Annotated in this window: 65 protein-coding genes and 3 tRNA genes; 23 read left to right on the top strand and 45 right to left on the bottom strand. The window is 39.3% G+C overall.

Annotated features, from left to right (window positions below; translation table 11 throughout):
- Positions 1-8: 8 nt before the first annotated feature.
- Positions 9-1091 (bottom strand): FUSC family protein, encoded by a 1083-nt coding sequence (locus K2N75_RS02660; protein ID WP_297679380.1) that lies wholly within the window; start codon positions 1089-1091, stop codon positions 9-11.
- A 95-nt stretch (positions 1092-1186) separates the two neighbouring features.
- Between K2N75_RS02660 and K2N75_RS02655 the strand changes: the two genes are divergently transcribed.
- From K2N75_RS02655 to K2N75_RS02630, 6 genes are all read left to right on the top strand, one after another.
- Entirely contained in the window at positions 1187-1924 is a 738-nt protein-coding gene (locus K2N75_RS02655) for a triose-phosphate isomerase (RefSeq protein WP_297679382.1), read from the top strand.
- Complete coding sequence (fabI, locus tag K2N75_RS02650; protein ID WP_297679384.1) at positions 1921-2742, top strand: enoyl-ACP reductase FabI; 822 nt, start codon at positions 1921-1923, stop codon at positions 2740-2742. The genes K2N75_RS02655 and fabI overlap by 4 nt, the downstream gene beginning before the upstream one ends.
- A gap of 22 nt (positions 2743-2764) precedes the next feature.
- Entirely contained in the window at positions 2765-3031 is a 267-nt protein-coding gene (fliQ, locus tag K2N75_RS02645; protein ID WP_026943775.1) for a flagellar biosynthesis protein FliQ, read from the top strand.
- 6 nt (positions 3032-3037) lie between these two features.
- Positions 3038-3856 (top strand): UDP-N-acetylmuramate dehydrogenase, encoded by an 819-nt coding sequence (locus K2N75_RS02640; protein WP_297679387.1) that lies wholly within the window; start codon positions 3038-3040, stop codon positions 3854-3856.
- A 25-nt stretch (positions 3857-3881) separates the two neighbouring features.
- Positions 3882-4472 (top strand): FMN-binding negative transcriptional regulator, encoded by a 591-nt coding sequence (locus tag K2N75_RS02635; protein WP_297679389.1) that lies wholly within the window; start codon positions 3882-3884, stop codon positions 4470-4472.
- Positions 4473-4776: 304 nt separating this feature from the next.
- A complete protein-coding gene (locus K2N75_RS02630; protein WP_297679391.1) occupies positions 4777-5754 on the top strand; it encodes a hypothetical protein in 978 nt (325 codons plus the stop codon).
- 210 nt (positions 5755-5964) lie between these two features.
- Here the strand turns inward: K2N75_RS02630 and K2N75_RS02625 are convergent, their stop codons facing one another.
- The 5 genes from K2N75_RS02625 to flhA are packed head-to-tail and all read right to left on the bottom strand — an operon-like array spanning position 5965 to position 11349.
- On the bottom strand, positions 5965-7071 hold the full coding sequence (locus K2N75_RS02625) for a glycosyltransferase family 4 protein (protein WP_297679393.1): 1107 nt from the start codon (positions 7069-7071) through the stop codon (positions 5965-5967).
- Complete coding sequence (locus tag K2N75_RS02620; protein WP_297679395.1) at positions 7071-7799, bottom strand: phosphoribosylglycinamide formyltransferase; 729 nt, start codon at positions 7797-7799, stop codon at positions 7071-7073. Before K2N75_RS02620 ends, K2N75_RS02625 begins: the two co-directional genes overlap by 1 nt.
- A 10-nt stretch (positions 7800-7809) precedes the next feature.
- Positions 7810-8043: a hypothetical protein gene (locus tag K2N75_RS02615; protein WP_297679397.1), complete on the bottom strand. Its 234-nt coding sequence runs from the start codon at positions 8041-8043 to the stop codon at positions 7810-7812.
- On the bottom strand, positions 8036-9121 hold the full coding sequence (locus K2N75_RS02610; protein ID WP_297679399.1) for a 3',5'-cyclic-nucleotide phosphodiesterase: 1086 nt from the start codon (positions 9119-9121) through the stop codon (positions 8036-8038). Before K2N75_RS02610 ends, K2N75_RS02615 begins: the two co-directional genes overlap by 8 nt.
- 8 nt (positions 9122-9129) lie before the next feature.
- On the bottom strand, positions 9130-11349 hold the full coding sequence (gene flhA, locus K2N75_RS02605) for a flagellar biosynthesis protein FlhA (protein ID WP_297679401.1): 2220 nt from the start codon (positions 11347-11349) through the stop codon (positions 9130-9132).
- Positions 11350-11533: 184 nt separating this feature from the next.
- Here flhA and rpsO point away from each other — a divergent pair, with 184 nt between their 5' ends.
- Together rpsO and K2N75_RS02595 are read left to right on the top strand one after the other, a co-directional pair.
- Positions 11534-11809 (top strand): 30S ribosomal protein S15, encoded by a 276-nt coding sequence (gene rpsO, locus K2N75_RS02600; protein ID WP_297679403.1) that lies wholly within the window; start codon positions 11534-11536, stop codon positions 11807-11809.
- Between the two features lie 123 nt (positions 11810-11932).
- Entirely contained in the window at positions 11933-12568 is a 636-nt protein-coding gene (locus K2N75_RS02595) for a Crp/Fnr family transcriptional regulator (protein ID WP_297679405.1), read from the top strand.
- Positions 12569-12596: 28 nt separating this feature from the next.
- On the opposite strand, the gene K2N75_RS02590 is transcribed toward K2N75_RS02595, so the two are convergent.
- Positions 12597-13361, bottom strand: coding sequence for an MBL fold metallo-hydrolase (locus K2N75_RS02590; protein WP_297679407.1), 765 nt, complete (start codon positions 13359-13361; stop codon positions 12597-12599).
- 94 nt (positions 13362-13455) lie between these two features.
- Here K2N75_RS02590 and K2N75_RS02585 point away from each other — a divergent pair, with 94 nt between their 5' ends.
- Complete coding sequence (locus tag K2N75_RS02585; protein ID WP_297679468.1) at positions 13456-14547, top strand: deoxyguanosinetriphosphate triphosphohydrolase; 1092 nt, start codon at positions 13456-13458, stop codon at positions 14545-14547.
- Positions 14548-14662: 115 nt separating this feature from the next.
- Here the strand turns inward: K2N75_RS02585 and trpA are convergent, their stop codons facing one another.
- From trpA to K2N75_RS02565, 4 genes are read right to left on the bottom strand one after another with little or no spacing between them, the layout of a single operon-like run.
- A complete protein-coding gene (trpA, locus tag K2N75_RS02580; RefSeq protein ID WP_297679409.1) occupies positions 14663-15430 on the bottom strand; it encodes a tryptophan synthase subunit alpha in 768 nt (255 codons plus the stop codon).
- 2 nt (positions 15431-15432) lie between these two features.
- Positions 15433-16713 carry a tryptophan synthase subunit beta gene (gene trpB / locus K2N75_RS02575; protein WP_297679411.1) on the bottom strand — a complete coding sequence of 427 codons (1281 nt, stop codon included), beginning with the start codon at positions 16711-16713 and terminating at the stop codon, positions 15433-15435.
- A 58-nt stretch (positions 16714-16771) separates the two neighbouring features.
- Positions 16772-16996, bottom strand: a complete 225-nt coding sequence (locus K2N75_RS02570) for a hypothetical protein (RefSeq protein ID WP_297679413.1) — start codon at positions 16994-16996, stop codon at positions 16772-16774.
- 38 nt (positions 16997-17034) lie between these two features.
- On the bottom strand, positions 17035-17175 hold the full coding sequence (locus tag K2N75_RS02565) for a hypothetical protein (protein ID WP_297679415.1): 141 nt from the start codon (positions 17173-17175) through the stop codon (positions 17035-17037).
- Positions 17176-17244: 69 nt separating this feature from the next.
- On the opposite strand from K2N75_RS02565, the gene K2N75_RS02560 reads away from it, so the two are divergent.
- Genes K2N75_RS02560 through K2N75_RS02545 form a run of 4 tightly spaced genes read left to right on the top strand, consistent with a single transcriptional unit; the run spans position 17245 to position 22560 of the window.
- The gene (locus tag K2N75_RS02560; RefSeq protein WP_297679417.1) at positions 17245-18750 is read left to right on the top strand and encodes a chorismate-binding protein; all 1506 of its coding nucleotides are present in this window, start codon (positions 17245-17247) and stop codon (positions 18748-18750) included.
- Complete coding sequence (locus K2N75_RS02555; protein ID WP_297679419.1) at positions 18747-20366, top strand: bifunctional anthranilate synthase component II/anthranilate phosphoribosyltransferase; 1620 nt, start codon at positions 18747-18749, stop codon at positions 20364-20366. The genes K2N75_RS02560 and K2N75_RS02555 overlap by 4 nt, the downstream gene beginning before the upstream one ends.
- Entirely contained in the window at positions 20366-21898 is a 1533-nt protein-coding gene (locus K2N75_RS02550) for a bifunctional indole-3-glycerol phosphate synthase/phosphoribosylanthranilate isomerase (protein WP_297679421.1), read from the top strand. Before K2N75_RS02555 ends, K2N75_RS02550 begins: the two co-directional genes overlap by 1 nt.
- Entirely contained in the window at positions 21889-22560 is a 672-nt protein-coding gene (locus tag K2N75_RS02545) for an MOSC domain-containing protein (protein ID WP_297679423.1), read from the top strand. The genes K2N75_RS02550 and K2N75_RS02545 overlap by 10 nt, the downstream gene beginning before the upstream one ends.
- 324 nt (positions 22561-22884) lie before the next feature.
- On the opposite strand, the gene K2N75_RS02540 is transcribed toward K2N75_RS02545, so the two are convergent.
- The 16 genes from K2N75_RS02540 to K2N75_RS02465 all read right to left on the bottom strand — a co-directional run bounded on the left by K2N75_RS02540 (position 22885) and on the right by K2N75_RS02465 (position 35867).
- Entirely contained in the window at positions 22885-23424 is a 540-nt protein-coding gene (locus K2N75_RS02540; RefSeq protein ID WP_297679469.1) for a thiamine phosphate synthase, read from the bottom strand.
- A 10-nt stretch (positions 23425-23434) separates the two neighbouring features.
- Complete coding sequence (locus K2N75_RS02535; protein ID WP_297679425.1) at positions 23435-24118, bottom strand: F0F1 ATP synthase subunit A; 684 nt, start codon at positions 24116-24118, stop codon at positions 23435-23437.
- 53 nt (positions 24119-24171) lie between these two features.
- Positions 24172-24705 carry an RDD family protein gene (locus K2N75_RS02530; protein WP_297679427.1) on the bottom strand — a complete coding sequence of 178 codons (534 nt, stop codon included), beginning with the start codon at positions 24703-24705 and terminating at the stop codon, positions 24172-24174.
- A 16-nt stretch (positions 24706-24721) separates the two neighbouring features.
- Positions 24722-25333 (bottom strand): orotate phosphoribosyltransferase, encoded by a 612-nt coding sequence (pyrE, locus tag K2N75_RS02525; protein WP_297679429.1) that lies wholly within the window; start codon positions 25331-25333, stop codon positions 24722-24724.
- 21 nt (positions 25334-25354) lie between these two features.
- Complete coding sequence (gene frr / locus K2N75_RS02520) at positions 25355-25915, bottom strand: ribosome recycling factor (protein ID WP_297679431.1); 561 nt, start codon at positions 25913-25915, stop codon at positions 25355-25357.
- A 9-nt stretch (positions 25916-25924) separates the two neighbouring features.
- Entirely contained in the window at positions 25925-26236 is a 312-nt protein-coding gene (gene secG, locus K2N75_RS02515) for a preprotein translocase subunit SecG (protein ID WP_297679433.1), read from the bottom strand.
- Between the two features lie 75 nt (positions 26237-26311).
- The gene (locus K2N75_RS02510; protein WP_297679434.1) at positions 26312-27853 is read right to left on the bottom strand and encodes a 2-isopropylmalate synthase; all 1542 of its coding nucleotides are present in this window, start codon (positions 27851-27853) and stop codon (positions 26312-26314) included.
- Positions 27854-27973: 120 nt separating this feature from the next.
- Complete coding sequence (gene pssA, locus K2N75_RS02505; protein WP_297679436.1) at positions 27974-28714, bottom strand: CDP-diacylglycerol--serine O-phosphatidyltransferase; 741 nt, start codon at positions 28712-28714, stop codon at positions 27974-27976.
- Positions 28715-28735: 21 nt separating this feature from the next.
- Positions 28736-29428 carry a hypothetical protein gene (locus tag K2N75_RS02500; protein WP_297679437.1) on the bottom strand — a complete coding sequence of 231 codons (693 nt, stop codon included), beginning with the start codon at positions 29426-29428 and terminating at the stop codon, positions 28736-28738.
- Positions 29429-29437: 9 nt separating this feature from the next.
- A complete protein-coding gene (ftsH, locus tag K2N75_RS02495; protein ID WP_297679438.1) occupies positions 29438-31369 on the bottom strand; it encodes an ATP-dependent zinc metalloprotease FtsH in 1932 nt (643 codons plus the stop codon).
- A gap of 2 nt (positions 31370-31371) precedes the next feature.
- Positions 31372-32271 carry a 50S ribosomal protein L11 methyltransferase gene (locus tag K2N75_RS02490; RefSeq protein ID WP_297679439.1) on the bottom strand — a complete coding sequence of 300 codons (900 nt, stop codon included), beginning with the start codon at positions 32269-32271 and terminating at the stop codon, positions 31372-31374.
- A gap of 2 nt (positions 32272-32273) precedes the next feature.
- A complete protein-coding gene (locus K2N75_RS02485; RefSeq protein ID WP_115551332.1) occupies positions 32274-32648 on the bottom strand; it encodes a chemotaxis response regulator CheY in 375 nt (124 codons plus the stop codon).
- A gap of 135 nt (positions 32649-32783) precedes the next feature.
- On the bottom strand, positions 32784-33491 hold the full coding sequence (hisA, locus tag K2N75_RS02480; RefSeq protein ID WP_297679440.1) for a 1-(5-phosphoribosyl)-5-[(5-phosphoribosylamino)methylideneamino]imidazole-4-carboxamide isomerase: 708 nt from the start codon (positions 33489-33491) through the stop codon (positions 32784-32786).
- An 8-nt stretch (positions 33492-33499) separates the two neighbouring features.
- Positions 33500-34108, bottom strand: coding sequence for an imidazole glycerol phosphate synthase subunit HisH (gene hisH, locus K2N75_RS02475; RefSeq protein WP_297679470.1), 609 nt, complete (start codon positions 34106-34108; stop codon positions 33500-33502).
- Between the two features lies 1 nt (position 34109).
- Entirely contained in the window at positions 34110-35024 is a 915-nt protein-coding gene (locus tag K2N75_RS02470) for a PDC sensor domain-containing protein (protein WP_297679441.1), read from the bottom strand.
- 15 nt (positions 35025-35039) lie between these two features.
- The gene (locus tag K2N75_RS02465) at positions 35040-35867 is read right to left on the bottom strand and encodes a 3'-5' exonuclease (protein ID WP_297679442.1); all 828 of its coding nucleotides are present in this window, start codon (positions 35865-35867) and stop codon (positions 35040-35042) included.
- 82 nt (positions 35868-35949) lie between these two features.
- Here K2N75_RS02465 and K2N75_RS02460 point away from each other — a divergent pair, with 82 nt between their 5' ends.
- Entirely contained in the window at positions 35950-36732 is a 783-nt protein-coding gene (locus K2N75_RS02460; RefSeq protein WP_297679443.1) for a pyridoxine 5'-phosphate synthase, read from the top strand.
- Between the two features lie 96 nt (positions 36733-36828).
- Here the strand turns inward: K2N75_RS02460 and K2N75_RS02455 are convergent, their stop codons facing one another.
- The 4 genes from K2N75_RS02455 to K2N75_RS02440 are packed head-to-tail and all read right to left on the bottom strand — an operon-like array spanning position 36829 to position 40500.
- Positions 36829-38286 (bottom strand): replicative DNA helicase, encoded by a 1458-nt coding sequence (locus K2N75_RS02455; protein ID WP_297679444.1) that lies wholly within the window; start codon positions 38284-38286, stop codon positions 36829-36831.
- Positions 38287-38295: 9 nt separating this feature from the next.
- Complete coding sequence (locus K2N75_RS02450) at positions 38296-39042, bottom strand: EI24 domain-containing protein (protein WP_297679445.1); 747 nt, start codon at positions 39040-39042, stop codon at positions 38296-38298.
- A 49-nt stretch (positions 39043-39091) separates the two neighbouring features.
- Positions 39092-39331, bottom strand: coding sequence for a DUF2443 domain-containing protein (locus K2N75_RS02445; protein ID WP_297679446.1), 240 nt, complete (start codon positions 39329-39331; stop codon positions 39092-39094).
- 56 nt (positions 39332-39387) lie between these two features.
- Positions 39388-40500, bottom strand: coding sequence for an epoxyqueuosine reductase QueH (locus K2N75_RS02440; protein ID WP_297679447.1), 1113 nt, complete (start codon positions 40498-40500; stop codon positions 39388-39390).
- Positions 40501-40582: 82 nt separating this feature from the next.
- Between K2N75_RS02440 and K2N75_RS02435 the strand changes: the two genes are divergently transcribed.
- The 5 genes from K2N75_RS02435 to K2N75_RS02415 all read left to right on the top strand — a co-directional run bounded on the left by K2N75_RS02435 (position 40583) and on the right by K2N75_RS02415 (position 43639).
- Positions 40583-40658: transfer RNA gene (locus K2N75_RS02435), tRNA-Glu, on the top strand.
- A gap of 130 nt (positions 40659-40788) precedes the next feature.
- A complete protein-coding gene (locus K2N75_RS02430) occupies positions 40789-40995 on the top strand; it encodes a hypothetical protein (protein ID WP_297679448.1) in 207 nt (68 codons plus the stop codon).
- A complete protein-coding gene (locus K2N75_RS02425) occupies positions 40976-41386 on the top strand; it encodes a hypothetical protein (RefSeq protein ID WP_297679449.1) in 411 nt (136 codons plus the stop codon). The genes K2N75_RS02430 and K2N75_RS02425 overlap by 20 nt, the downstream gene beginning before the upstream one ends.
- Entirely contained in the window at positions 41349-41906 is a 558-nt protein-coding gene (locus K2N75_RS02420; protein ID WP_297679450.1) for a hypothetical protein, read from the top strand. The genes K2N75_RS02425 and K2N75_RS02420 overlap by 38 nt, the downstream gene beginning before the upstream one ends.
- Before the next feature lie 77 nt (positions 41907-41983).
- Complete coding sequence (locus tag K2N75_RS02415) at positions 41984-43639, top strand: hypothetical protein (RefSeq protein ID WP_297679451.1); 1656 nt, start codon at positions 41984-41986, stop codon at positions 43637-43639.
- A gap of 118 nt (positions 43640-43757) precedes the next feature.
- Here the strand turns inward: K2N75_RS02415 and K2N75_RS02410 are convergent, their stop codons facing one another.
- Positions 43758-44117, bottom strand: a complete 360-nt coding sequence (locus K2N75_RS02410) for a diacylglycerol kinase (protein ID WP_297679452.1) — start codon at positions 44115-44117, stop codon at positions 43758-43760.
- A 94-nt stretch (positions 44118-44211) separates the two neighbouring features.
- On the opposite strand from K2N75_RS02410, the gene K2N75_RS02405 reads away from it, so the two are divergent.
- Complete coding sequence (locus K2N75_RS02405) at positions 44212-44634, top strand: hypothetical protein (RefSeq protein WP_297679453.1); 423 nt, start codon at positions 44212-44214, stop codon at positions 44632-44634.
- On the top strand, positions 44631-45686 hold the full coding sequence (mnmA, locus tag K2N75_RS02400; protein ID WP_297679454.1) for a tRNA 2-thiouridine(34) synthase MnmA: 1056 nt from the start codon (positions 44631-44633) through the stop codon (positions 45684-45686). The genes K2N75_RS02405 and mnmA overlap by 4 nt, the downstream gene beginning before the upstream one ends.
- A gap of 31 nt (positions 45687-45717) precedes the next feature.
- Here mnmA and K2N75_RS02395 read toward each other — a convergent pair whose 3' ends face one another.
- From K2N75_RS02395 to ribE, 10 genes are all read right to left on the bottom strand, one after another.
- The gene (locus tag K2N75_RS02395) at positions 45718-46557 is read right to left on the bottom strand and encodes a phosphoethanolamine transferase (RefSeq protein ID WP_297679471.1); all 840 of its coding nucleotides are present in this window, start codon (positions 46555-46557) and stop codon (positions 45718-45720) included.
- Positions 46558-46606: 49 nt separating this feature from the next.
- Complete coding sequence (locus K2N75_RS02390) at positions 46607-47470, bottom strand: sulfatase-like hydrolase/transferase (RefSeq protein ID WP_297679455.1); 864 nt, start codon at positions 47468-47470, stop codon at positions 46607-46609.
- Between the two features lie 111 nt (positions 47471-47581).
- The gene (gene flgG, locus K2N75_RS02385) at positions 47582-48373 is read right to left on the bottom strand and encodes a flagellar basal-body rod protein FlgG (protein ID WP_297679456.1); all 792 of its coding nucleotides are present in this window, start codon (positions 48371-48373) and stop codon (positions 47582-47584) included.
- 12 nt (positions 48374-48385) lie between these two features.
- Positions 48386-49219, bottom strand: a complete 834-nt coding sequence (locus K2N75_RS02380) for a flagellar hook-basal body protein (protein ID WP_297679457.1) — start codon at positions 49217-49219, stop codon at positions 48386-48388.
- The gene (locus tag K2N75_RS02375; RefSeq protein ID WP_297679458.1) at positions 49162-49506 is read right to left on the bottom strand and encodes a hypothetical protein; all 345 of its coding nucleotides are present in this window, start codon (positions 49504-49506) and stop codon (positions 49162-49164) included. Before K2N75_RS02375 ends, K2N75_RS02380 begins: the two co-directional genes overlap by 58 nt.
- 73 nt (positions 49507-49579) lie before the next feature.
- Positions 49580-49942 (bottom strand): restriction endonuclease subunit S, encoded by a 363-nt coding sequence (locus tag K2N75_RS02370; RefSeq protein ID WP_297679459.1) that lies wholly within the window; start codon positions 49940-49942, stop codon positions 49580-49582.
- Positions 49939-50340 carry a restriction endonuclease subunit S gene (locus K2N75_RS02365; RefSeq protein WP_297679460.1) on the bottom strand — a complete coding sequence of 134 codons (402 nt, stop codon included), beginning with the start codon at positions 50338-50340 and terminating at the stop codon, positions 49939-49941. Before K2N75_RS02365 ends, K2N75_RS02370 begins: the two co-directional genes overlap by 4 nt.
- 3 nt (positions 50341-50343) lie before the next feature.
- On the bottom strand, positions 50344-50646 hold the full coding sequence (locus K2N75_RS02360) for a hypothetical protein (protein WP_297679461.1): 303 nt from the start codon (positions 50644-50646) through the stop codon (positions 50344-50346).
- Positions 50647-50745: 99 nt separating this feature from the next.
- On the bottom strand, positions 50746-51030 hold the full coding sequence (locus K2N75_RS02355; RefSeq protein WP_297679462.1) for an EscU/YscU/HrcU family type III secretion system export apparatus switch protein: 285 nt from the start codon (positions 51028-51030) through the stop codon (positions 50746-50748).
- Positions 51030-51665 carry a riboflavin synthase gene (ribE, locus tag K2N75_RS02350; RefSeq protein ID WP_297679463.1) on the bottom strand — a complete coding sequence of 212 codons (636 nt, stop codon included), beginning with the start codon at positions 51663-51665 and terminating at the stop codon, positions 51030-51032. The genes K2N75_RS02355 and ribE overlap by 1 nt, the downstream gene beginning before the upstream one ends.
- A 59-nt stretch (positions 51666-51724) precedes the next feature.
- Here ribE and K2N75_RS02345 point away from each other — a divergent pair, with 59 nt between their 5' ends.
- Positions 51725-52519: a TatD family hydrolase gene (locus K2N75_RS02345; RefSeq protein ID WP_297679464.1), complete on the top strand. Its 795-nt coding sequence runs from the start codon at positions 51725-51727 to the stop codon at positions 52517-52519.
- A 24-nt stretch (positions 52520-52543) separates the two neighbouring features.
- Here K2N75_RS02345 and K2N75_RS02340 read toward each other — a convergent pair whose 3' ends face one another.
- The 3 genes from K2N75_RS02340 to K2N75_RS02330 all read right to left on the bottom strand — a co-directional run bounded on the left by K2N75_RS02340 (position 52544) and on the right by K2N75_RS02330 (position 53589).
- A complete protein-coding gene (locus K2N75_RS02340) occupies positions 52544-53308 on the bottom strand; it encodes a complement resistance protein TraT (RefSeq protein WP_297679465.1) in 765 nt (254 codons plus the stop codon).
- A 110-nt stretch (positions 53309-53418) separates the two neighbouring features.
- A tRNA-His gene (locus K2N75_RS02335) sits at positions 53419-53495 on the bottom strand.
- 16 nt (positions 53496-53511) lie between these two features.
- Positions 53512-53589 (bottom strand) — tRNA-Pro (locus tag K2N75_RS02330).
- A gap of 108 nt (positions 53590-53697) precedes the next feature.
- Between K2N75_RS02330 and K2N75_RS02325 the strand changes: the two genes are divergently transcribed.
- A complete protein-coding gene (locus tag K2N75_RS02325) occupies positions 53698-54039 on the top strand; it encodes a hypothetical protein (RefSeq protein ID WP_297679466.1) in 342 nt (113 codons plus the stop codon).
- Positions 54040-54072 lie beyond the last annotated feature (33 nt).

The raw sequence follows: 54072 nt of genomic DNA, 5'->3' as shown, positions 1-54072 counted from the left end.
TTGTGCTTTTAATCTTCGCCCGCCCACCGAAAAACGATTTTGCGTAAGATTCTCTCTAGTATTTTTCGCAAAGGTTGCCAATGCATTACTGCACCTCCCAAAAGTCCAAATAAACTACCAATGGTAATGTCTAGGATTCTTGCCTTGATAATCAAATCTGGGTCATAATTCATAAAACTTGCAACTTCTGCCAAATAAGTAGAATAAGGAGTTAAAAATACCATTGCCAAAGCATAATTCCTAACCGCTGTTAATTCTGCAAAAAACATTAATATCATCATCAAAAGTGCAAATTGAATCGGGCTAAAACTAAAGTGTAGTAAGAAATAAGCGAAGCTTACGCCTAGAATCGTGCCTAAGATTCTTTGTGTCTGTTTAATCCAAATTTGTTTAAAAGTAACCGCTGTTAAGATAGCGGCACAACTTACTCCCACCCAATAGCCTCTTTCTAATTCCAAAAAGTTTTGGAAAACCATAGAGGCACTGACAAAAAACGCAATGATAATAGGGTCAATAATAATTACGCCAAAGCCAAATTCTCCAATTTTTGGAATCGGTTTTGGAGGATGTTTGAAGAGGTAAATTACACTTAGAGAATACAGCAAAACCATCACATTTGCTACCATTGTTCCAAGTGCGACAAGCCCAATGGCAAAGGGATAGTCTTTGACCTCAAAAGGAATATAAGTGCCAAGAATCATCGCAAAGGTAAAGAAAAAGAATCCCGGCGCGCCAATACTAAAATAGCGCACGACTTGCGCACCTATCATTGTAACAAGAAAGACAATGAATGGAATCAGTGTAGGAAAGGCTTGTCCAATCAGCCCAAGCGTGAAGGAAGCGATAATTCCAAAAGCGCTTGCCATACATAAAATCATTTTATGGTGAATCGGAGTGTCTGGAACATAAAGAAAAATATTGGTGCCGATGATTGCCACAAGCCCCAAATCCGGACGATTAAAAAAAGCTGCAATAAAAAGCACGATTGCAACACTTAATCCCGCAAAAAATGGCATTTGCCATAATCTATCGCTAGGATTCCAAGTGAAAATGAGCTTAATATTCTCTTGAATTTTTTGTAAAAAATTCATTCAAACTCCTTAAAGTTATCGTTGAAATTATAGCATTCAATAAGAATTGTAAAGTTTTTAAGATTTGCTATAATACCAAAAACTAAAGGAATCTTATGAAAATTATTGCAAGCAATTTTAAGACAAACCACACACGCAAAAGCACTTTGCAATTTTGCGAAAATTTAGAAAAGTTTATTGCAAAAAATCAAACACAAAATCAATCTTTCCCACATCAAATTATGATTTTTCCTCCGCAAAGCGCGCTCTTAGAAAATCGCTTCAAGGATTTTCAAATTGGTGCGCAAAACGCCTACCCTGCAAAAAACGGCTCTTATACAGGAGAAATTGGCTTGGAGCAATTAGAGGAGTTTGGGATTCAAACGCTTTTGATTGGGCATAGCGAGAGGCGCGAGATATTAAAGGAATCACAAGAATTTTGTGCAGAGAAATTTAGGTTTTTTAGTCAGTTGGGATTTAGGATTTGTTATTGTATCGGGGAATCGCAAGAAATCAAACAGCAGGGCATTGAAGCTGTTTTGGAGTTTTTGGAATCCGAATTTGAAGGGATTAATTTAAATTCTCCTAATTTGATTGTCGCTTATGAGCCGATTTGGGCGATTGGCAGTGGGGTGAGTGCAAGTTTAGAAGAAATCACACAAATCCACACACGCTTAAAGCAAAAATTGGGTAAAATTCCGCTTTTGTATGGCGGAAGCGTGAAACCCCAAAATGTGCGTGAGATTCTCTCTCTAAATGGTGTAGATGGTGTGCTTATTGGGAGTGCGAGTTGGGAGTTTTCAAGCTTTTGTCAAATCTTAGATAATTCATTGGATTTAAGGAGTAAAGAATGATTATGCAAGGTAAAAAGGGCTTGATTGTCGGTGTGGCAAACAATAAATCTATTGCGTATGGAATCACAAAGGCTTGCAAAGAGCAGGGCGCGACAATCGGCTTAACTTATATGAATGAACAAATCCAAAAACGCGTGCTTCCCATTGCAGAGGAAATCGGGGATTCTAAGTTTGTTTATGAGCTAGATGTAAGCAAAAAGGAGCATTTTGCGCTTTTGCGTGAAAGCATCAAGCGAGATTTTGGAACATTGGATTTCTTGGTGCATAGTGTTGCTTTTGCTCCCAAAGAAGCGTTAGATGGGAGCTTTTTGGATACAAGCAAAGAAGCCTTTAATGTTGCAATGGAAGTTTCAGTTTATTCGCTTATTGAGCTTTGCCGTGAGCTCAAACCTGTGCTAAGCCCCAATGCTTCAATCCTTACATTAAGCTATCTAGGAAGCGTCAAGCATGTTGCGCATTATAATGTAATGGGCGTTGCTAAGGCTGCGTTGGAATCTAGTGTGCGTTATCTAGCACACGATTTGGGACAAGAGGGAATCCGCGTCAATGCAATTTCAGCGGGACCGATTCGCACGCTTGCAGCAAGTGGAATCGGAGATTTTCGCTTCATCTTAAAATGGAATGAAGCCAACGCGCCTTTGCGCAAAAATGTTGGTATTGAGGAAGTAGGCAACTCTGCGATGTATCTCCTATCCCCTCTTGCAAGCGCGGTTACGGGCGAGATTCATTATGTGGATTGCGGTTATAATATTATGGGAATGGCGGCTGTGGAGGAGATAGATGGCAAAGCCAAAATGGTATGGGATTCCTATAAATAGATTTTAAAGTGAGGAGAGAATTGTGGAATCGCAATTAATGGCTTTGGCGATTGAGACTTATAAAATCACGCTTACCCTTTCTCTCCCGATGTTGCTTGTCGGTTTGGTAGTGGGCTTGATGATTAGTATTTTTCAAGCCACGACACAAATCAACGAAATGACGCTTACTTTTGTGCCAAAGATTCTAGCGGTAATTGTCGTGATTATCTTTACAATGCCTTGGATGCTCAATATGCTAATGGACTTTACAACAAGAATCTTTAATCTAATGCCAAGCTTTCTTTTTTAGATTCCAATGTTTCAAAAAATTGTAGATTTTTCGCGTTATACGAGCGTGCGAATTGGCACACAGCTTGCATTAAATTATATAGAATCGCCACAAGATTATATTGCCCTCTTAGAGCAGGCTTCCCCGCAAATCATCGGCAAGGCAAACAATCTGTTGATTGCTCCAAATGCTAAGAATCTCTGCGCTTTAAGTAAGGCATTTGATTACATTAAAGACTTAGGAGACAGCTTAGAAGTGGGTTCGGCAACACCGAGTGGCAGGCTGTTTGCTTATGCTAAACGCAAGAATCTAAGAGGGTTTGAGATTCTTTGTGGATTGCCCGGAAGTGTGGGTGGAATCATCAAGATGAATGCGGGGCTGAAAAGTTATGAGATTCAAGAAGTGCTACTTGGAATCTTGCAACTAGAAAATACCGCAAAGCTTGGTTTTAAGAATGTGGAATCGCTAGGGTTATCCTATCGTAGTAGCGAAATTTCTGGGCTGATTTTTGCCGGGATTTTTAAAAAGCAAAGCGGTTTTAGAGGCGATTTAGTGGAGGAATGTATAAAAATGCGACAAAATCAGCCAAAAGAGCCGAGTTTTGGGAGTTGTTTTAAGAATCCTAAGGGTGATTTTGCGGGGCGTTTGATTGAGGCAGTGGGGCTAAAGGGTGTGCGATTTGGCAAAAGCAAGAGCTTGTGCTTTAGCGAAAAACACGCGAATTTTCTTGTGAATCTTGGGGATTCTACCTTTGAGGAAGCTTTGGAATTAATAGAGATTGCAAAAGAGAAAGTGCAAAAGGAATGTGGAATCGCACTAGAAAATGAAGTGCAGATTCTGCGATGATTGGAAGCAATGGGGCATAACAACAATGCGAAGAAGTGATTTTGATTGTAAAGATTTGGGGTTGATAGGAGAGTTTTTAAATGCAATAGAATTTGGCACGCTCGTGATTCCTGATAATATTCCTTATGCAGTGCCGCTTAGTTTTTGTTATGAGGATTCGCAAATTTATCTACACGGCGCAAAAGCTGGGCGCAAATACTCACTTTTAAAGCAGAATCCCAAAGTCGCCTTTAGTGCGGCAAAACCTTATGCTTATATTCCGAGCCATTTTTTAAATCACACAATGATTCCCACGCAATTTTTCTTTTCTGTTTTTTTGGAGGGGCAGTTTTGTGTCATAGAGGATTGGGAGGAGAAAAAGCATATTTTAACGCGTCTTGTGTGTAAATATGAGCCACAAAATACGCAAATGAGTATGGAGAGTGGGCAGTTTGTCGGCAAAGAAAAAGGCACTTTTGTAGGAAAGATTTTAGTGGAATCTTTAAGTGCGAAAGCAAAATTTGGACAGAATCTTAAAATTGAGGATTGGGAGCAAATCGTGCAGGATTTAAAGAATCGCAAAGAGAAGCTGGACGCAGAGACAATAGAGCTTATGCAGCGATTTGTAACAAAATAGCAAAACATATTAAAGTTTTTCTAAAATTATCCGATATTTTTAAGAATAAATCTCTATAATGATTAAATATTTTTTTAACAAAGGAGTTTTTATACATAAAATAGTTTTGAGTGTGGTATTGGTTTTTGGATTGTGTGCGTATGCGAGTCCAAAGATAAATAATGAAACAGATGTGTTTGAAAAAATATTGCATCAAAATCTGATGATTCTAAAGATACAATGGCAAAACTTATCAGAAAATGTGTTCCTGATAGATATGGAAACTATCATTGTTTTATTGTAATGGTATAAATTAAGGAGTAAAATGTTTGTAAATGGCGCAGGAAGCATTGTTTCTTCTAAGGTTTATCTAGCGGCAAATGACCGCACACAGGCAGCATTGACAAGCGAAGAAAGTCAAGATTTGCAATTAAAACCCCAAGAAAGAGGAATCAAAGAGTCCATAAAATCAAAGTTAGTTGGGGATTCTAACTACCAACTCGTGCTTTTTGATGACCATACAAGTGGAGAGCGCGTGAGTGCTTTAATCTCTAAAGAAAATATGGAACGATTGCAAGAGAAATTTAACAAAAAAGACTTTTATGCTAGAGAAGATGGCAATATGCGTTTAAGTGGCAAAGCAGAGGCTTATGTTAGTGGCTGGTATGCAGAGATAATGGGTAATGTGGGGGCGCAAAGAGCAGATTTGAATCAAGATGGGAAGTTTTCGGAAAACGAAAGAGGACTTTTGAGAGATGGTTATAGTTTTGAGTTGAGCCAAAGCCAATCGTTTGGCAATCCAATTTCCGTGCTTTTGGTAGAGGGCAACACCAAAAGTGATGATACAGAAGTGCGCACCACAGAGGATTTGCTAGATAATTTTATTTCACAAGACAAAGATTTAAATGGCAAAATTAGTGTGCAAGAACATTTTGAAGTAACGCGTGGTAGCTTATATAGCGCGCTTAAGGGGATTTTAGAATCGCAAGAAAATCCTTTAGCAGAAATGGTCGCGCAATCCCAAGAAGCAAACCTTGCAACCCCCAACAAAGAGGAGTTAGATGTCTCTGCAATGGAGGAAGCGATGAGACTGCTTGCAAAAATCAAGCAGAGTGGTAATCTTAACGCGCTTTCACCAGAGGAGCAAGCGTTGGTAAGGCAATATTTTGCAGGAGAAGTAGAGCAAATCAAACAACAAAGCCAAGATACCGATGTGATAAATCAGCATTTGGATAGGAAAATCCGTGATTTTGTAGAGCAAATGGGCTCTAATGAAAGCTTGATTCTAAGCACAAAAGCGTAACTTTACCCTTATGATTCCTGCGCGCATAAGGAAGTAGAGTGGAGTCCATAATCTTATAACAAATTGCGAGATTTTGTATTTTAGATTGCCACAGCTTTTTACAAAGGCTTCACAATGACGAATCCCAGCAGTCCTTGCAAGCGAAGCAATCTGTAACCCTGCATACAAACCAAATTTTAAGCTCTAAGGGTGTAAATTATTTTAAATTTATCAAGAATTGACAAGCAGATTCTGATACACTTGCATAGTTTTCTCACCCATTGCGGCAAGAGAGAAATTTTTTACAATAAAATCACGCGATGGCAGGATTATCTCTCTCTCTCTCTCTCTCTCTCTAATTAGCGATTCTAACGCTTCTGCAAACTCCTCTAAGCTTGGATTTTTTGTGAGAATGAAATTTGGCTTGCCTTGAGAATAAAAGTGTAAATCCGCAATAGAGCCAATATCGCTTGCAATGCTTGGAATCTCCATAGCTAGAGCTTGCATTAGGCTTTGCGGCACACCCTCATTTTTATCACTTGTGAGCATAAAAATATCCAAAGTTGCCAAAAATTCTGCAGGATTTTCAATGTGTCCAAGCAGGCGCACGACTTCTTGATTTACCGCCTGATTGACTTCTTTTGCGAGATTTTCTAAGCGGATTTGTCCATCTCCACTGCCCGCAATCACAAAAAATACATCGGGGTATTTTTGGCAAATTTCACGCGCGACTTCAATAAAAACATCTTGTCGCTTCATTGCACGCAAAACGCCTAAATTGCCTATAATCAATTTATTTTGTGGGAGATTGTATTTTGTTTTCATTGCTTCTTTGTCGTATTTTTCTTTGCAAAAAGTCTCCGTGTCAATGCCTGTGGGGATAGAAAGAATCCTCTCTCTTTTGATGCGATTCTCGCGTATCATTGCTTCTCTTATGCTTTCTCCTGTGGTGATGATGAAATCTGCTAGGGAGTTAATAAAGTTTAAGCGTGAGGGGTGGATTTTGTTGGATAGATGACGCGTGCGGATAAACTTCGCTCCGCTTCCAATGCTTGCTAATCCGCCTAGCCAAGTATCTACGCCGCTATGCGTATTGATAATATCAAAGTTTTTCGCGATTTTATGAAGTTGATAAATACTTTCTAAGTCGGTTTTGCGCCTAAAGGGTAGGGTAAAGGTGGTAAAACCCTGTTCTTTGGCTTTGAGTAGGATTCTAGCGTCCTCTTTGGTAGCAAGTGCGAGATAACAACCGCGCCTACGCATTTCTTGCATTTCATTTAGAATCCGAATCTCCTGCCCGCCAAAGCCACCCGACCATTCTGTGTGTAAAATACGCATTATTTTTTCCTTGTGAGTGCTTCTAGTAATGCCAGCGGATACAATGTGTGTTCTAATTTGTGGATACGCGTTTCATAAGATTCTAGGTTTTCTCCTTTGATTTTTGCGATTGCGCCTTGCGCGATGATTTCTCCGCTATCTAGCTCCTCGCTGACATAATGCACGCTCACGCCTCCTAAGCGCATAGGTGAGTTGTAGGACTCTAAGATTCCGTGCGCTCCTTTGAAAAGAGGCAAGAGCGAGGGGTGGATATTGATAGCGCGAATCTTTTGCGTAAAAATCGGTGTTAAGATTCGCATAAATCCAGCCAATACGCATAAATCTAGTTTAAATTCTTGCAGGGTTGCGACTAATTGCGTATCAAACTCCTCCCTTGTCTTCCCCGCGCTTTCTATCACTTGCGTAGCGATTCCTAGTCTTTTGGCGCGCGTAAGCCCAAATGCGTCGCTTTTGTTGCTCAAAGCCAAGACAACTTCCACCTTAAAGGCTTTGTTGGAATGTTTGCTCTTTGCACAATCAGGTTCTATTCGTTTAAATGTATGCGCTAATCCCCCAATTAAGAATCCCTCAATTAAAACATCTCCAATCAAGAACCCTCCGATGGTGCTTTGTTTTGTATTTTCAGGTCGTTTGCTAGGGAGAAAGCATTTTTGGTGCAAAGCCTTGATGAGTGCTTCTAAATTGCTTCCATTGCCACTAAATAAAATAGCGATTCTTTTTGTTTCCATAGAATCTCTTTTAGGCAAAAAATTGCGGGTGTGTTTGTTTGAGCTTTTTTAGATTCTGCAAAATCTCATTGACACCATATTCTATGCTTTGTTCATCTAATCCGTCAATATAAGCGTCCAATGCCTCTTGCATAGAGGATTCCTTTACGCCACTTAAGATTAACGTCACACAAAGCATATCGCTTAATTGAATGGACAATTCCTCCACTTCTTCTTCTAGCTCTTTGATTCTGTCTTTATTCATATTCTTCTCCTTTTAAGATAGTTTGCACGCATTCTTTAATATCCTCATAGATAAAACTTTCTTTGAATCCATCTATTTTGCCACCGCTTGCATTTGCGTGTCCTCCTCCATTGAAGTAATTTTTTGCTAAAACACTTACATCACAAGCGTTGTTGGCGCGCAAACTTACATTTCCACGCGCACTCACATCTATGAAGAAATCAAATTGTGGATTGTTTTTTAAAAATAAGTTTGCAAGCACAGAGATATTGCCAATGCTGTAACTCAAAAATCCTCTATATTGCTTCCAATATATGCTACAAGATTCCGCTTTTTGCGCCAAAAGTTCGCTTTGGTATTTTGAGGTTAGATTATCTAATGTGGCACTGAACAAGCTGCCTTTTAAAAAGCATTTTTTCATCTCTAAAATCGCATTATCCAGCAGAATCTCTCCCTTTTCTTGCCCGAGAAATTTTGCGGATTCTTTTAATAAAGCAAGCTTGTATTCGCGGTCTTCATTATCAAACATAAAGCGATTGAGTTCTTTGCATTCTACAATCATTCGCATTGCGACTTTGCCAAACTCAAAGGCATAACCCTCTTCTAGCCATAAATCTATGCTATTAATCATTTTTACCATTGGTTCAAGCCATTGCCTTACAGAATCGCAAAGCCCATAACGCGTAAGCAGTGTATCATAAACGATATGTGTAGCGCATCGTTTGGTATCCAAAAAATACCATTCGTAAGTCTGTGCGCATTCTTGCCCACTTTTGTGGTGGTCTAATAACTCAAAAGTGATTTGGAATCCGTTGAGGTTTAGCTCTAGGACAGATTGCACCAATCTTTCGCATTCCTCGAGCGTGAGATTCAAATCACTAATCAAAATATGCGCTTTTTCTTTGGGATTCTTTGTTTTTGTGCATTTGATTTGCCGATAAATTTCCTCTAGGCGCGCACCAACTTCTTTGCCATAGTTGGCATTGTAAAAAAACATTGACAAGGAATCGGACGCAAACGCACGTGTGTAGATTTCGCGGCTTACCATTTGGCAACCATAGCCGTCTAAGTCAATATGAGATAAATGGTAGATTTGCATATTTTTCCTTACAGAGCGAATTCAACCGTGCCCAAGATTTCATATTTGCTTTGATAATCAATCTCTGCGGTGCTTAAAACAATCATATTGCGTCCAAAACCATATTGTTCAAGGAAAATCGCCAAAGGCTTTCTTAGCACCATAGAAGTGCCGCCAATGATTGTTGGCACAGCACCCATAGATGCGCCTTTTTGGAGGGCAATATTGAGTGCGTCGAGTAGGTTTTGGGATTCTGTCGGGCTTAGGCGCAATCTTTGTCCCATTTTTTGTTGGTCTGGCAAACGTTCTAGTAAGAATTGTTCTAATGCGGGAGAAAGAATAAAGTAGCGCAAGATTCCGTCATCATTTTGAAAATTATGTGTAATGAGTCGTTTAAGGCACGCGCGGACATATTCTGTGAGTGTTGGCAAATCGCCTTTGTAGGCTGGATAGCCATCTGCGATGGCTTCAGCAATGCTCAACATATCTTTAATGGGAATTTGTTCGTGCAACAGCTCTTTTAAGATATGTTGAATCGTGCCAACTCCTACCCCTTTAATTTCCTCTGCTAAAATCGGATAATCTTTGCCTAGTTTTTCAAGCAGATTATGCACTTCTTGACGCGTGAGCAGTTCCTCTGCGTATTGTTTGATGAGCTCTTGAATGTGTGTGCTAATCACGGTTGCACCATCAATAGTTGTGTAACCCTCAATAATTGCGTCTTCTTTTTTGCTTTCATCTATCCAATAAGCGTCCAAGCCAAACACCGGCTCTTTGGTTGGGATTCCATCGGGCAATTCTCCAGCAAATCCGCTTGCAGCAACCGCAAGATATTTGTCCGCCATTACTTTGCCGTGACCAATTTCAATTTCTTTAAGCAAAATTTGGTATTCATCAGGAGGCAAATTCAAATCATCTCTTAAATGCACCATTGGCACGAGGATTCCATATTCCGTTGCCATTGTTTTGCGGATTTGGCGGATTTTATTGACGAGTTCGCCTCCTTGCGCAGGATCTGCAAACTTGATGAGCTGATACCCAAGCCCCACACGCAAGATTTTGACTTTAAGTGCGTTATCAATCTCTGCTTCATCGCGTTTTTTGCGCTCTTCCTCGTTTTCTTTGGGAGGTTGTTTTGCCGCTTGAGTGGCGGCGGCTTGCTGTCTTGCTTGTTTGCGTTGAGGGAGATTGTCAGAATCTTGTAATTCCCCCTCTTTGGTTTTGTCGGCTTTTTTTATTTTTTTAAAGAGCGATTCTACATATTTCCATACCTCACCCTCTTTTTGCTTGCTTAAAAGCAAGGCAAGGCTTAAAAACAGCAAACCTACAAAACCAAGTGAGAGGGTAGGCAAGCCCGGCACGAGAGCAAAAAGCAATAAAATGCAGCCCACAATTAAAAGTGTTTTGGATTCGTTAATGAGTTGGTCAATAATCCCTGAAGCGAAGTTTTCACCCTCTTTGCTAAAGCGCGTTACAATGATACCTGTGGCGGTGGCGACAATGAGTGCGGGGAGTTGGGAAACTAAACCATCGCCAATCGTTAGGATTGTGAAAGTGGAAGCAGAATCCGCTATCGTCATATCTCTTTGAAAAACGCCAATGAGGAATCCGCCAATGATGTTAATCAGTGTAATAATAATCCCAGCAATCGCATCGCCTTTGACGAATTTGTTTGCACCGTCCATTGAGCCATAAAAGTCCGCTTCGGTTGCTAATGCGTCGCGTCTTGCTTTTGCTTCCTCTTGCCCAATGATTCCAGAGTTTAAATCCGCGTCAATCGCCATTTGCTTACCCGGCATTGCGTCTAGTGTAAAACGCGCTTTGACTTCAGAAACCCTTGTAGAACCATTAGTTACAACCATAAAATTGATAATGACTAAAATAATAAATAAAATGATTCCAATAACATAATTTCCGCCCACAACAAATTGTCCAAAGGCGTTGATAATATCGCTTACTGCTTCAGGACCTAAATGCCCATTGCTTAGAATCATTCTTGTTGTTGCAATATTAAGAGCAAGACGAAAAAGAGTAATAATCAACAAAAGCGTAGGAAAAGCCGAAAAATCTGTGGGTTTTTTGACATAAAGCGCAATTAAGATAATTAATGCAGAAAGTGCAATAGAAATGGCTAAGAAAAAATCCAATAAAGAACTTGGAAGCGGTACAATGATGATTGCTAAAATCGCAATGATAAAAAAGACAACCGTTAAATCTTTTGAGCCTGAAAGAAAAGATAAAAAGGGCATAATCCTGCTTAGTAAAGACACTTTTTTATCTGCTGTTGCCAAATCTACTCCAAAATAAATAAATCAATCTGTAATTTTAGTCGTTTTTAGCCGATAAAATCAAGAAAATTGTTAAAATTTTAGCGCATTTTTACATTTTTATGATAAAATCGCAAACTTTATTTATACCAATCAGGAGGTCAAAATGGCTCAAGATTCGGCGAAAAAGAGAGAAATTACTTCTGCTTTTGCTAGGAATCCCAAAGATACAGGTTCTACAGAGGTGCAAATTGCTTTGCTTAGTGATAGGATTAAAACACTCACACAACATTTAAAGGTAAATCCAAAAGACCATTCTAGTCGTTTGGGACTTAGAAAGCTTGTTTCTCAAAGAAAAGGCTTGCTTACTTATTTGCGTCGTAAAGATTTTAAAAGCTACGCAAACGTGATTGAAAAACTAGGATTAAAAGACAGAGGCTAATCTCTGTCTTGCCTTTGTGTCCCTTCCTCATAAACTTAAAAAATTTTCCCACTTTTGCCAAACTAGATTTTCTTAAAGCGAGATGAGCTATAATTTAAAATTTAGAAAAATAGGGCGTAGAAGTTGAATGCAATCTTTAAAGAATTAATGGAATCTTGGGAAGTTTCTCCAGCAGACCAAAATATTTATTTGCAGAGTGCTTACACTAAAAGTTTCCCCAAAAATTATAGAATCTTAAAAGGCGAGCAATGCCGCGGACTTGTTTTGATATTAGATGGTGCTTTGCGGACATTTATCGTTTCTCCAAATGGCAAGGAAATCAATCTTTTTGTTCTAAAAAATGGCGAATTTTGTATCCTTTCTGCGACTTGTATTTTAAAAAATATTCATTTTGATGTTTGTTTGGAGTTTATTCAAACCTCCAATGTATTGATTTTGCCTAGCAAGATTTTTGACAAATTAAGTCTTAAGTATCCCATTGCCAAGCAATTTCAGACAGAGCTTATTGGGGAACGTTTAAGTCGCGTTGTTTCGTCTTTGAGCTCCCTTGCGTTTGAATCTTTGGAGGATAGGGTTTTGAATTTTTTGCATTCTGTTTTACGCCGCGAGGATTCAAAGGATTCTAAGATGCTTTATATCACGCACGAGGAGATTGCCAATGCGTTAGGAAGCGCGCGCGAGGCAGTCTCAAGAGTGTTAAAAGAGCTAGAAAAACAGGGCAAACTCAAAACAAGGCGCGGAATCATTGAGTTATTTTGATTAGGACTGCTTGCTTTTGATTTCTAGCTTAAAGGCGTGCAAGCCAATAAGGAATGTTTGCCTGCTCTTGCGCAACACTCGTTGTATCGCCGTGTCCGGGCAGAATCAGTAGATTTTCCTTTCTCTCCATAAATTTTTCCAAACTCGCTTTCATTGCGCTATGAGAGGAATAAGGAAAATCGCTGCGCCCAATGGAGCGATGAAAGATAAAATCTCCACTAAACATTACTTTTTGTTGGGACAAAGGCGGAATCTCACTTTGTAATGACGCATTTTGCGCAGAGATAGAATCTGCATTGGTGAGTTTAGAACTAAGCACAATCACGCTACAACCCGGAGTATGACCGGGATAGCAAGAAAATTCTACGATAAAATTATTGAATGTGTAGTGATTTTCTCTGCCTAGATTCTCTGTAGTTGCTGTTTTTGGTTCTATTTTTGCGTCCTCTTTTCCACCCGCAAGCACACTAGGAGTAGATTGGGGCAGCCCGGTGCTAAAGCAGTCTTCTGCTAGCATAAAGGCATCTTCTAGCGGACAAAGTAGTGGAATCTTGCCAAAATGCGAAAGGAGCTCGGCATTGCTCCAAACATGGTCAAAATGCCCGTGTGTGTTAAGAATCGCAAGCGGTTTTGTGCGCTCAAGGGTTTCTATTACCCAAGTGCTTGCCCCAATTCCTGGGTCAATAATCAATGCTTCATCTGTTTGCTTGTCTATTGCAAGATAGCAATTTGTCTGATATTCTCCAAAGGCTTTGCGCAAAATCATAAAAGAATCGTTTTCAAAAAGAATCATAGATTTTCCTTAAAATTTCTCAAAATCTTGCGAATCTTAACGCAAAATCGCTAAAATAATACCAAAAAAGGCGGACAAAATGACACAAAAACCAATGCAACCCCAAGAACGATTCTATCCTGCTACGCCCGATTTTCGCGATGCGTTTGGGAGAGATAGAGATAGAATCATACACAGCTCGTATTTTAGACGCTTGGAATACAAAACGCAAGTGTTTATTAATCATAGCGGAGATTATTTTCGCACGCGTTTAACGCATTCACTTGAAGTAAGCCAGATTGCGCGCACTTTAGCAAAAAATTTAGGCTTAAATGAGAATCTCGCAGAAGCCATTGCACTAGCGCACGATTTAGGACACACGCCTTTTGGACACGCAGGAGGAGACGAACTAGACAAAACAATGCGTCATTATGGATTCCATCACGGGTTTGACCACAATTTCCAATCGTTTCGTGTGGTAACAAAACTGGAGAAGCGGTATAAAGATTTTGAGGGTTTGAATCTTTCTTTTGCAACTTTGGAGGGAATCTTAAAGCATTCTTATCCTTACGAAAAGTCCTTTATCAATTCAAATTTACAAAATATCTTTCGTGTGGAATTTCACCCAAGTCTTGAGGCGATTCTTGTAGATTTGTCCGATGAGATTGCGTATATTAGCGCGGATATTGATGACGGCATTAAATATGGCTTGATTGACTTTGAGGATTTAGAAGAAAACGCATTAGTCGCGCGCGCCTTAGAGTTTGTGGAGAGAGAGGAGGGGATTATGCGTCAGGATTCTATCTTTCGTCATCGTTTCACTTCGCGCTTGATTACAATGCTTGTTTATGATATTTTGGACAACCACAAGCCCTTTGTGCAGGATTCTGTGCGGTGCTTTACCACTCTTGCTAAGGAATCTTTGCCCATTTCTCACACAAAAACAATAGAACAAGAGATAAAAGCACTCAAAAAAATCCTCCTAAAATGCCTCTATCGTCATCAGGAAATTTACAAAAAAATGTTTATGGGCAAACGTTGCGTGCGAAAACTTTATGATTGCTTCAATAACGAAACTAGCCTTTTGCCAAAGGATTTGCAAGCAAGAATCTCTAATGGAGAAAAAATCCATCGCGTCTGTGCGGATTATATCGCGTCTATGACAGACCGCTACGCCATTGCACTTTACCACGAGTTGGGATTCTAAACTTTTGTGGTAGATTGCTATGCGTTATAAATAACGCTCTCCACTGCGTCATTGCGAGCGAAGCAATCCATAATCTCGCATAACTTTAAGATTCCATTGCCAAGTTCCCGCAAAGCTAATCCCCCAAAAGCCCTTTGGTAAAAGCGCAGAGTTTTTCAGAAATTTCTCCCTTCTCTTTGCAAGCTTTGTCAATATAGCGCACAAAGGCACTTCCGACAATCGCAATCGGCACGATTCCGCGCAAAGCGTCAATTTGTTCTTTGCTTTGGATTCCAAACCCTAGCGCAATGGGCTTTGGACAATGCGCTTTAACCCTTTGGACATACTGCATTAAGGATTCGTCAATCTGCGTTGTGTCTCCTGTGATTCCATTGCGCGCGACAACATAGACAAATGCTCCGCTTCTGCGGCTTAATCTCTCCATTCTCTTTGGCTTGGTTAGGGGCGCAATGAGTGCAATATTTTCTAGTCCCAATTTCTTGGCTTTTTTGAATAATTTTTCGTCATTATCTAGCGACAAATCCGGCACAATCAGCCCATAAACTCCACATTCTTTCGCCTTTTGCAAAAATTTTTTGATTCCATAACAAAACAAAATATTTCCATAAGTCATAATCAGTAGCTTCGTATTCAGGCTGTTTTGGGCGAGTTTGTCTCGTAACTGCGCGATAAACTCAAATCCTAAATCGGTATTGAATCCCCCTTGAAGTGCGACTTCGCAAGCATTAGCAATCGCGATTCCATCGGCGTTTGGGTCGGAGAATGGAAACTGCACTTCCAAATACTCTGCTCCGCCTTGTGCGATTCCAAAGGCGGCTTTTAGACTTGCCTCAAAGCTTGGAAAACCCGCAACAATATGTCCCATTAATGCAATTTTTTCCATTCTTACTTCCTTAAAGCAACGCTAGATTGCATTGTATCAATTTCTTGTTGCAAAAATTCTGCCCAACGCTCTTTTTGTAGGGCTTTTGCGGTGATGAAAATATCTTTATCCCCTCTACCGGAAATATTGACAAGGATTTTTTTGTTTTTGACTTCCTTAGCGATTTTTAATGCCCCCGCTAATGCGTGGCTAGATTCTAAAGCAGCGAGGATTCCCTCGTGTTTGGCAAAGAATCGTAAAGCCTCTAACGCCTCACTATCCAATGCGCTTAAAAACTCCACACGCCCGATTTCCTTTAAATGCGCAAGTTGAGGACCAATCCCTGCATAATCAAGCCCCGCCGAGATAGAGTAGGTTTCTAGTAGATTGCCATATTTATCGCTTAAGAAGTAGCTTTTATATCCTTGTGCGATACAAAGATTCGCATTTTCATTGCCCATACGCGCGGCATTCTTGCCTATTTCTTTGCCCAAGCCTCCCGCTTCAACGCCGATGAGGCGCACCGAACTTTTAAGAAAATGGTTAAAGAATCCCATAGAGTTGCTTCCTCCACCCACACACGCAATCATAATATCAGGGTTGCCCTTGAAAAATACCTTTGTTTGCGCCTTTAACTCCTTGCTGATAATGCTTTGAAATTTGCGCACGATGTCGGGATAAGGATAAGGACCAAGCGTGCTTCCAAGCACATAAAAGGTGTTTTTGCTCTCCTTGCTCCACTCTCTTAAGGCTTCATTGACGGCGTCTTTAAGCGTTTGGCTTCCGCTCTCCACGCTGACAACCTTTGCGCCAAGTAGCTCCATATTAAACACATTGGGAAATTGTCGCTTAATATCCCGCGCGCCCATAAAAACAACGCATTCCATACCGAGCTTCGCACAAGCTGCCGCAGTGGCTAATCCGTGTTGTCCCGCTCCGGTTTCGGCAATAATGCGTGTTTTACCCATTTTTTTGGCAAGCAAAACCTGCCCGATTGCGTTGTTAATCTTGTGCGCTCCCGTGTTTGCCAAGCCTTCAAATTTCAAATAAATTTCATTGTGTAAGAGTTTGCTAACATTTTTCGCATAGATTAAAGGCGTGGGGCGTCCGATGAAATCCCTATACAGTGAGGATAATTCTTGTTTAAAATCACGAGATTTTAAAATACTCTTGTAGGCTTTTTCTAGTTCTTTTAGCGCAGGATAAAGAATCTCTGGCATATATTGCCCGCCAAATGCGTGCAATCCACCCTTTTTTTCACCAAAAAATCCCTTTTTGGATTCTAAGAACATTTTGTGTTTCATTGCGTCTTCTTTGTGTGAATTTAAAGGTGATATTTTAACAAAAATTTATGTAAAATCATCACTGCAATAGCGGTAGATTCTCTGTCATTGCAAGGAGCGAAGCGACGAAGCAATCTATAATTTCGCAAACATAGAATCTAAAATCTAAGGGGGCAAGGGGGGGGGGTTCTACTTGCGAAACGTTCCACTTCCCCATTAACCCCAACCCATAGCGCGCTTCTTGCGGAATCGCATTTAAGATTCCATTGTAAAACCCAAAGTATGCAACATTATGGATTGCCACGCATTTTTTACAAAAACGCTCGCAATGACAAAATCCAACTACTGCATTGTTGTGAGGTCTTGTCCGAAGCGCACACTGCGTAGCAGTTTGCTCACACTTGCAAATCTATAATCCTGCATAATGACGCGGTGTTTGTTGTAAAAGTCAATCTGTTCTCTGCAATTTTCTTTTAATTGCATTAAAATTTTAATGTATTTTTTAATGTTAAGAATATAAAATCCGCAAAAATCATTGTTTAAAGAAGTGCTATGTTTGAATTTTTAACAAATCCCAAAAATCAAGGGGCGGCTGCGCATTTTAGTATTCAAAAAATCTCGGCTTCCAAGCTCACGCCTTTAATGGTATGCGAAGCGTTGAATGCGCCCGTTTTGCTTGAATCTGCGTTTTTGGATAGTGGTAAGGGGCGGTTTTCTATCCTTGTGCTTAAAGAGGCTTTTAGAATCATAAAGGAGCAAGGCAAAGTCTTTTTGTGCGAGGATTCTAAGAAGCACGATTTGGGCAAGATAAAACAAATCGGTGATTTCACTCTGCCACAGAAACCAAAATTTTTGGATTTCTTAGAGGCTTTTGCCGCATTAACTCCAAAATTGGATTCGGAGAATATTCCTAGCACAGAGATAGAATCCCTGCATTTGCCGCTTGGAGGAGTGGGGTATTTGGGGTATGAGTTTTTTAGCGAGATTGAGGAGGTGGAATTTAAGAATCCTCCGCTTTATGATGTGAGTGAGAGTGCTTTTATTTTCGGGCGTGAATTTGTCGTGTTTGACCATTTTTATGAATCGCTTTATATTCTTTGTGTGAGCTTTCAGGGAGAATCCAAACCACAAGACACGCAAAAAAGGGTGCAGGAATTAGCCAATACATTGGAGCATTTGAGCTTATCAGATAAGCCTACGCAAGAGTATCATTCCGCAATTACTTCTAAGGATAAGAAGTCTTATTATACAAAAATGGTGCAAACGATTAAAAAAGAGATTTATAAAGGCAATTTGCTCCAATGTGTGCCAAGTCAGAGTTTGGAGATTACAAGCACTTTGCCACCCTTGCAAGCCTATATGAATCTACGCATTGCTAATCCAAGCCCCTATATGTATTATTTTAACTTCGGCACTTTTGAGATTATCGGGAGTTCCCCCGAAGTGCTTGTTCGCGTGAAAACGACTGCACCAAACGCCGCACAAGTTACGATTCGCCCAATCGCTGGGACACGCGCTAGAGGCAAGAACGCCCTAGAGGATTCCAAGCTAGAGGAGGAATTAAAGGCAAATGTGAAAGAAAACGCCGAACATTTGATGTTGCTAGATTTGGGGCGCAACGATGTAGGCAAAGTGGCAAAGGCGGGAAGTGTGCGCGTAACAAAAGAAAAGGTGATTGAAAAATACGCACGCGTAATGCACTTAGTCTCTGAAGTGCAAGGTGAAATGGATTTGACAACACATAGCAAGAAAGACGCGCTTTATGCGGCATTTCCAGCAGGCACCGTAAGCGGTGCGCCAAAGATTGCTGCCATTGAAACCATAGAATCTCAAGAAGCGCATAAACGCGCAATTTATGCGGGCGCGATTGGTTATTTTGCCAAAAATGGCGATATGGACTTTGCAATAGCCATTCGCACAGCGGTTTATCAAAAGGGTGTGTATTATCTCCAAGCAGGAGGCGGAATCGTCATAGATTCCGATGAGGACGCGGAATATGAGGAGACAAGGAACAAAATGCGCTCCTTAGTGGAAGCGATTTTAGGAGGTGCAAAGTGATTTTGCTGATTGATAATTACGATTCCTTCACCTATAATATTTATCAAGCCTTTAGCACTCTTGGTTATCCGATTAAAGTCTTGCGCCACGACAAAACGAGCCTAGAGGAGATAGAATCCCTAAATCCAAGCTATATTGTGCTAGGACCGGGACCTAAGACGCCACAGGATTCTATCTTGAATATCCAAATTGTGCAGAAGTTTAAAGGAATCTATCCAATTTTAGGAATTTGCTTGGGACATCAGGCGATTTTAGCGGCTTTTGGTGTGGAAATCAAAAATGCAAAAAATATCATTCACGGCAAGGTAGAGCCGCTAAAACACAATCAAAAAGGAATCTTTCGGCATATTAGCAAAGATACGCCCATTACGCGTTACCATTCTCTTGTGGGTAAAAGGGACGAGATTCCAGAATGCTTTATCATTAGCGGGGAGAGCAAGGACGGCGAGGTAATGGCGGTAGAGCATAAGCAATACCATTTGGTTGGGTTGCAATTCCACCCGGAATCTATTGGCACAAAAGAGGGTGTCAAAATGCTCCAAAACTTCCTGCATTATGCGCGTGAGCCGATTCCTATTAAGGATTATCTGAAAAAATGTTTGAAGTTAGAATCGCTGAATTTTCAAGAGAGTTATAATCTAATGGACGAACTTACAGAGGGGAATTTGAGCGATGCGCAAATTGGTAGTATCCTTACGAGTTTGGAAATCAAAGGTGTAGATGAATACGAGCTTGCGGGATTTGCTTCGGTATTGAAGCAAAAGGCGGTGCGCTTTGAGGTTGGGAGTAAGAATCGCATTTTGTTTGATATGGTTGGCACGGGGGGGAGTAGTGCAAAAACCTTTAATGTTTCCACGACTTGCGCCCTGCTTCTTGCCACACTTGCCAAAAAGGCGGATTTTGGAATCATCAAGCACGGAAATCGTGCAATTACCTCACAAAGCGGTTCGGCAGATTTACTTAATGCACTTGGAATTAATCCAAATATGGAATTACAAAATGTGCAAAAGGCGTATCAAGATTTGAATCTTACCTTTCTTTTTGCGCAGAGATTCCATTCTGCTATGCGTTTTGCCGCTCCAGCACGCAGTAGTTTGGGATTCAAAACCGCTTTCAATCTGATTGGTCCTCTTAGCAATCCCGCTCCTATTACACATCAGCTTATTGGTGTGTTTGACAAGGCATACACGGAGATTATGGCGCGAGCTTTGGCAATTTTGGGGATTAAGCGTGCAATGGTGGTGAGTGGGCTAGATGGTTACGATGAGATTTCGCTTTGCGCACCGACACAAATCACAGAATTGCGCAATGGAGTGATTAAGACTTATATTTTTAATCCTGTGGAAGTGGGACTTTCTTTTGCAAGTTATTCTATGCTCAAAGGCGGAGATGCGAGGGAGAATCTACAAATCACAACCGACATTTTTAATGCTTTGCCCTCGCCAAAACTTGATTTGGTTGCATTAAACTTAGGCGCGGCTCTTTGTGTGTGCGAGCAGGCAGAAAGTCTAAAAGAGGGATTCTTTCAAGCAAAGCAAATCATAGAATCTAAAGAAGTTTTTGAGGTTTTAAAGGGATTCCAAAGCATTAGTAATATGCGTTTGGAGAGCTTGTAATGGAATCTTGTAAGAATGTGCCAACAATTTTAAAGGAAATTTTGGACAAAAAGCAAAAAGTCGCTTTGCGTGCTTGTGAGCGCACGACTCCTCTGAATCCTCCTGCTTTGGATTTGGATTCTGCCTTTGTCATCGCAGAAATCAAACGCGCAAGCCCAAGCGCAGGAAATATTGGCACGATTCCAAACCCTAGCGCGCTTGCAAAAGAGTATTTGCAAGGGGGAGCAAGTGCTCTCTCTGTGCTTTGTGAAGAGGATTATTTTAAAGGGAATTTAGACGATTTAAGGGCAGTCAAGATTGCAAATCCTAGTGCTTGTGTGTTGCGAAAGGATTTTATCACAGAGGTGGGGCAAATCAAGGAGGCTTATGATTTTGGCACGGATATGGTGCTGCTGATTGCTGCGGTGTTTATCGGAGAAAACAATCCCTATGGCGGGTTTTTGCAACTGCACGCACTTTATGGAAAATGTTTAGAACTTGGTCTAATGCCTTTGGTGGAAGTGCATAATGCGCTAGAAGCGGATTTTATCGCCCCTTTGGGGGCAAAACTTATCGGGATTAATTCGCGCAATCTGCATACTTTTGTGATTGATAGAATCCAAGCCTATTGCCTCTTAAACCAAATCCAAGCACAGAATCCCAAAAGCAAGGTGATTTTTGAATCCTCCCTACATTGCAATTTTGATGGGTTTGTTGTCGGAAATTTAGGCTTTAATGGAATCTTGTGTGGGAGCTATTTGGTAAAAAATCATAAACCCAAGCGCGCTTTAGAGGAATTAAAGAAAGCAATGGAATATGGAAAAAACTCGCCCAATGCCTTTTATCAAAATGTCTTTAGATTGCTAAATTCGCCTTTGGGATTCCTTAAGATTTGTGGAATCACAAACACACAAGACGCGCTAATGTGTGCGAAAGTCTTGCAAGAGTTAGAATCTTATTATAAAGGAGTGCGCAAAATTGCTGCTTTGGGATTCATCATAGAGCCACAATCCCCAAGATACATTGCAATAGAGCATATCAGGGAAATTGCAAAGGAATTGGAGCAATTTCCCAATATTCTTAAAATCGTCGTGTTAAAGGACGATAAACACCAAATGCAAGCTGCGATAGAGTTGTATCAAGGGGGTGTAGTAGATGCGTTGCAATTACACGGCATTTGTAAGGCAGGATTCTTTGGTGGAGTGGAGCTAAAAGAGGCAGATTTTGCGTTTTATGAGGCTTGGAATGTGGAATGTGCAGAGGATTTGGGCGAGTTTGTCAGCCCCTTTGTGCTGTTGGATTCTAAAAGTGCATTAGGCGGTGGCAGTGGGCAAAGGATTGATTTAGAGGTTTTGGATTCTTTAAAGGCAAAAGTGCAAACCCTATGTATAGCAGGTGGCGTAGGGGTGGAGAATGTGGAATCCTTAATGAAGATAGGAGCGAAAATGCTAGATATTAATTCTAGCATAGAATCTAAGCCGGGCAAAAAAGATTTTGCTAAATTCCAAAAATTCCTTGCGATTCTAAAAGAGGGGAGCAAAATTTGCGATTAAGAGGGCTTTTTGTAGGGAAAATTGCGAGGTATTCCTGTGGCGAAGTTTCCTTTGAAAGCGCGATGAAAGGGCGCGAAGTAGAATCGCTAGACATCACTAGCAAGGGAATTGTGGGCAATGAGATTGCAGATACAATCCATCACGGAGGGGAAAATAAGGCGGTTTTTGCCTATGATGTGGAATCTTATACTAAGTGGCACAAGTGCTTAGGTTTGGAGATTCCTTATGGAGGAATGGGCGAGAATCTTTTGCTAGAGGAGATAGAAGCAGGCGATTTATGCGTGGGGGATAGGCTTTGTTTTGAGAGTGGAGTGGTATTGGAGATTTCTATGCCGCGCGTGCAGTGCTTTAAGATTCCGAGTTTGTATCCAAGCCCACAGGACAAAAACGCGTTGGCAAAATTTTTGTTTGAAACAGGCTGTGTAGGATTTTATTTGCGTGTGATACAAGGCGGCAGAATTCAAAAGGATTCTGCTATTTGCTTAGAATCCGCGCAAGATTCCATAACTCTGCGATGTGCGCATCAAGTTTATAAAAACCCAAAACTTGCAAAAGAATCCCTCCACGCTTTATTAATCAATCCCAAACTAGCGCAGGAGTTTAAAAGAAATGTAGAATCGCGCTCTAATGAATCTGGTTTGTTAGATTGGCAGTTAGCATAGAATCCGACGCGGTTGCAAACATTAAGAAAATAGGAGACGAAGCACGCATACCATTGCGCCCTTGCGAGTGGAGCGACAAAGCGCACAATTCACAAGGATTTTACCCATACTTGCAAATCCATAAGCTAAAATCTCGCTATTTGTAATTCCATTGTTTTATTTATGCGAGATGATAAATTGCCACGATTTCTTACGAAGTATCGCAATGGCGAATCCGCGCTGTCATTGCGAGCAAAGCGAAGCAATCCATAATCAAGCATAATTTTAAGAATTCCATTGCAGAATTTACTTTTTGCAAGATTATAGATACTAAAAAGTTGGGATTTACCCTAAAAAATAGCGAATAGAGGCAAAATTTTGGATTTTTGTTGTAGTGATTTCTTGGAGTTGTGCTTGTGTGATGATTCCACCTAGTGCGAAAAGTTTTGCTTTGAAATTTTCAGGTTTAATGCTGTTTAAAAATTCAATGCCTAGCGGAGTGCCTTTATTAGGAGTTTCAAAGATTGGGCTAATCGTGATTCCATTTGCCCCTTGTTTATCGGCTTCTTGGATTTCTTGCAGTGAGTGTGCGCTGAAAAATACAAGGGGTAGCTTTTCTCGCGCAGCTTTGATTTGCTGCATTTGTGTTCCATTACAATGCACCCCGTCAAAGCCAAATTCAAGAGCTAGGTCTAGGTTGGAGTTAAGGAGGCTTGGGATTCCATAAGAGCGATTGAGATTCAAAAAAACTTCCATTAGTGCAGGGTTAAAATGTGATTCCTTGTCGCGATAGGCAGCAAAGTCAATGGAATGCTTATGGAGGATTTTTGTGTAAAAGTTATGAAATTCTAAAGGGGTTTTGGGATAAAGTGTGGGCTCGGTGATAAGGTAAGCCTTAATGGGCTTCCTCGCTTACCAAAACCGCGCTTGCTAGGAATACATAAGTCAGAATCATAAAGATAAAAGCTTGTAAAAATGCCATAAAGGTTAGCAATAAATATGCTGGGAGCGGAGCAACCCAAGGAGCAAGCATTAACATTACAAGCAAGAACATATCATCTCCCTTGATATTTCCAAAGAGACGGAAAGAGAGTGAAACTAATCTTGAGCAGTGAGAAATGATTTCAATAGGGAACATTAGCGGAGCTAATGGCTTGATAGGACCAGCAAAATGCGCAAAATATTTTACGATTCCAAAGGTGCGGATTCCTTCAAAGTTATAAAACACAAACACAACAAGCGCGAGTGTAAGTGTGAAGCTAAGGCTAGAGGAGGGTGCTTCAAATCCCGGAATGATTCCAATAAGGTTTGCCAAACATACAAAAAGTGCAATTGTCGCGGTAAGCGGTAGATAATGACGCGCTTTTTCTTCGCCAATGACATCTTTTGCCATAAAAATAACCCCGCCCAAAAAGGTTTCAAAAATATTTTGCATTGTGCCGGGCACAACTTGTAGTTTTGAAGTAGCGAGTTTAGCCAAAATAATCGCAATAATCGCGACTAAAATCGTATGAGATGCGATAATAAAATCGTGGTCGTGGCTAACCAATCCTAGAAAAGTAAATAATCTTCCGTCCATAAAATACTCCTTTAAAAGTGAATAATTATGCCAGAAATAAATTTAATAGAAAATTAACCTTTTTTGAGAACTATCGTTTTGAGCAAAATATCGTGCAATGCCTTTTTGTCTTTGCGCCATAGAGGCATAAAGATTCCTACAACACTGACGCCCGAGAGCAAGAAAGCAATGAATCGCAAAAGGGCAAAAGGAAATGTTACATTTTTTCCATTTTCTCTGACAATCCATAGATTATAAGCCTTTTTGCCAGGCGTTTGTCCTTTGAATGCCAAAAGTAAAGCGACAAGGATTCCATAAATCAAAACTCCGCTAAAGGGAGCCCAAGACGAATCGCGGAATCCTTGCGCACTACCGATAACAACATAAGTTAAAAAATATAAAAGCGGCAAATAAATCATAAAAGTATCAATCACTTGTGCTTTGCCTCTGTCCCAAAAACTTGCGGTTTGCAAAGAATCAGATGGGTTTTGTGCTAATTCTTGTATGAGCTGATGAGGCAGGGCATTAGTCGGTGGGAGAGCGGAATCTGTTTTGTGTTTGGCTTGTGTTGGAGATTTTGGATTTTGTTTGACTTTTCTCCAACGCATTTTTTACCTTTAAGTCTTAATTGCCCCGACTTCCGGGTTTGATTGCCACACTTCCTTGTCGGCATAAAGGGCAATTTTGAGCTTCAAAGGTTTCAAAAATAAAATCTTCTAATGCAAAGAGTGGCAAACTAGGATTGAGTTTGCATTCTTTGGCTTCAAATTGATGAGAGCTTTGGTAGCGATTGCAAATTCCGCGATTTGCCAAAGCGGCATATCCTACAACTTGTGCGCCAAGTTTTTCTACAACCTGTGCCGATTCCATAGCTGAACCACCTGTGGTAATAATGTCTTCACACACAAGAATTTTCTCGTTTGGTTTAACTTCAAATCCTCTCCTTAAAGTCATTGTTCCATTTACGCGTTCTGTAAAAATAAAACGCACTCCAAGCGCGCGCGCAAGCTCGTAGCCTGCTAGGATTCCACCAAGCGCGGGAGAACAAACGCAATCTGCTTTGATTTTAGAATCTTGAATGATTTTTGCCAAAGCTGCGCCTAATTCTTCAGCTATTTTTGGATTTTCTAGCACCTTTGCAGATTGCAAATAAAAGGGAGAATGTCTCCCGCTACTAAGCAAAAAATGTCCCTCTAAAAGCGCGCCAGCGTTTTTGTAGATTTGTGTAATATTCATTAGAGATTCCTTACTTTAAGGCTAGATTTTGAGCAATTCCTCTTCTTTGTGTTTGACGAGTTCGTCAATCTTTTTTACTGCCTCATCGGTGAATTTTTGGATTTCCTCTTGTCCTCTTTTAGCGTCATCTTCGCTGATGGCTTTGTCTTTTTCTAGTTTTTTGACTTTATCGTTAGAATCTTTACGAATATTCCGAATCGCTACTTTTGCTTTTTCACCAATGTTTTTCGCCTCTTTTGCGATTTCTTTGCGTTGTTCGCTTGTCATTGGAGGGAAAAAGAGTTTAATCGTTTCGCCATCGTTGTTGGGATTGACGCCGATGTTTGCTTCTTGAATTGCGCGTTCAATGTCTTTGAGCAGGTTTTTTTCCCAAGGAGTGATGACGATTGTGCTTGCATCTTGTGCAATGACAGAACCTACTTGATTAAGCGGAGTGGGTGTATCGTAATAATCAATGCGAATAGAATCTAAAATCGCAATAGAGACTTTACCGCTACGCAAAGTGCCAAATTCTTTTTTCATTGCTTCAATGCTTTTGTTCATTGTTTCTTTTGTATGCGTGTAGATTTCTTGTAATTCCATAGGATTCCTTTAGTTGGATTCTGCATTATTAGGCGCAGAATCCTGCGGCAAAATAGGGGTTGGAATCGTTACTTCATCTACAATAGAGCTTTTAGAATCTTGCACATAAAGATAACTTAATGCAATCGTGTTGATGACAAATAACAAACCAAGTCCAAAAGTTAGTTTTGCTAAGAATCCCGCAGGTCCCTTAGCCCCAAATAAACTTTCGTTACTGCCACTATATGCGCCAAGACCAATGCTTGAACTTTTTTGTAATAAAACAATCGTCGTAATTAAGATTGCAAATACAAACTGCAATATCAATAAAATCCCTGTCATAGTTTTCCTTATATTCTATTTAATCTCAAAAAACTCTACGCATTTTAACGCACTTTATCTAATAGCTGGCTAAAGTTAGCAAATCGTTTTGTTTGTAATCAACTCACGCATAGACAAATAATTATTGAGCGCACCAAGATAAGCTCTCGCTGTTGCCTGCATTGTATCTAAATGCAATCCGTGTCCAATTACAGCAGGTTTTGTAGGGTCAAATTCTACTTTCACAACAACTTTGGCTAAAGCGTCCTTTCCCTCGCTTACTGCTTCTACTTTGTAGTCTTTTAAGACACCTTTGTATCCGCTGATTCTATCAATCGTTTTTAGAATCGCATCAACACTTCCATTGCCAATAGCTGCATCTATTTTTGTTTCCCCGTCTTTTTGGATAGAAATTGCTGCGTGAGGCACGCCACTAGAGCAGCTGCTAATCTGCAAGCCCAAAAGCTCAAAAACTTGAGGAATCTTTGTTGTTTCCTCTGTCATAATGGAACGAATATCCTCATCATAGACTTCTTTTTTTCTATCGCATAGGACTTTGAATCTTTCAAAGGCTTTATCCAAATCGTCTTGTGAAATCTCCCCAAATCCCATACTCGCCAACTTGTCTTTGAAGGCGGCGCGCCCGCTATGTTTGCCAAGAACTAAGCCATTGTTTTCTGGTATTCCAATATCGCTAGAGCGCATAATTTCATAGGTTTCACGATGTTTTAGCATACCATCTTGGTGGATTCCGCTTTCGTGGGCAAATGCGTTTTTGCCAACGATTGCCTTATTGGGTTGTGGGCGGATTCCTGTAATATCAGAGACAAGCTTGCTGCAAGCATAGATTTCTTTGGTGTTAATGCGTGTGTCCAATCCGTTAAAAATATCTTGACGCGTTTTTAGAATCATAACCACTTCTTCTAGCGCAGTATTTCCTGCGCGCTCTCCTAACCCATTAATCGTGCATTCAAGCTGTCTTGCTCCGTTTTGGATTCCAGCAAGGGAGTTTGCTACGGCAAGCCCTAAGTCATTGTGGCAATGTACAGAGAGAATCGCGGAATCCCCGACAAAGGCTTTAAGCTCTTGAATCATCTCTCCCAATTCTTGCGGCAATCTATAACCCACCGTGTCGGGCAAATTGAGCGTTTTTGCTCCCGCTTCAATGACTGCAGCAGCAATTTCTTTTAAGAATCCTCTATCGCTCCTGCTTGCGTCTTCACAGCTAAATTCCACATCTTCGCATAGACTTTTGGCTAAACTCACTGCTTCTACTGCGCGTTTAATCACTTCATTGGGCTGCATTTTGAGTTTAAATTCCATATGGATTGAGCTTGTCGCGATGAAAGTATGGATTCTTTTAAGCTTGGCTTTTTCTAATGCTTTTGCCGCACTTTCAATGTCTTTTGGTACGGCTCTTGCAAGAGAACAAATCGTGCTATTGCAAACTACTTCCGAGATTCTACTAATCGCTTCAAAATCTCCCGGACTAGCCGCTGCAAAACCCGCTTCAATAATATCTACGCCTAAACGTTCCAACGCCAAAGCAAGTTTGATTTTTTCCTCTGTGTTCATAGAAGCGCCAGGACTTTGCTCGCCATCTCTTAAGGTTGTATCAAAAATCTTAATTCTTTCCATTTTTATCCTTTGTTATTTGAAATCTTTTTATAAAAAACCAATATTCCCAGTGGCGCAAGCATTGAAATGGTTAAAAGATTCTTAGTGTGGCTATAATAAGTATAGAATCGCATACGCATTTTATTCCTTTGATTCTCTGCCAAAATGCTTAACGCAAAGATAATAACCTGCTCGCATAGGACCAAAGCAAACATAAAGACTGATTAAAATAACGATTGTAAAAATAGGATAAATAAATAAAATTGCTAAAATAATCATCAAAAGCACAATGACTCTACCAAAACTAATTTTTTCAAAACTTACTTTTTTGAAACTCGGATAGCGCACATTGCTCACCATTAGAAACGCTACAATTAAGCTTGCAATCATCAAAGGAAGCAAAAAGATGTTTTCGGAATCTTGTGGATATTGTTTGAGAAATTCCATTTCAAAAAGCAACCAGCTCACTACAAAAACTGCTGCTGAAGGAATCGGAAGCCCAATAAATACATTGGGTTCATTGCTGTTTGTTGTTACGTTAAAGCGCGCTAGACGAATCGCACCAAAGACGACATACAATCCCGCAACAACGACTCCAAATTTGCCATAATGGAAGCCACCATAGAAAAATAAAATCATTGCAGGAGCGACGCCAAAGGCAACTACATCAGCCAAAGAATCAAATTCTACACCAAATTTGCTTGTTGTGCCTGTAAGTCGCGCGACGCGTCCGTCTAATCCATCAAAAATGAGGCTAACAAGCACGAGCCAGCACGCAAGCTCAAAGCGTCCAACAAAGGCATAAGAAACCGCTAGGATTCCAATATAAATGCTAGCACCCGTGAAAAGATTGGGTAAAATATACAATGGGTCAATTTTCATTTTTTGGCGTTCCTAATCCTGCTACTGCTCGTCCTTAGAATCGTAGGTGTCTTGGGTTTTCTTTGAATCTCCTTCGTTTTGTATTGATTGGACTTTGCCAAGCAATGTTTTGCCGCCCAAAATTTTATCGTGAATATTCACTCTAAGCTCGGAGTTTAGCGGAATCTTTAGAGTTGCATTCCCATTAAGGAAAAATCCGATGCGTTCGCCAAGTCTAAAATTGGAATCCCAAAGATATAAAGAGGTTTGCGCAAAATATTTTGGATAAAGTGTAAGATAAAGCGTTGAAGTAGGAGTTTTGTCAGCTTCACGATGGAAAGCAAGAGTAATGCGCTCCCCTGTCATTTCATCACCATTTTTTAAACCCTTGATATGCTCAATCTCTAAAGCCTCACCGCATTTACCGAGATTTGCCAAAGGCATTCTAATCATACCGCAGAAGCAGATAGGCTTGCTGATTTGCAAATAAATACCATCGGATTTGTTTTCTATATTTTTAATTACGCCGTCAAGGGGAGACAAAATAGAATCGTTCGCATTGTCTTCCATAATGCGTTCGGTGTTTCTATAAAAATATATTAAACACAAAGTTGCAAGAAAACAAAGGAATCCAAAGATTTTCCAACCAAACAACCCGCTAAACAATAATAAAAGTAACCCTGCACCAATAGGTTTCCAGCCTTCTTTTGCAATCATTTCTGTGGTTGTTTTCATCAAATCTCCTTATATTTCTTCTTTTTCTTCTGCGACGATTCTGCTTTCTAAATTGTGTGCTTTTTCGTATTCGCTAATGATTTCGCGCACTTTTTGTCCATCAATATTTTCTTTCTCAAAAAGCTCTTTAACGATATTTTCAATCGCCTCTTTATAGGTCTCTAGGGATTCTTTTACCGCGTTGAAACGTTCATTTAAGAGAGTTTTAATATATTCGTCCATTTTTTGAGCCATTTCCTCGCTATATTCTCTGCTGCTTCCCAAACCACCATTTAAGAAAACATTGCGTTGTTTTTCAAGCACCATAAGCCCTGCTACATCTGTCATTCCATAGTAGCTCACCATTGCTTTGATAATATCCGTAGCGCGCTCTAAGTCGTTGCTTGCTCCTGTTGAGATTTCGCCTAAAAATACGGATTCCGCCGCTCTACCTCCTAGTAGCACATCTACTTCTGCTAATAATTCGTGCTTTTGCATAAGGTATTTGTTCTCTTCTGGCGTGTTTAATGTATAACCCAATGCGGCAAGTCCGCGTGGAATAATAGAAACTTTTGTTACCTTTTTTGCGCCTTTGGTGATTTCTGCAATGAGTGCGTGTCCGCTTTCGTGGTAGGCTACGATTTTTTTCTCTTTGGGTGAGATTCTGCGCGATTTTTTCTCTAATCCTGCAATTCCGCGTTCCACCGCTTCTAAAAAGTCGCTTTGTTCCACTTCTTTTTTGTTTCCTCTTCCTGCAAGCAGTGCGGCTTCATTGACGATATTTGCCAAATCTGCCCCTGCAAGTCCGGCGGTGAGTTTTGCTACTTCAAATAAATCCACATTTCTTGCGAGTTTGATATTTTTAATATGCACTTTTAGAATCTCAACGCGTCCTTCAAAGTCCGGTTTATCCACTAAAACTTGTCTGTCAAATCTGCCTGGGCGTAGAAGCGCAGGGTCTAGCACTTCGGGTCGGTTGGTGGCTGCTAGAACGATAACTGGCGACGCGTCAGAATTAAATCCGTCCATTTCGGCTAAAAGCTGGTTTAGGGTTTGTTCTCTCTCATCATTGCCGCTTATCATACCGCCTGCTGCACGACTTTTGCCAATCGCGTCAATCTCATCAATAAAAATAATGCTCGGTGCTTCTTTTTTGGCATTTTCAAACAAGTCTCGGACGCGACTTGCCCCTACACCTACAAACATTTCAATAAAGCTACTTCCACTGACAGAAAAAAATGGCACGCTTGCTTCGCCCGCTACGGCTTTGGCTAATAAAGTCTTGCCGGTTCCGGGAGGTCCTACGAGTAGCACCCCTTTAGGAATCTTAGCTCCCAATGCCGCGTAACGCTCGGGATTCTTTAGAAAATCTACGATTTCAACTACTTCGTCTTTTGCTTCTGCGTTGCCTGCCATATCTTCAAACTTGACATTTGGCTTTTCCGCATTGACAAGTTTTTTGGAGCTCCCAATGCCCAAGATTCCATTTCCCATATTTTTTTGCATTCTGCTTGCCAAAAACATCCAAATTGCAAAGAAAATAAAGACAGGCAAAACCCAGCCAAAAAGCATATCGCTTAGCCAATTGTTTTCATTGTAGCCGGTGTATTCTACGCCTTTTTCATCTAGCAAGGGAATCAAGGTGCTATCGGGATTCACTCTTTGGGCATTGTAAGCGATTTTGTTTCCCCCATTTTCTGCCGTTGCTTTGATGTTGGTTTGTCCAATCGCGACAAAATCTACTTCTTTGTTTTCAATTAATTTTTTGAGTTCATAATAATTAATCGTTTTTGTTGTAGTTGCTCCGCTTAATTTGCTAATCTCTCCACTTGCTGGTGAGAGCATACGAAAAACAACAATGGCAATGATTGCAAAGAGGACAAACATTAAAAGCGGATTTTGATTAAAAAAATTATTTGGCTTTTTGTCCTGTGGATTTGGATTATTATTAGGTTTTTGCATATTTATCCTTTGTTTTGTAAAACTAGAGTTGCCCATTCGTTGTTAATTTTTTGGGAAACTATTTTAAAATTTTTGAATTTATTAAGAACCTTTGGTATATATTGTTCTAAAATGCCAGATAAAATCAAATATCCCTCTTGCTTCACATAAGATTCTAAGGGCAATGCAACAATGACATCTGCGAGAATATTTGCAAGAATAATGTCAAATTTTCCTTTTTGGGTTGGAATCGTGTGAAGCGAACCCAAAAAGACTTCATTTAAGAGGACATCATTTTTTGCCATATTATCTTTTGTTGCCTCAATCGCAAGCTCATCTGTGTCGCATGCCCACACTTTTGCGCCACTTTTTTTAGCGCAAATGCTTAGGATTCCACTTCCGCACCCAACATCTAAGATAAGCTTGTCTGTAAGTGCGCTTGAATAATTCCCGCTATTTCCTTTCTCTTTATTTTGAAGTTCTATTTCTTGGAATGTGTGCTCTAGGAGTTCTAATGCTTCCAAACAACCAAAAGTACTTTCGTGATGCCCGCTTCCAAAAGCAAGTGCAGGGTCAATAATGACATTGATTTTATTCTTTTTTCCCTCAAACCACGAAGGGTGAATATAATACTTGCCGCATTCTATGGGTGTAATGGATTTACGATAAGAGGCAATCCAATCTTGATTTTTCAAAGTTTCTTCGGAAAATTCTAAATGGATAGAATCCGACATTATCGTTTCTAATTCTTTAGCATACGCAATTAATTGTGATTTTATCGGCTTGATGTCAGCCTCTGTGCGGACAATGAATCCTTGTTCAGTCTCTTCAATTGCCTCACCTGTTATTTCTAGTGCTTTGTCTTGCAATAACCATAAAAAATTATCCGCTTTGACGCTTAGACAATTGTAGTAGGATTCCATAATTAATCATTTACGCCTAAAACAACTTCTAATTTTTCTTTTAAGACTTGTGGAGTGAAGGGTTTAACAATATAGTTATTTACTCCTGCTTTTAGTGCAGTGATAACCTCTGCTTTACCACCTTCAGTAGTAACCATAATGATTGGAATATCTTTGAAACGTTCATCTGCACGCACTTTTTTCACCAAATCTAATCCATTCATTTCGGGCATATTCCAATCGGTAATAAGCACTTTGGTATCGGGATTGGCATTCATTTTATCCCAGCCCTCTACGCCATTTTCGCCCTCTAAAATGTCTTCATAGCCAAGTCTTGCTAAGGTATTCTTGATAATTCTTCGCATAGTTGAACTATCATCTACAACAACCATTTTCATGCTAACTCCTTATAAAATAAAACTTCTTTTTAAAAAAATTGAAAAATAACAATAACTTGATATAATAGCATAATTTCGCATAAAGCGAACATAAAATTTTAAATAAATCAAGAATCTAAACGACAAACTTAATATTTATTGAAAATTTTTAAAGGCTTTTTGTAAATCAATTTTGCCCTCGTAAAATGCTTTACCCACAATTACGCCATCAATCTCCGCCTCTCTTAGTGCCTCAAAATCTTCTTGACAAGATAGCCCGCCACTTGCAATAGTGAAAATTTGGCTTTTGTCTTGAATTTTTTTTGTAAATTCCAAGTTGATTCCATCTAGCATTCCATCGTGTGCAATATCTGTGCAAATGATTGCCTGAATCTTACTTCCTTTAAAAAGCTCTGCAAATTCCCACGCAAGCGTGTCCCCGCCCTTAGCCCAGCCCTCTGTGGCGATTTTGTTGTCTTTTGCGTCAATCCCAATGACAATGGGGTATTTTTCTGCCATTTCCAATGCAAAGTTTGGATTTTTTAGCGCAATAGAACCCAAAATGACGCGTGAGATTCCTAAATCTAAGTAAGCTTTAATCGTCTCTTCCTCGCGGATTCCGCCACCTACTTCAATTTTAAGCTTAGAATTTTTGCAGATTTTTTCAATCACGGCACGATTCTTTGGAGTGCCAGCGAATGCGCCATCTAAATCTACAATATGCAAATATTCTGCTCCTAAAGTTTCAAAATGTTTTGCAAGCTCGGTGGGCTCTTTTGCATAGATTTTTGCACTTTCCATTAAACCTTGCTTTAAACGCACGGCACAGCCTTCTTTTAAATCAATTGCGGGAATAATTTGCATACAACTCCTTATAAATGGACAAAATTTTGTAGAATCCTAAGTCCCACATTATGCGATTTTTCGGGGTGTGGTTGGATTCCAAAAATATTATCCTTTTGCACAATAGAGGCAAATTCCGTTCCATATTGACTTACTCCAATGGCATTTTGCAAATTTTTCACATAATAACTATGCACAAAGTAGAGATAAAAAGGCGATTCTAATCCACTTAAAAGCGGAGATTCTTTGATTTTTTGCACACAATTCCAACCCATATGTGGAATCTTTTGCGTTGGAGTTAAGGAGCTTTTTTCAAATTTCACTACTTCGCCCTCTATCAAGCCCAAACCTAAATGCTCGCCAAATTCGTAACTTTTTTGAAATAACAATTGCATTCCCAAACAGATTCCAAGCAGTGGCTTGCCGCTTTTGGCAAACTCTAGCACTGCTTCTTGCATTCCATTGTGTGCTAGGTGTTGCATTGCGTCGCCAAATGCTCCAACACCGGGCAAAATAAGAGAATCGTAGTTTTTAAGATTCTGTGCATCTTGCGTGATATGGGCTTTTTTGCCAAGTTTTTGAATTGCGTTTTGAACGCTTGCAAGATTTCCGATTCCATAATTTACAATTCCAAGCATATTAATCTCGTTTAAGATTTGCAGTGAGTTTAACATACAATGCTAAGCCAACAAGCAAACAAGTAACTGCACCAATGAGATAGACGGCATATAGCAGTTTTTCTGGCGCAGTGATTGCAAACTTAAAGACAAGCATTAAGGATTCAATGGCTAAAGCAATCACGATAGAACCCAAGAATCGTGTCATTGTTTTATGCACGACTTTAGAATCTTGCGACTTCTGACGCCCCAAAACTTCCTCTTCAAAGATTGCGCGCACAAGGTCAAAAATAGCCAAACTTAAAGTAATGAGAATCGTTGCTTCAAAAACATCTTTAATATCTAAAATCTCCAAACTTCCAAAGCGATATAAGGCGTCCCATAAACTAACGCTGCCCTTTACGAGCAACAAAGAACAAACAAGAAAGAGAGACAAAGCCATTAGAAAATAAACGCATTTGCCAACTCCAAAAGAAAATCCAAACAAAGGTGTGGTGCGCACAAGCTCCAAACTTCTTTCCAAACGCACGTCCATACAGACGATGTAGGCAAGGTCTCCCTTATCATTATAGATAGGATAAGAAACCGTGATGACAAGATTGCCGCTTGCTAAAGAGGGATAAGGGTCTGTTAGGATACATTTTTTTTCTTTCACTGCGCGATAAAAATAGGCACGTTCATTATGGTTTTCGCCCTTTTTGCACTCTATGTTAGAATCTCTAGAGATTCCGTCTATGACTAAAGTCCCGCTAGAATCTAATACATAAATGAGTTCAAAGATTCCCACTTCTTTTTCTATTTTTTTGATTCCATCAACAATTTTATTTAATTCAATATGTGGCAAGTGATTTTTGATATTGCGTTGCATTAAGAAACATAAATACGCACGAATCTCATAGCGCATTTCACTAAAATGTGCAATGTCTTTTGATAACATAAAAATTCCTTAAATCTAAGATTGAATTTGGGTAGAAATTGTATCAAAAAATACAGAATAATAACCCATATCTTTTGGCAATTTTGCCCGCCAAGATTCCAAAATGCTTTGATAATCCTCTAAGGTTAAATTTCCTTTTAACAATTCATAATTAAGATAAAGTCCATAAGTGTTTAGAACATCACTTTGACAATATTCATCAATCTTGTCTTGTTTGCCCTCATAATATAATTGTAACACTTGCTCTCCGCTCGTGTCGTATTTGCCCGGAAAGCCAACTAAGTTTGCGAGGGCATCTAGTTTGAGATTCCGCGCGCTGCCGTAGTTTCCTAAGCTATCATATAAATCCGTATGGAATCTTTCACTATATCTTTGGCGATAATTTTCCCATTTGCTTTTATTGTATTGCGCGTTATTTTCCTCAAAATACGCATTGGCTTGGAGCTTGTATTTCATTGCGCGCAAAAGCAACATTGGCATATCAAATCCTCTCCCATTGAAGCTTACGAGTTTTGGTTGATGTTTGTTAAGATAGTTTAAAAATGCCGCAATCAATGATTTTTCTTTTTCCTCTTTGGAATCTCCACTGCTTTTGAAATTGCCCACCTTGATAAAGCGTCCATATTCATCGCAAGACACAGCGGCAATGCTGATGACTTGATGATAACAAAGTGGCAAAAATTCTGTGCCGCTTAGTTCTTTTTGAATCTCCATTGCGGCTTTGCTTATTTCTAAATCATTTTGGGATTCTACTTGGATATTTCGTTTTTCAAATTCTGCCTTAAAGCCTTTTTGGATTAAATCCACATCTAAAATTGTTTCGCAATCAAATACAATAATCATTTGCGCTCCTTTGTTTTTAACTGCGTATTTTAAAGTAATTTTAGTTAGAATCCAAATTGATATGTCAAATAAAGGGGTAATTATGTTGCTTGGAGTAAATATTGACCATATTGCAACCTTAAGAGAGGCGCGCAAAATCAATGACCCTGACCCATTAGAAGCAGTGTTTATTGCTAAACGCGCAGGAGCAGACCAGATTACTTTGCATTTGCGCGAAGACCGCAGGCATATGCACGATTTAGATGTAAAACGTGTGTGTGAAAGCTCCTTTTTGCCTGTGAATGTAGAATGTTCTATCAATCCGCAAATCATTGATTATTTATTAGAACTTCAGCCCCATCGCATTACTTTAGTGCCTGAAAACCGAGCAGAAGTAACAACAGAGGGCGGATTAGATGTCATAGGAAATTTTGATAGAATCGCAGAAATTGCACAATCTTTTAGGGAAAAGGGCATAGAAGTTTCACTTTTTATTGATACGCAACTAGACCAAATTTGTGCCTCTAAAGAAGTTGGTGCGCAAATGATAGAGATTCATACGGGTGCTTATGCGAATTTGCATTTGATGTTAAATTCTAATTTACCCCGCACGCAACATAGCATAGAATCCCTAAACCTACCCAAAGGGGAGTTAAAAGCTGCTTTGAGAGATTCCATAGAAAGCTTACAAAATGCTGCAAAAGAGGCAAAATGGTTAGGACTAGAGGTTGCCGCGGGACACGGATTAAACTATGTTAATCTTGCTCCTGTTTTATCTATTGTGGAGATTGGAGAACTCAATATCGGGCAGAGCATTATTGCGCGCGCTATTTTTAGCGGACTTGAAAATGCCATTAAAGAAATGGTGGAGTTGGTAAAGGGTTAGATTTAAGATTCCATTGTAAAGGTTAGTGTGTGTGATTATGGATTGCTTCGCTTCGCTCGCAAGGACAGAGAGGCAAGGCGTCCTTGCATTTTGGTGTTAAATTTGTGGCATATCAATAGGTTTTTTTTCGTCGTTTTGCGGTGGTATAAATTGCGTTTGTGTGTTTTGTGAGGTTTGCTCATAGACAATTTCAAGCGTTGGATTAGAGTTGTTCAAATCCACAAAACGCGTGCAATGCTTATGGAACATCAGTTTTACGGTGCCGGTTGGTCCATTGCGTTGCTTGCCAATAATAATTTCTGCCTCCTCCTCATTACGTGGGACATAAGTGCTTTTGTAGTCTTTATTTTCCTTTTTGGCGGCTTCTTCTTTTTCTTTTTCGTCTTTTTGTTTATAAACTGCATCACGATACACAAACAAAATAATATCTGCGTCTTGCTCAATAGAGCCAGATTCGCGCAAGTCTGAAAGCATTGGGCGGCGGTCGCTTCTGCTCTCTAGGCTACGATTGAGTTGTGAAAGCGCAATGATTGGAATCTCTAATTCGCGTGCAATCATTTTGAGTCCGCGACTAATTTCGCTAACTTCTTGGTGTCTGTCTTTATTGTTAGCACTGCTCATTAATTGCAAATAATCAATGACGGCAAGTCCGATTTCTGGGTGTTTGGTTTTGATTTTTCTTAGTTTAGTTCTAAGTTGATGAATCGTAAGCAAGCTATTGTCGTCAATAAACAAAGGAGATTTGCCCATAATATCTGCCGCATAGGTGAGATTTCCCCATTCCTCCTCTTGTAAGTTTCCAACACGCAAGTTTTGCAAGGAGATAGAAGTTTTAGCAGCTAGCATTCTTAGCATTAATTGTTCCGCAGGCATTTCAAGACTAAAAAACGCTACTCCTTTCCCTGTATCTAAGGCTCTTTGTGCCATATTTAATACAAGAGTTGTTTTTCCCATTGCAGGACGCGCAGCAACGATGACCAAGTCCCCTTTGTTGAATCCTGTTGTCATCTTGTTTAAACCCGCAAAGCCTGTATCTATGCCAATGAGGAGGTTATTTCCGCGCTTTTTCATTTCTGTAACATATTCTAAAGTTGTTTTAATAATTGCTTTGGAATCCCTAAATTCTCGCATTTGCTGCACATTGCCAATCTTATAAAGCTCGCTTTGGAGATAATCCATAATTTCTTTAGAGCTTGTTTCGTTCTCCGCCGTGCTTTGAGCAATTTTCATAGCAAAGGAATGGAGTTTGCGCTTGATAGAGGATTCTAAAATTTCTTGAACATAAGATTTTAAATCGCTAATAGGGCTTGTGGAGAGAATATTTAACATTTCTTCTTGCGCAATCGGACGCGCTTTGGTAGAGAGTCCAAGAATAATTTCCTCATCAATAGGGCGTTCTGTGTGGCGAAGTTCTAACATTGCAGAAAAAATATTTTGGTGTGGAGGATAAGAAAAATCTTCTGCCACAAGTGATTCCGCGATAAAATCCAACTGCTCTGGGTCAAACAAAATAGAGCTTAAAACAGCGCGTTCAATTTGTAATTGCATTTCCATATTGATTCCTTAAAATGTTGCGTTGCTTTTAAGATTTAAAAATAAATGTGCCAATGTTGTGAGCGCAAAAACAGGAGCGAAAAATCCAATAATTGGAATCAGGCTTAAACCATACAGGGGCAAAACAACGCTACGGATTCTACTTTTTTGCTCTAATTTAATGCGTTTGAGTTCATTTTTTTCAAAAATTCCCTCTCCCACATCTGCAACTAATGTTTTAGAAAATAGCCAAAAGTTGGGCAATAAAATCACAAATGAGCCAATAAAAGGCACAAAATAAAGAGGCAATAAAAGCACCAAAAATAAAAGATACAAGAGATAAACTCCAAGCAAAGAAAATAAGGATGCAAATGTGCTTGTATTGCCCTCTAAAGGGCAGGTAGGGTAGTGTTGGTTGCGCACAAAATTAACAACAAAAGGAGCTAAAAAAGAACAAATCGTTAATGTAAGCAAGAGCGAAAACACCAAAAACAAAAAAGCCAAAAAAATAAAAATTGTGGTTTGGATAATATAATCTAGGCTGCTTTGAATCCAAGCAAGCCAAGTAATGGAGAGATTCAAATCCCAACGCAAAGAATCATAAAGCATTGCATACCAAGTGCTGCCAAAGAAATAAAAGATTCCACCGATAAAAAGCAGTGCAAAAAATAAAGGCAAGAAAGTCAAGCCTAGTAAATAAGGTGTGAAAATATCCTTTTTGGCAAGCGCGAAATAATGCTTTGTTTGGGTGAATTGCTCTTGCAATTTTGATTGCATAGTCGTCCTTAAATGTGTGCTTTAAAAGCAGAATCCAAAAATCTCAGATTTACCAAGTGAGAACTTCTCTTTTGATTTTATTGAGTGTTTCAATTGCTTCTTTGAGACGCGAGACTTCGTTATCAATTTGTTGGAGATTCCACGCGCCAAGCTCCTCTGGCATATCTTGTGAGCCGCGTTTAATCATAATATAATCCACAAAAGAAATTTTTGCGATTCCTAAAAGCAACTGAATCTCTGCCTGTGCTTCCTCAATTTCACGCAAAATCCCGTCAATGCGTTCAAACATTTTTTATCCTTCCTTGCTAAGTTTTAAGCCAAAATTTTAGCATTTTTACGCAACTTTTACAAAGGGAGAAAATCCTCCAAGATTTCCTCTTGCATAGTATGCGAAATTTCTAGTGTAAAATCATTAAAAATAGGTTGCTCTATGATTAGAATCGGGGAGGTAAAAAACCCATAAGGATAAATCTTGTGGCGCAAAAGCAACTGAATTTCCTCGCAAAGCCCTTGCCGCAAGAGAGTGGAAAAGTCTGATATTTTTAATAAATCTTTGAAATTTTCAAACAAAAGTAGCAAGATTCCCTCTTTGTTGGCATATCCGATTCCATTATGCCAAAATTCTATTTTTGCTTTGGTGGGCTTGGTAAGCAGGGAATAATCACAAATGAAGCTAGGGATTGTTTGATTTTGGCAAGTGAGTTTGCCTCTGAGAAGCTGGTAATGCAAAACTTTGCGTTTGATGATTTGGTAGGGTTGGTTTGCGTCCTCTAATTGTGCGCGCGTTTGGAAATTGTGGAATCGCAAGGAGGGGAGATTCCTCATTTCCTGTGGCGCGTTCAAAGAGGAAAGCAACTCCAATGCTTTTTTTAGAGATTTGTCGCGTTGGGCTTTGAGAGCAAAGAGGCAACCACAATAGTTTTGGCGGTAGAGTTTTGCACTTTTAGCTAGCGCATTTTGCACTTTTGTGCCATTATGACTGCGCACATCAAGGGACAAAAAGTCAAGATTCCAAACTTTAGCAATCGCTTCGCCTTGCGCAAAAAGTTCAGATTGCGATTTCATCGGACTTGCAAGCAGGGTAGTGGTAAATTCTGTGCAATGCGTTTTTTGGGCAATTTGTGCTGTTTTGTTCAGACGAAAATCAAAGCAAAAGCTACACCGCTCTCCCTTTTCGGGCGCATTTTCTAAGCCTTTGGCATTTTCTAGCCACTTTTTGTCATCATATTCTCCGATGATAAGCGGAATCCCAAGCATTTTGCAACTGCGTTTAACATCTTCTAAGCGCAATGCGTATTCCTCATAAGGGTGAATGTTTGGGTTATAAAAGAATCCACAAAAATGCTTGTGGGGATAAAGTTTTTGGAGGCTTGTTAGGAAGTGATGACTATCTACGCTGCAACAAATATGAACTAGGGTTGTGTTTTGGTTGCTAAAATCATAAGGGACGGACGGCATTTTCTCTCTTTTTTGGGTTAAATGAAACGAAATTTTAGCATATCCTAACACAAGTTAATCAGAAATATGTTAAAATTCTCGCGACCCTTTCATCTAGTGGCCAAGGATAATGCTCTTTCACGGCATATACGGAAGTTCAAATCTTCCAAGGGTCGCCAACTTTAAATCATCTCAAGAATAGTCTTTTTTATAATCCAAACTCAACACATTCTTAAATGTAAAATTTCTCTTAACTTTTCTTTAAAAAATCCGATATAATAAAGAACATCTTAAATTAAGGAGGGGTAAATGCTCAAGAAATTGTTAGTTGGCTTGATATTTTCTAGTGCGTTTAGTGTATTACTCTTGGCGCAAACGCAACCCAAAGTGCAAATTGGTGAAGCCCTAAGCGGAAAAGAAGCAAAGGAAATGTTACAAAACTTCTCAAAGGAAGTAAAATCTGCGATAAAAATGTCAAAAATTGTAAGAGGGGGGAATGCGTATCCTTTGGAGTAGTTTGGTGTTTGATGAGAATACAGAAGCATACATTACATTAAATAATAGCGCGGGAAATCCTATTTTAATCGTGCTTTATACAAAGAATAGTCCGGGCATAATGAAAACGGATAACCTTAAAATTGATGACAAAGCGTTACAAATGAGATGCGAAGAACCCAATTTGGAAAGCAAAAATGAATGTTGCCCCCAATATAAAAACTATGTCGTGCATATTTGGGATAAAGCCACGCAAACTTTTAAGCCAGAAACAGTTTGTCCTTATGTACATTATAATGGTGGGCGCAATACTAATGCAGAATATACTGAATGGGGTTTGCCTTATACTAATAGCTTTGGGTTATGGATAAAACTTGGCGGATATTTTACAACCCCCCATTACATTATTTGACAGAAATGAAACAAACAAAAAAGATGAGGGATATAGAACAGAATATTTTTTATTCCAAGTGTTAGAATCTGGAAAACTCTCAGTTACAACAAAATCTTTAGATTATTCTACGGAAAGCATTGTTACAAATAAACCTATTCCACTTAATAAATGGGTGTATGTGCAGGCAATGCAAAGTGTAAAAAATTATACAATAGGCTGGAAAGCGCAAGATGGCAGTGATGAGGAGATAGTTACCAAAACTTTTATAACAGGTGCTGCCCTAGAGGATTTACAGCTTAAAAATAGGCGATTTAATGTTGCAAGTTTGCAAAATTACATTAAAAATGGAGATAATCGCTTTTATCTCAATGTCAAGGAAGTGTTCTATGAGCCAACTATCCAACAAATGTTTGCCTTAATGAATAACTATAATGCCAAAGAGAAACTAATTTTTTCAAGCGGTAGTGTGGATTCTATTTCTCTTGCTACTCTTGCAATAGAGATTGATAGGCGAGGGTTCATCTATTATTACAATTAAAGATTTTGATATTTATTATGACGATACCACAGGTAATATCCTTGCGGTGGATTTTAGAGTGAAATAAGGAGAAAATAATGATAGGCAAAGTTGCGACACCAATCCCTACAAAAATAGAAGTAGAAAACGCTAGAGTGGCAAATCTTAATAACCCAGAACTTCAAAAAATGCTCCAAAAAGCACAAGAAGAAGCACCACAACGAGAGAAAGAAGCCGCAGAAGCAAAGGAGCAAGAGCGAATAAGACAAGCACAAGAAAGCGCAAGGGCTAGGGTATTAAACGCTTTAGGTTCAAGCTCCATTCAATCATTTGGGCTTAGTTCGCACTCAAGCTTAAATGGAGACAAGCTAAACTACTTCACTCCTAACTTCTACTCTCACTCTATCTCTTATGATAAGTTTGGCAGAACCATTTTTGATAATGCTTACCGATGGAGCGGAAATGGTGGTGGAGATATGTTTAATGCCGCTGGAAAATCTCAATACTTAAATACGCCTGTGGGAGAAATGCAGGTTTTCTTAGACTTAGATGATGATAATGATAAATATGGAGTTGGAAACATAGGGTATATGGGGCAGCTCATTAACCTAGACGATAATCAAGATGGATTCTTAGATTCTAGTGATGAGTTTTTTAGTAAGCTAAAGCTAAAGGGCTACAACTCTAAGGGCGAGGAAGTTATCTTAAAATTTAGCGATGTTTATAACTCTCTTGATTTAACGAAGTTTGTAAATACACAAAAAGATGTAGAGGAGAATATCAAGAAATATGGCTACAATAAAGGAAATTTAGAAAGTGGCACAAGTCTCTTTCGCCCAGAGGAAAGCTATAAAAAGTTAAATGACACGCAAAAAGACCAAATTAGAAAAATGTTTGCAGAAAATGCTGATGAAAGCGGTTGGATAGATTTAACAAAAACCTATAAAGACGAATACCGTTTAGAGAAACTAACCTTTGAGAAGCTCTTAAAAACCCTAGATTTCGCATATTCTAAGACTGATTTAAACGGTGGGTTAAAGCTAGAACGACTTAGATTTAGCGGATATGATGGAAGAGATGATAGGAAATATGGGAAGCAAGAGGGCTATTTAGAAGGCTTACAAAATCGCTTCAACAAAATGTATAACGACTATTACAATAATGACCAAGCTGATAAACTAGCAATCCGCAGAGAATTTCAGGCAATCACAGGAATGAAATTTAGCGAGGCAAATTTTAGAGAGTTTTACAATGGGTTAAATAGCTCATCTACTGCTATGAAATATGCAAGTGCGCTAAGAGATGTGGATTCTGTTGTTGGAATGAAGCTAGAGGATAATGGAATGCTCACATTGAAGTTTGATTCAGGCAGAACTATGAAGCTAAGCCTTGATGAGCTATATACTAGCAATGGAGATTTTAACGACTTAACAGAGAGGAGTGAGAGGGTAAATGCGTTTAGCGAGGCTATGAGCTTTGATGAAGAGGATTTGAATAAGCTAGATTTTAACAAAATAGGTGCAGACATAAATATGAATGGTTCTATTACCTCTCTAGCAGAACTTGGAGTGGAACTTATCCGCAAATTAAGCTTCCAAAATGGTCGCTCTGCCTTTATTCTAACGACAGGAGAAGGCAAGGAACTAGTGGCAAATGCACTTTATAAAATGCAAAATGTGGAGAATATGATAAGATTTGCAGAACTAGAGGAGAAAGACAAGCTAAGAGGAAGCAAGTTTGAAATGGAAATGTAGGGTTATTTCCACGATTTCTTGCGGAATCTCGCAAGGACAAAATGGGGAATCTTGCAGGGACAGAGAAAAAGCAAATGCGAAAGCCTAAAATGAAGGAATCTCACGCACAAATGTGGATTCACCAAAGATATAAATCCCCCAAAACAAGCCCCCAAGTAAGAATCGCAAGAGAGATTGCGAAAAACACGCCCGCTGAAGCACAATCTTTTGCAACTTTTGCCTTTTCGTGAAATTCTTGCGTGATTAAATCCACGCAGGATTCAATGGCAGAATTGAAACATTCCGCAATAAAAATCAACCACAAAACAGCAATCAAAAGAATGCGCTTTTCAAGCGTAATCTCTAAATAAAAAACAACAAAAAGCAAGGGAATGATGACAAGACATTCTATTTTGAAAGCTACTTCGTTTTTTAGCATTGCCACAACACCACACAACGCATATTTTGTATTATTAAAAAAATGATATTTTGGTTTCATCGCAACTTCTTATGTTTCTTAGGATACGAAATATTACCATTTATTGAATGATTTTCCCTTGTTTTCGCTAAAATTTTGGCTACAATTCCATCTTATGAATCCAAAAATAAAAGATTTTATCAAAAAATATCATTTGTTAAGTTTGAGTGTCGTTGAAGCAGATTCTGATACATTAGAAGTTTATAGCGCAAGCTGTTATTATGCCTTTGACGAAGCGAATCTTAGCTTACTTTTTAAGAGTGCGCAGGATTCCAAACATATTCAACTTTGTGCTTTAAACCCAAGAGTTGCTGCCCTTATTGCAAAGGATTCTAAAAATCTTGGTAGGATTCAAGGTTTGCAAATCAAGGCATTTTTTAAACAAGCAACATTACAGCAAAAGAATCTTTATTATGCGCGTTTTCCCTTTGCCAAACTCGGTAATGGCGAGATTTTTGCATTGGAGATTCTATGGGCAAAATATACAGATAATAAACTTTTGTTAAGCGAAAAATTAACATTTATGAGGAAAAAATGAAAAAAGTTTTGTTGTTAATGAGTGGAGGAGTAGATTCTAGTTATTGTGCCTATTTGCTACAAAAGCAAGGTTATCTCGTATATGGCGTGTATTTGAAGTTGCACGATAAGGAGACAAAGCACCAATACTATGAGGCAAATATCAAACGATGTGCGGAGGTTTTGGGTATTGATTATGCGATAATAGACGAGCGCGAACTTTTCAAAAAAAGCGTTTATGATTACTTTGTAGAATCCTATGCTAAGGGGCAAACGCCCAATCCTTGTGCCTTGTGCAATCCTTTGGTAAAGTTTGGAATTGCTTTTAGATTAGCAGAGCAATTAGGTTGTGATTATGTTGCGACAGGACATTATGCGCAAGTCAAAGAGGGCAAAATTGCTCAAGGCATAGACGCGACGAAAGACCAAAGCTATTTTTTGTTTGGGCTAAAGAGGGAGTGGATTCCTCGCATTCTTTTTCCTTTGGGGAATAAAAGGAAGCAAGAGATTAAACCCATTGCGCTAAAGGAACTTCCTTGGCTTGGAACTTTGGAGAGCTATAAGGATTCGCAGGAAATTTGTTTTGTAGAAAATACCTACATAGATATTTTACAAAAACATTATAATGTAGAATCTCCCGGAATCGTGCTAGATACGCAGGGCAGAGAGATTGGCACGCATAAAGGTTATATGCAATACACGATTGGTAAGCGCAAAGGTTTTACGATTAAGGGTGCGTTGAATCCACATTATGTGCTAAAGATTAATCCACAGGAAAATACGATTGTCGTGGGCGAAAAGGACGAATTAGCGACTTATCAAGTGCGAGCAATCAATTTTTCTGTGCCTAAGGAAATATTTGCGGAGAAACAAGCCTTAGAATGCGAGGTAAAGATTCGCTATAAAAGCCAAAAAACAAAGGCAAGAGTGCAATTAATGCAAGAGGATTCACAAGGCAAAAAGCAAGAAATCTTGCTTGCTAATCTTCAAGAGCCAGCCTTTGGCGTAGCAAGCGGGCAGGCTTTGGTGCTTTATGAGGACGACAAAGTATTAGGAGGTGGCTTTATTGTTTAAGTCCGCTTTGCAATTCTTTGCTCTCTTTGTTTTATTTTGGTTGCGCGATTTCCCCTTTTAATTCTTTATCATAATCTGCTTTTTGATTAAAGATTCTTATCTTTTTTGTATTAAATTCAGCCGAGAGTGGATTCTTGGTTGCGTCATAGTCTTGGACTTGGATTTGTGCAACATCGCAGAGTAGATGAATCAAATCATCAATCACAAAAGGTTTGTCTTTGGCAGCTTGGATTTTTTGTGCAGTTTCTTTGTGTTTTTGGACAAATTCTTCACTCATTAAAGTGAGAAATGGTATTTCAGCAGTGAATCTTGAAGTTACAAAATGCCCTAATTTACCCTTGTGCTCATAGAGACTTTCTCCGTGGTCGCTAAGATAAAAAATAATAGAATCGCTCTTTGCATAGATTTTAAAAATTTCGTTCAAAATATAATCATTATACAAAACAGCATTGGCATAAGTAGCAATGATTTCTTTTTGCTGCTCATTTGCGAAACTAGGATAATGAATGTCGTGAGCATTAAACTTCGCAAACTCTTTGGGGTAACGTTTGTCGTAGTTAAAATGTGTTCCCATTAAATGAATAATATCTAGGCGAGATTCGGTGGGATTCTGTTCTAGTGCAGATTGAATAAAAGGCAACAAAAAGCCATCGTATGTGATTTGGCTTTCTGCAATGCGAGAACTCGTGATAAATTTGTTTAAATTTGCCTTGTAATCCGCAAAAGAAGCAATGGAGGCAAAGGCATTAACTTCCGAGCCGACAACTTCTTGATTAGAAAAAACAGCGGTTTTGTATCCTGCAAGTGAGAAAAGATTGATAAGGTCTAGGGATTGATTCCATTGCGCATCTTGAGCATTGGAAAAATTCAGTAAATGTTGTAAGGCGAGTTTGGTTTGCGCAAAAGACGCGATTGTGTCGCTAAATAACGCTAGTTGCCCCCCCCCTCATATTATTTGCAAAATTTTTCAAAAAAGGAGTGGTGGGAAGCTCATAACCATAAACTTCAAGGAAATTTCTTTGCGTGGATTCTCCGATGATTAGCACAATATTTTGCGGAGAATCGGGGCTTTTGGAGATTTTACCTTGATAGGATTCGCGCAAGGCAGAATAATTGCTTACAAGTTGCTTATAGCTTGTATAAAAACTTGCGCTACCATAATACTGATGAAGACTATAAAAAAGTTGCGTGAGGGAATTTTCGTTGAACTTTGCAAAAGGTTCAGACTTATGCTTGAAGTAGCGACTTGCAATATCTGCGATGAAAATCACGCCAAGCAGTGCGTAGAGTGCGAAAAAAATTTGAATGAATCTAGGATTGAGGGCTGTTTGCGAAGTTGGAAAAAACTTAAAATAAACAAAGCTGGCTAAAAGGAACAAGAAAGCGAGAAAGAAAATTTTGAGGTTTAAAAAAGAAGCAAAAAACTCTTTTGCTTCTTTGAAGTTTGTTTGTAGGATTGCGTCAAGAACATAAGGTGTGATGAGGCTACGATAAGAATACAGCAAGAATCCCTCTACGATAAGCGCAATCGCACTAAAACCCACAAGCGACAACAAAACATAGCGCGCAATATTGCTTGGGAAAAGCAAAAAGATGAGATGCAAGCAAAGGATTTCTATCAAGATTGTGCTAAAAAGGGATTTGGCTAGCTTTTCTAAAAACCAAGGGATAGAATCGTAAAAATAAGAATAATAATTCCAAAAAAATAAAAGAATCGCATTGCAAAGAAAAATAAATAAAATACTTGAAAGATTATTTTGTAAAAATGAAAGAAAGTGAGACATTGAATTTTCCTTGACTTTTGAGTTTAGAAAGTTTATATGAAAATCTCTTTGATTATTCTTTATTTTTGCGATTCCGCAAATGGAATCGCATAGGAGTGTTAATGAGGAGGATTAGTTACGTTTAAGCTGATTGACGATTTGGAGCATAGAATCTGCTGTTTGGATAGACTTAGAATTGGCTTCATAGGCTCTTTGCCCGACAATTAAGTCTGTCATCTCCTCTACCAACTTTACATTACTTGTTTCTACAAATCCCTGTCTTAGCAGCCCAAAGCCATTAAGTCCCGGAGTTCCGACAATCGGGTCTCCTGAAGCATTGGTGTTGAGATAAAGATTATCACCTAGTGCGTGCAAACCTGCGGGGTTGATGAAATTCACGGTTTCAATCTGCCCTAGTTGATTGACTTCGGTAGAGTTGCCTTGCACAACGGTTACCGTCCCGTCTGTCCCGATATTGATTTCTCTTGCATCATCTGGAATCGTGATATTTGGCACGAGCAAGTAACCTTGAGAATTGACGACATTGCCCTCATCATCGCGCTTAAACGCACCATCGCGTGTATAGGCAATCGTGCCATCAGGAAGTTCAATTTGAAAAAATCCATTTCCTGTAATCGCAATATCAAGGTTTTGTTCTGTTTCTTTGAAGTTTCCTTGAGAAAATAGCTTTTGAACCGAAGTAGGACGCACACCTAAGCCTACTTCAACCCCTGTTGGGCTAAGTGTAGTTTCTGAAGTGCTTGAACCTGCGTATTGAATCACTTGGTGGAACAAGTCTGCAAACTCTGCCCTTTCTTTGCGGTAACCAAAGGTATTGACATTGGAAATATTGTTTGAAGTAACATCAATAAATAATTGCTGTCCTAACATACCTGTTGTTGCTGTATAGAGTGCTCTCATCATTTGGAATCCTTTTTATGCTTTTGCTGCTAGTTTTGTAATGGCTTCTGTGTTTAAGTCGTCCATATGTGTTTTTAACACTTTGGAATAGGCTTCCACTAAGCGGTTTGTTTCAATTAGTCCGGTCATTTCATAGACAACATTAATATTGCTTTTTTCTAAAAACCCTTGACGCACTGCGCCACTTTGTTCTAGTGCTTCGCGCTCGTTGTTGCGTTCCTCTGGATAAGCATAGAGATTATCTCCCACTTTTTTAAGATATTTTGGGTTTTCAAAGGCTACGATTCCGATATTTGTCATCAAAGCCATTTCGCTAATTCCCTCATTGTTCAAATCTCTTGTATAAACATTGCCATTAGTATCCACTTCTACTTGGAATCCGTCAATAAATTCTATATATTGTGGAGCGTCCAAATATTCGCGGGGAAGCACAGGATAGCCTTCTTTATTGACCAATCTGCCTTGTTCGTTTAGCACAAAAGAGCCATCACGCGTGTAACGAATCCCATCGGGCGTTTCAATCATAAAATACGCATTTTCTCGCCCAAGTGCGAAATCAAAAGTGTTATCAGTCAGCATCATTCCACCAAGTGAGCGGTCTGTAAATTCCTCTACGATTTGTGGCACACGATTCAAAGAGCGGTTGTAGAATTTTGCTGCGTCCTTTGTCTGTTCGTCAATGGGCAAAAAGTCTTTTGCCTGCTCATAAAGTCTTAAAAAATCTCCAATCACGACATCATCGCGCTTGAAGCCGGTTGTATTTGCGTTTGCAATATTGTTTGCAATCACATCTAAGCGGTTAATCTGCGTAACCATACCGCCAACAGAGCTATAATATCCACCTTGCATTTTATGCCTTTTATTAAACTTTTGTGGAAGTTAAAGCAAAAGGCGTTCCAAAATTTTTTATATTGATTCCATTGTGTCATTGTGAGATTCCATATTGCGCCCCAATTTGTCATTGCGAGGACTTGTCCGAAGCAATCCATAATACAGAATCTCACCATTAATCTTTGCGATTCCATTGTAAAGATTTCTGTTTGCAAGATTATAGATTGCCACGAAGTCTTACGACTTCTCGCAATGACGAAATAGCAGACGCTTTGGCTTCCTGTCATTGCGAGCAAAGCGCACAATCTGCAAGGATTTTACCCATACTTGCAAATTCATAATCTTGGACTTTAGGAAAATATGCAATGGAATCTTGCCTCACGCCTCCATTTCCCCGCTTAATAATTTTGGTAGTATTATATCACGCAGAGATTCTAAACTTTGAATCTGCTTAGAGTTATTGTAGATTTTATCAAAATAAATCTTTACGCAAGAATGAAAATCTTGCAATTCTTTATCGCTAGGTTTTAGAATTGGCATTTTTGAAAATTCTGTTGTATTAAGATTCATTGTAGCTGTTCCACCGCTCGCCATAGCCTGTAATTCATTAAAGGATTCTTTCATAAAACAATAAAAATATCTAAAATGTTCTTTGTATGGAATAATAGAATTTATTTGTTGGTTTGTTTGCAAAATTTGTGTATTCATAGACACTAAGCCCACCGTTGCAATATAGCTCACACAAACGCTAAAAGGAGGTAAGGTTTTGTTGATTGAAAGACTAAGCCTTTTTGAGTCAGAGTATCAGCAGTTTTAACAATAACTATGTTATGGTGCATATCTGAGATTTTTATGAAAGGAATCTCGCCATTAAAATATTCTTTTTGGGATTTTGGCGGAGTTTTTCCGCAAATTATATTCCCATAATCCCCCAACTTGCCGATTTGCCACTCATTGCGTTTAGGATTCTCTATAAAAGTATGGCGGAATAGAGTGAGGGCGAGGGATTCTAAAGTTTTGTTTTGGCGATGAAGCAAATCTATCTTATCGTCCAAACTACTTAGAATCTCCGCGATTTTACGCTGTATCTCAAGGGGTGGAAGCAAAAATTCATAATCCCTTATAACCTCTATTTGCACTCTTTATCTGCCTGAACTTCCTGTCATTGATTGGATAGCAGTTTCTCTAAATTTTTCACTTCTTGCCAAATAATACAAAAAGTGTTTGTCTCTTATATTTTCTTTTTCTCTTAAAACAATAAATTCGGTAGAGCCAAAAGCAATTTCGTTGTTTTCTAAAAAATCAACAAAGGCGGTTTTGCCATTTTCTAAACAAGGTGTAATCCTTGCTAATAGTGTATCCCCATTTTTGAATTTGCTTCCACCCTTAAAAGATTCTACATTGAAAGAATAAATTTTCTTATTAAATGGTTCTAAATTATCCATAGAAACTTTTTGGCAAGTGCATTTTTCTTAATAGATTCTAGCGGGTTTATCTCCTCTATTTCCCCCAATTTCATCCTTTGCCAAGTGTTTTATTCATTCTCACTTTTTATTGCTCATTTGTGCTTTGCTTTCGGTTTTGTAGAGCCAAATAAACACTTCCACGACTGCTTTATAGAGTTGAGGCGGAATCTCCTCGTCTAATTCTAGGTTAATCAGCGAATCCACAAGAGCCTTGCTTTGAAACAAGGGAATTTCGTATTCCTTCGCCTTTTCAATGATTCTTTGTGCAAGGAATCCCTCGCCTTTAGCGATAACTTTAGGCGCACGTTGTTTGTTTTGCTCATAGGCAAGTGCGACTGCTTTTTGATTAAGTGGCGGTGGCATTAGTAGCTTCCCAAGATTCTATCTACTGCTTCCCAGCTTAGGCTTTGGGAGGTATTGGAATCTTTTGTTTTGGAATTTGTATGCAAAAAATGCCACACCATACGCGCAAGGCAGTCGGTTTCTATATTGACGCGCATTCCGACTTTATAATTTTTAAAAAGCGTGGAATCAAAGGTATGCGGGATAATCGTCAAACGCAAGGAATCTTGCAGGATTTCATTAATTGTTAAACTAATGCCTTGAATCGCAATGCTTCCCTTTGGCACACACAGAGCAAGCACTTCGGGTGTTGTGCGGATAAAAAAGTCTGTGCCGATTTTGTGGGATTCTATTTTTGTAATTTCCCCGATTCCATCAATATGCCCTTGCACAAGATGTCCATCTAGCCTATCGCTTAAGCGCATAGCAGGCTCAATATGCACGGAGCCTTTATAGCTTTCTAACGCAATGTGCTTTTGCGTCTCCTCGCTAAGCTCTAGCACAAAGCCCTTATCCAAGATTTGAATTGTTGTGAGACAAGCACCATTTACAGCAATGGAATCCCCAATTTTTGGCTTGTATTTTGCGTTGATTGTAAGCGTTGCACCCTGCAAGGATTCCACTTTGCCAAACTCCCGCACAAGTCCTGTGAACATTTCCAACCTTTAAGTAAAATTGCATTAAAATTTGCAAATTGTAACATAAAAGGAGCAATATGCAGCTTTGTGATACGCATTGCCATTTAGACGATAAGCGATTTATAGAGGATTTCCCTTTGGTGCTAGAGCGCGCCAAAAAGGCTGGAATCACGCGTTTTATTATCCCTGCCGCTGACCCTAGAGACTTAAAGAGAGCGCAAGAGTTAGCCCACACTTATGCAGAGGTTTATTTTGCAAGCGGTGTGCATCCGGATTTGGCGCATTTGTATGATGAAAGTTATATCAAAGAATTTTTAAGCGATTCTAAATGCGTGGCAGTAGGAGAATGCGGGTTGGATTATTATAGAATGGAAAATAATCTTGTAGATTTTGGTGTGGAATCTGAAGCAGAGGTAAAACAAAAGCAAAAAGAGGTTTTCCTCGCGCAAATCCACCTTGCCATAGAATCGCAAAAACCTTTGATTGTGCATATTAGGGACGCTTCGTTGGATAGTTTGGAGATTCTGCAAGCTTATGCGCCACAATTACAAGGTGGAATCTTGCATTGTTTTAATGCGGATTTTCAACTTTTGTCCCTAGCGAAATTTAATTTTTATTATGGAATCGGGGGTGTTTTAACCTTTAAAAACGCAAGAAAACTCGTAGAAGTGTTGCCTAAGATTCCGCTTAATGCGCTTGTACTTGAGACAGACGCGCCCTATCTTACGCCTCACCCTCACAGAGGAGAGCGCAATGAGCCAAGCTTCATTCCTTTGGTATTAGAAAAAATGAGTGAGATTCTAAATCTACCCAAAGAAGCTTTGGTAAAAGAAATCAACCAAAACACCGCAAGGCTTTTTGGGCAATTGTAGAATCTTAAGGGCGTCAAATTTTCCCTAGAAAATCCCTGAAATTTGCGTAGAGATTTTGTCTTCTAAGACAGGAATTGCCTCTTGCAAAGTGAGGTTTAGCTTTGTTGCTTCTGCAAAAAGTGTGGTGGATTTTTCAGAATAATTGCCGGTGTAAGTTTGTCCGCTATATTGGACTTGATTGGCATTAAGCTTGCCACCGCCTTGTGTGCTAGCGACATTTCCACCAAAGCTATTAAGGAAACCTGCTCGCTGTCCATCTCGCACGCTCGCTTGTCCGCTATCTGTTGCATTATAATTGATTGTGCCTCCTTCAATCCTTTGGCGCACATTAATATCTACTTGCATTTGGAAAATCGTATCTTCTGTGAGTTTTCCTAGAATCGCACCTGCAGCCGCACCTGCTAATCCCCCAACCACCGTTCCAGTCGCGGAGTTGTGATTATATCCACCCACGCCAGCACCCACAGCACCTCCTAAGACGCCAGCACCTACTGCATTATTTTCTTGCTTAATATCACAATAAAGCACATTGGCTTGCAAGATAAAATTTGCAAGTTCTGGGTCATCTACGACAATATAACCCTTGCTTTGTAGTTTTTGTAAAACTTTAGATTCTAAGTTAATTTCTTGCCCGCTTGTATTACGCAGTGCGACAAAAATCGTTTGTTTAGACTTTGCAACAGGGTCTATAAAAATACTTTGCGACATTGTCGCTTTTGTTTGCATTGTTGTTGTAACACAACCACTGAATGTTAAGATGCATAAAAGAGGAATCCATATTGTTTTCATCAATGAACCTTTTTGAAAAATATTGGGATATTATACTAAATTTATCACACTTTTTGGATAACATCAGGATAACGAAAAAATGAGATTTGAAAATAGTGAAAGGTTTTCAATGGGGTGGGCGATGGGAATCGAACCCACGACCCTCAGGACCACAATCTGATGCTCTAACCGACTGAGCTACGCCCACCATAAGATTAGGAAAATGGTCGGGGCGAAAGGATTCGAACCTTCGACCCCTTGGTCCCAAACCAAGTGCGCTAACCAGACTGCGCTACGCCCCGACTAAAATAAAGAAGCGCAATTATACTTTTTAAAACTTTAATTGTCAATATTTTATCAAAGTCAATATGCTATACTATAAGTTTTAATCTTACAAAAAAAGGAGTTTTATGCGGTTTGTTGTCTTGCAGATTTTGAGCTTTACTTTTATTTTTTTGCTGCTCTTTTCTTTTGCGCGCGTGGTGATGGGTTTGGAGTTTTTGGGTTTAGAATTAAGTCTTAAGAATCCCAAAGATACTCTTTTGCTTTTTTGTTTAGGAATCGTTAGTGATTTGAGGCTTATTTCTGCCGCATTTTTACCACTTTTGGCTGTAATGATTCTAACTCTTTTTCAATCTTGTCCATTCATAAGTGTGCGGGGGGGGGGGGCTTTTAAAGGGATTTTTTGGGGGGGTTTGTGGTGGTTTTTTTGGCTTGGTGGCTTTTTTTTTTTTTGTTGGGGGTTTTTTTAAGTTTTTTTTTTTGTAAATGTACAAAAAAAAAAT

It is taken from the genome of Helicobacter sp., from assembly GCF_029067145.1.
Classification (GTDB): Bacteria; Campylobacterota; Campylobacteria; order Campylobacterales; family Helicobacteraceae; genus Helicobacter_D.
The sequence above is the reverse complement of the archived record's forward strand: the minus strand, read 5'-3'. Positions and strand labels throughout refer to the sequence as shown.

What these genes read in the sequence shown, in the direction of transcription:
- K2N75_RS02535 (WP_297679425.1), bottom strand. Translation starts at nt 24,118, where the DNA reads ATGGACGGAAGATTATTTACTTTTCTAGGATTGGTTAGCCACGACCAC.
- K2N75_RS02585 (WP_297679468.1), top strand. Translation starts at nt 13,456, where the DNA reads ATGCAACCCCAAGAACGATTCTATCCTGCTACGCCCGATTTTCGCGAT.
- K2N75_RS02430 (WP_297679448.1), top strand. Translation starts at nt 40,789, where the DNA reads ATGCTCAAGAAATTGTTAGTTGGCTTGATATTTTCTAGTGCGTTTAGT.
- K2N75_RS02510 (WP_297679434.1), bottom strand. Translation starts at nt 27,853, where the DNA reads ATGGAAAGAATTAAGATTTTTGATACAACCTTAAGAGATGGCGAGCAA.
- K2N75_RS02415 (WP_297679451.1), top strand. Translation starts at nt 41,984, where the DNA reads ATGATAGGCAAAGTTGCGACACCAATCCCTACAAAAATAGAAGTAGAA.
- K2N75_RS02635 (WP_297679389.1), top strand. Translation starts at nt 3,882, where the DNA reads ATGCGAAGAAGTGATTTTGATTGTAAAGATTTGGGGTTGATAGGAGAG.
- K2N75_RS02655 (WP_297679382.1), top strand. Translation starts at nt 1,187, where the DNA reads ATGAAAATTATTGCAAGCAATTTTAAGACAAACCACACACGCAAAAGC.
- K2N75_RS02410 (WP_297679452.1), bottom strand. Translation starts at nt 44,117, where the DNA reads ATGAAACCAAAATATCATTTTTTTAATAATACAAAATATGCGTTGTGT.
- ribE (WP_297679463.1), bottom strand. Translation starts at nt 51,665, where the DNA reads ATGTTCACAGGACTTGTGCGGGAGTTTGGCAAAGTGGAATCCTTGCAG.
- K2N75_RS02340 (WP_297679465.1), bottom strand. Translation starts at nt 53,308, where the DNA reads ATGAAAACAATATGGATTCCTCTTTTATGCATCTTAACATTCAGTGGT.
- K2N75_RS02440 (WP_297679447.1), bottom strand. Translation starts at nt 40,500, where the DNA reads ATGCCGTCCGTCCCTTATGATTTTAGCAACCAAAACACAACCCTAGTT.
- K2N75_RS02380 (WP_297679457.1), bottom strand. Translation starts at nt 49,219, where the DNA reads ATGCAAGGTGGATATTATAGCTCTGTTGGCGGTATGGTTACGCAGATT.
- K2N75_RS02455 (WP_297679444.1), bottom strand. Translation starts at nt 38,286, where the DNA reads ATGGAAATGCAATTACAAATTGAACGCGCTGTTTTAAGCTCTATTTTG.
- K2N75_RS02610 (WP_297679399.1), bottom strand. Translation starts at nt 9,121, where the DNA reads ATGCAAATCTACCATTTATCTCATATTGACTTAGACGGCTATGGTTGC.
- K2N75_RS02625 (WP_297679393.1), bottom strand. Translation starts at nt 7,071, where the DNA reads ATGCGTATTTTACACACAGAATGGTCGGGTGGCTTTGGCGGGCAGGAG.
- K2N75_RS02465 (WP_297679442.1), bottom strand. Translation starts at nt 35,867, where the DNA reads ATGATTATTGTATTTGATTGCGAAACAATTTTAGATGTGGATTTAATC.
- rpsO (WP_297679403.1), top strand. Translation starts at nt 11,534, where the DNA reads ATGGCTCAAGATTCGGCGAAAAAGAGAGAAATTACTTCTGCTTTTGCT.
- K2N75_RS02620 (WP_297679395.1), bottom strand. Translation starts at nt 7,799, where the DNA reads ATGGAAACAAAAAGAATCGCTATTTTATTTAGTGGCAATGGAAGCAAT.
- K2N75_RS02470 (WP_297679441.1), bottom strand. Translation starts at nt 35,024, where the DNA reads ATGTTATCAAAAGACATTGCACATTTTAGTGAAATGCGCTATGAGATT.
- K2N75_RS02485 (WP_115551332.1), bottom strand. Translation starts at nt 32,648, where the DNA reads ATGAAAATGGTTGTTGTAGATGATAGTTCAACTATGCGAAGAATTATC.
- K2N75_RS02425 (WP_297679449.1), top strand. Translation starts at nt 40,976, where the DNA reads ATGCGTATCCTTTGGAGTAGTTTGGTGTTTGATGAGAATACAGAAGCA.
- K2N75_RS02445 (WP_297679446.1), bottom strand. Translation starts at nt 39,331, where the DNA reads ATGTTTGAACGCATTGACGGGATTTTGCGTGAAATTGAGGAAGCACAG.
- K2N75_RS02345 (WP_297679464.1), top strand. Translation starts at nt 51,725, where the DNA reads ATGCAGCTTTGTGATACGCATTGCCATTTAGACGATAAGCGATTTATA.
- K2N75_RS02500 (WP_297679437.1), bottom strand. Translation starts at nt 29,428, where the DNA reads ATGAAAACAACCACAGAAATGATTGCAAAAGAAGGCTGGAAACCTATT.
- K2N75_RS02450 (WP_297679445.1), bottom strand. Translation starts at nt 39,042, where the DNA reads ATGCAATCAAAATTGCAAGAGCAATTCACCCAAACAAAGCATTATTTC.
- K2N75_RS02360 (WP_297679461.1), bottom strand. Translation starts at nt 50,646, where the DNA reads ATGGATAATTTAGAACCATTTAATAAGAAAATTTATTCTTTCAATGTA.
- pyrE (WP_297679429.1), bottom strand. Translation starts at nt 25,333, where the DNA reads ATGAATATTACACAAATCTACAAAAACGCTGGCGCGCTTTTAGAGGGA.
- K2N75_RS02490 (WP_297679439.1), bottom strand. Translation starts at nt 32,271, where the DNA reads ATGGAATCCTACTACAATTGTCTAAGCGTCAAAGCGGATAATTTTTTA.
- K2N75_RS02390 (WP_297679455.1), bottom strand. Translation starts at nt 47,470, where the DNA reads ATGTCTCACTTTCTTTCATTTTTACAAAATAATCTTTCAAGTATTTTA.
- mnmA (WP_297679454.1), top strand. Translation starts at nt 44,631, where the DNA reads ATGAAAAAAGTTTTGTTGTTAATGAGTGGAGGAGTAGATTCTAGTTAT.
- K2N75_RS02460 (WP_297679443.1), top strand. Translation starts at nt 35,950, where the DNA reads ATGTTGCTTGGAGTAAATATTGACCATATTGCAACCTTAAGAGAGGCG.
- trpB (WP_297679411.1), bottom strand. Translation starts at nt 16,713, where the DNA reads ATGAAACACAAAATGTTCTTAGAATCCAAAAAGGGATTTTTTGGTGAA.
- K2N75_RS02530 (WP_297679427.1), bottom strand. Translation starts at nt 24,705, where the DNA reads ATGCGTTGGAGAAAAGTCAAACAAAATCCAAAATCTCCAACACAAGCC.
- fabI (WP_297679384.1), top strand. Translation starts at nt 1,921, where the DNA reads ATGATTATGCAAGGTAAAAAGGGCTTGATTGTCGGTGTGGCAAACAAT.
- trpA (WP_297679409.1), bottom strand. Translation starts at nt 15,430, where the DNA reads ATGGAAAAAATTGCATTAATGGGACATATTGTTGCGGGTTTTCCAAGC.
- K2N75_RS02615 (WP_297679397.1), bottom strand. Translation starts at nt 8,043, where the DNA reads ATGAATAAAGACAGAATCAAAGAGCTAGAAGAAGAAGTGGAGGAATTG.
- K2N75_RS02565 (WP_297679415.1), bottom strand. Translation starts at nt 17,175, where the DNA reads ATGCAATTAAAAGAAAATTGCAGAGAACAGATTGACTTTTACAACAAA.
- K2N75_RS02630 (WP_297679391.1), top strand. Translation starts at nt 4,777, where the DNA reads ATGTTTGTAAATGGCGCAGGAAGCATTGTTTCTTCTAAGGTTTATCTA.
- K2N75_RS02660 (WP_297679380.1), bottom strand. Translation starts at nt 1,091, where the DNA reads ATGAATTTTTTACAAAAAATTCAAGAGAATATTAAGCTCATTTTCACT.
- ftsH (WP_297679438.1), bottom strand. Translation starts at nt 31,369, where the DNA reads ATGCAAAAACCTAATAATAATCCAAATCCACAGGACAAAAAGCCAAAT.
- K2N75_RS02355 (WP_297679462.1), bottom strand. Translation starts at nt 51,030, where the DNA reads ATGCCACCGCCACTTAATCAAAAAGCAGTCGCACTTGCCTATGAGCAA.
- K2N75_RS02640 (WP_297679387.1), top strand. Translation starts at nt 3,038, where the DNA reads ATGTTTCAAAAAATTGTAGATTTTTCGCGTTATACGAGCGTGCGAATT.
- flhA (WP_297679401.1), bottom strand. Translation starts at nt 11,349, where the DNA reads ATGCCCTTTTTATCTTTTCTTTCAGGCTCAAAAGATTTAACGGTTGTC.
- secG (WP_297679433.1), bottom strand. Translation starts at nt 26,236, where the DNA reads ATGACAGGGATTTTATTGATATTGCAGTTTGTATTTGCAATCTTAATT.
- hisH (WP_297679470.1), bottom strand. Translation starts at nt 34,108, where the DNA reads ATGCTTGGAATTGTAAATTATGGAATCGGAAATCTTGCAAGCGTTCAA.
- K2N75_RS02550 (WP_297679421.1), top strand. Translation starts at nt 20,366, where the DNA reads ATGGAATCTTGTAAGAATGTGCCAACAATTTTAAAGGAAATTTTGGAC.
- pssA (WP_297679436.1), bottom strand. Translation starts at nt 28,714, where the DNA reads ATGAAAATTGACCCATTGTATATTTTACCCAATCTTTTCACGGGTGCT.
- hisA (WP_297679440.1), bottom strand. Translation starts at nt 33,491, where the DNA reads ATGCAAATTATTCCCGCAATTGATTTAAAAGAAGGCTGTGCCGTGCGT.
- K2N75_RS02560 (WP_297679417.1), top strand. Translation starts at nt 17,245, where the DNA reads ATGTTTGAATTTTTAACAAATCCCAAAAATCAAGGGGCGGCTGCGCAT.
- K2N75_RS02325 (WP_297679466.1), top strand. Translation starts at nt 53,698, where the DNA reads ATGCGGTTTGTTGTCTTGCAGATTTTGAGCTTTACTTTTATTTTTTTG.
- flgG (WP_297679456.1), bottom strand. Translation starts at nt 48,373, where the DNA reads ATGATGAGAGCACTCTATACAGCAACAACAGGTATGTTAGGACAGCAA.
- frr (WP_297679431.1), bottom strand. Translation starts at nt 25,915, where the DNA reads ATGGAATTACAAGAAATCTACACGCATACAAAAGAAACAATGAACAAA.
- K2N75_RS02405 (WP_297679453.1), top strand. Translation starts at nt 44,212, where the DNA reads ATGAATCCAAAAATAAAAGATTTTATCAAAAAATATCATTTGTTAAGT.
- K2N75_RS02590 (WP_297679407.1), bottom strand. Translation starts at nt 13,361, where the DNA reads ATGATTCTTTTTGAAAACGATTCTTTTATGATTTTGCGCAAAGCCTTT.